Source organism: Kribbella sindirgiensis (assembly GCF_004331435.1).
GTDB classification, from domain to species: domain Bacteria; phylum Actinomycetota; class Actinomycetes; order Propionibacteriales; family Kribbellaceae; genus Kribbella; species Kribbella sindirgiensis.
Genome location: NZ_SJKA01000002.1, coordinates 112,636 through 169,827 on the forward strand (window position 1 = coordinate 112,636; position 57,192 = coordinate 169,827).

The 57,192-nt window shown below is 68.2% G+C and carries 52 protein-coding genes (2 of these 52 cut by a window edge); 27 read left to right on the plus strand and 25 right to left on the minus strand.

What is annotated here, in order from left to right; all coding sequences use genetic code 11:
• The 5 genes from E0H50_RS05035 to E0H50_RS05055 form a co-directional block, all read right to left on the minus strand.
• Positions 1 to 569 carry the 5' portion of an antibiotic biosynthesis monooxygenase family protein gene (locus E0H50_RS05035; protein WP_131285299.1) on the minus strand. Its footprint begins 52 nt before the window's first position, so only the first 569 of its 621 coding nucleotides appear in the window; it begins with the start codon at positions 567 to 569; its stop codon lies beyond the left edge, outside the window.
• 92 nt (positions 570 to 661) lie between these two features.
• Positions 662 to 1,012, minus strand: coding sequence for a VOC family protein (locus tag E0H50_RS05040; RefSeq protein ID WP_131285301.1), 351 nt, complete (start codon positions 1,010 to 1,012; stop codon positions 662 to 664).
• Positions 1,013 to 1,015: 3 nt separating this feature from the next.
• Positions 1,016 to 1,831, minus strand: coding sequence for a MerR family transcriptional regulator (locus E0H50_RS05045; protein ID WP_131285303.1), 816 nt, complete (start codon positions 1,829 to 1,831; stop codon positions 1,016 to 1,018).
• A gap of 132 nt (positions 1,832 to 1,963) precedes the next feature.
• Positions 1,964 to 3,334, minus strand: a complete 1,371-nt coding sequence (locus E0H50_RS43680) for a chitinase (RefSeq protein WP_131285305.1) — start codon at positions 3,332 to 3,334, stop codon at positions 1,964 to 1,966.
• Positions 3,331 to 5,211: a lectin gene (locus tag E0H50_RS05055; protein ID WP_131285307.1), complete on the minus strand. Its 1,881-nt coding sequence runs from the start codon at positions 5,209 to 5,211 to the stop codon at positions 3,331 to 3,333. The genes E0H50_RS43680 and E0H50_RS05055 overlap by 4 nt, the downstream gene beginning before the upstream one ends.
• Before the next feature lie 235 nt (positions 5,212 to 5,446).
• On the opposite strand from E0H50_RS05055, the gene E0H50_RS05060 reads away from it, so the two are divergent.
• Complete coding sequence (locus E0H50_RS05060) at positions 5,447 to 6,673, plus strand: glycoside hydrolase family 16 protein (protein WP_131285309.1); 1,227 nt, start codon at positions 5,447 to 5,449, stop codon at positions 6,671 to 6,673.
• Between the two features lie 170 nt (positions 6,674 to 6,843).
• On the opposite strand, the gene E0H50_RS05065 is transcribed toward E0H50_RS05060, so the two are convergent.
• Positions 6,844 to 8,028, minus strand: coding sequence for an ROK family transcriptional regulator (locus tag E0H50_RS05065; protein WP_131285311.1), 1,185 nt, complete (start codon positions 8,026 to 8,028; stop codon positions 6,844 to 6,846).
• 225 nt (positions 8,029 to 8,253) lie between these two features.
• Between E0H50_RS05065 and E0H50_RS05070 the strand changes: the two genes are divergently transcribed.
• The 9 genes from E0H50_RS05070 to E0H50_RS05110 all read left to right on the plus strand — a co-directional run bounded on the left by E0H50_RS05070 (position 8,254) and on the right by E0H50_RS05110 (position 18,554).
• Positions 8,254 to 9,300 carry a LacI family DNA-binding transcriptional regulator gene (locus E0H50_RS05070; protein WP_131285313.1) on the plus strand — a complete coding sequence of 349 codons (1,047 nt, stop codon included), beginning with the start codon at positions 8,254 to 8,256 and terminating at the stop codon, positions 9,298 to 9,300.
• A 259-nt stretch (positions 9,301 to 9,559) separates the two neighbouring features.
• Positions 9,560 to 11,251 (plus strand): ABC transporter substrate-binding protein, encoded by a 1,692-nt coding sequence (locus tag E0H50_RS05075; protein WP_131285315.1) that lies wholly within the window; start codon positions 9,560 to 9,562, stop codon positions 11,249 to 11,251.
• A gap of 58 nt (positions 11,252 to 11,309) precedes the next feature.
• Entirely contained in the window at positions 11,310 to 12,323 is a 1,014-nt protein-coding gene (locus E0H50_RS05080) for an ABC transporter ATP-binding protein (RefSeq protein WP_131285317.1), read from the plus strand.
• Positions 12,320 to 13,300, plus strand: a complete 981-nt coding sequence (locus E0H50_RS05085) for an ABC transporter permease (RefSeq protein ID WP_131285319.1) — start codon at positions 12,320 to 12,322, stop codon at positions 13,298 to 13,300. Before E0H50_RS05080 ends, E0H50_RS05085 begins: the two co-directional genes overlap by 4 nt.
• A gap of 2 nt (positions 13,301 to 13,302) precedes the next feature.
• Complete coding sequence (locus E0H50_RS05090; protein ID WP_131285321.1) at positions 13,303 to 14,334, plus strand: ABC transporter permease; 1,032 nt, start codon at positions 13,303 to 13,305, stop codon at positions 14,332 to 14,334.
• Entirely contained in the window at positions 14,331 to 15,329 is a 999-nt protein-coding gene (locus tag E0H50_RS05095) for an ABC transporter ATP-binding protein (protein WP_131285323.1), read from the plus strand. Before E0H50_RS05090 ends, E0H50_RS05095 begins: the two co-directional genes overlap by 4 nt.
• 10 nt (positions 15,330 to 15,339) lie before the next feature.
• The gene (locus E0H50_RS05100) at positions 15,340 to 16,722 is read left to right on the plus strand and encodes a GH1 family beta-glucosidase (RefSeq protein WP_131285325.1); all 1,383 of its coding nucleotides are present in this window, start codon (positions 15,340 to 15,342) and stop codon (positions 16,720 to 16,722) included.
• 112 nt (positions 16,723 to 16,834) lie between these two features.
• Positions 16,835 to 17,971: an NAD(P)/FAD-dependent oxidoreductase gene (locus tag E0H50_RS05105; RefSeq protein WP_165547000.1), complete on the plus strand. Its 1,137-nt coding sequence runs from the start codon at positions 16,835 to 16,837 to the stop codon at positions 17,969 to 17,971.
• A 13-nt stretch (positions 17,972 to 17,984) separates the two neighbouring features.
• A complete protein-coding gene (locus E0H50_RS05110) occupies positions 17,985 to 18,554 on the plus strand; it encodes an OsmC family protein (RefSeq protein ID WP_131285329.1) in 570 nt (189 codons plus the stop codon).
• 14 nt (positions 18,555 to 18,568) lie between these two features.
• Here E0H50_RS05110 and E0H50_RS05115 read toward each other — a convergent pair whose 3' ends face one another.
• Positions 18,569 to 20,101, minus strand: a complete 1,533-nt coding sequence (locus E0H50_RS05115) for an alpha/beta hydrolase (RefSeq protein ID WP_131285331.1) — start codon at positions 20,099 to 20,101, stop codon at positions 18,569 to 18,571.
• A gap of 22 nt (positions 20,102 to 20,123) precedes the next feature.
• Complete coding sequence (locus E0H50_RS05120) at positions 20,124 to 20,918, minus strand: DeoR/GlpR family DNA-binding transcription regulator (RefSeq protein ID WP_131285333.1); 795 nt, start codon at positions 20,916 to 20,918, stop codon at positions 20,124 to 20,126.
• 69 nt (positions 20,919 to 20,987) lie between these two features.
• Here E0H50_RS05120 and E0H50_RS05125 point away from each other — a divergent pair, with 69 nt between their 5' ends.
• The 3 genes from E0H50_RS05125 to E0H50_RS05135 all read left to right on the plus strand — a co-directional run bounded on the left by E0H50_RS05125 (position 20,988) and on the right by E0H50_RS05135 (position 23,561).
• A complete protein-coding gene (locus E0H50_RS05125) occupies positions 20,988 to 21,629 on the plus strand; it encodes a bifunctional 4-hydroxy-2-oxoglutarate aldolase/2-dehydro-3-deoxy-phosphogluconate aldolase (protein WP_131285335.1) in 642 nt (213 codons plus the stop codon).
• 86 nt (positions 21,630 to 21,715) lie between these two features.
• Complete coding sequence (locus tag E0H50_RS05130) at positions 21,716 to 23,002, plus strand: MFS transporter (RefSeq protein ID WP_131285337.1); 1,287 nt, start codon at positions 21,716 to 21,718, stop codon at positions 23,000 to 23,002.
• Positions 22,992 to 23,561 carry a P-loop nucleotide/nucleoside kinase family protein gene (locus E0H50_RS05135; RefSeq protein ID WP_131285339.1) on the plus strand — a complete coding sequence of 190 codons (570 nt, stop codon included), beginning with the start codon at positions 22,992 to 22,994 and terminating at the stop codon, positions 23,559 to 23,561. Before E0H50_RS05130 ends, E0H50_RS05135 begins: the two co-directional genes overlap by 11 nt.
• A 160-nt stretch (positions 23,562 to 23,721) precedes the next feature.
• Here the strand turns inward: E0H50_RS05135 and E0H50_RS05140 are convergent, their stop codons facing one another.
• Positions 23,722 to 24,396 carry a GAF and ANTAR domain-containing protein gene (locus E0H50_RS05140; RefSeq protein ID WP_165547001.1) on the minus strand — a complete coding sequence of 225 codons (675 nt, stop codon included), beginning with the start codon at positions 24,394 to 24,396 and terminating at the stop codon, positions 23,722 to 23,724.
• An 84-nt stretch (positions 24,397 to 24,480) separates the two neighbouring features.
• Between E0H50_RS05140 and E0H50_RS05145 the strand changes: the two genes are divergently transcribed.
• Entirely contained in the window at positions 24,481 to 26,067 is a 1,587-nt protein-coding gene (locus E0H50_RS05145; protein ID WP_165547002.1) for a beta-N-acetylhexosaminidase, read from the plus strand.
• A 73-nt stretch (positions 26,068 to 26,140) separates the two neighbouring features.
• Here the strand turns inward: E0H50_RS05145 and E0H50_RS05150 are convergent, their stop codons facing one another.
• The 5 genes from E0H50_RS05150 to E0H50_RS05170 form a co-directional block, all read right to left on the minus strand.
• On the minus strand, positions 26,141 to 28,204 hold the full coding sequence (locus E0H50_RS05150) for an NPCBM/NEW2 domain-containing protein (RefSeq protein WP_131285345.1): 2,064 nt from the start codon (positions 28,202 to 28,204) through the stop codon (positions 26,141 to 26,143).
• Positions 28,205 to 28,232: 28 nt separating this feature from the next.
• A complete protein-coding gene (locus E0H50_RS05155) occupies positions 28,233 to 30,230 on the minus strand; it encodes an alpha-galactosidase (protein WP_131285346.1) in 1,998 nt (665 codons plus the stop codon).
• A complete protein-coding gene (locus E0H50_RS05160) occupies positions 30,230 to 31,045 on the minus strand; it encodes a carbohydrate ABC transporter permease (protein ID WP_131285348.1) in 816 nt (271 codons plus the stop codon). The genes E0H50_RS05155 and E0H50_RS05160 overlap by 1 nt, the downstream gene beginning before the upstream one ends.
• On the minus strand, positions 31,042 to 31,743 hold the full coding sequence (locus tag E0H50_RS05165; RefSeq protein WP_238150781.1) for a carbohydrate ABC transporter permease: 702 nt from the start codon (positions 31,741 to 31,743) through the stop codon (positions 31,042 to 31,044). Before E0H50_RS05165 ends, E0H50_RS05160 begins: the two co-directional genes overlap by 4 nt.
• 218 nt (positions 31,744 to 31,961) lie before the next feature.
• Complete coding sequence (locus tag E0H50_RS05170) at positions 31,962 to 33,245, minus strand: ABC transporter substrate-binding protein (RefSeq protein WP_131285350.1); 1,284 nt, start codon at positions 33,243 to 33,245, stop codon at positions 31,962 to 31,964.
• Between the two features lie 225 nt (positions 33,246 to 33,470).
• Here E0H50_RS05170 and E0H50_RS05175 point away from each other — a divergent pair, with 225 nt between their 5' ends.
• Genes E0H50_RS05175 through E0H50_RS05190 form a run of 4 tightly spaced genes read left to right on the plus strand, consistent with a single transcriptional unit; the run spans position 33,471 to position 36,902 of the window.
• A complete protein-coding gene (locus E0H50_RS05175) occupies positions 33,471 to 34,193 on the plus strand; it encodes an SDR family NAD(P)-dependent oxidoreductase (protein WP_131285352.1) in 723 nt (240 codons plus the stop codon).
• Positions 34,194 to 34,204: 11 nt separating this feature from the next.
• Positions 34,205 to 34,963, plus strand: coding sequence for a FadR/GntR family transcriptional regulator (locus E0H50_RS05180; protein WP_131285354.1), 759 nt, complete (start codon positions 34,205 to 34,207; stop codon positions 34,961 to 34,963).
• A complete protein-coding gene (gene dgoD, locus E0H50_RS05185) occupies positions 34,960 to 36,105 on the plus strand; it encodes a galactonate dehydratase (RefSeq protein ID WP_131285356.1) in 1,146 nt (381 codons plus the stop codon). Before E0H50_RS05180 ends, dgoD begins: the two co-directional genes overlap by 4 nt.
• Positions 36,099 to 36,902 (plus strand): hypothetical protein, encoded by an 804-nt coding sequence (locus tag E0H50_RS05190; RefSeq protein ID WP_131285358.1) that lies wholly within the window; start codon positions 36,099 to 36,101, stop codon positions 36,900 to 36,902. Before dgoD ends, E0H50_RS05190 begins: the two co-directional genes overlap by 7 nt.
• Positions 36,903 to 36,904: 2 nt before the next feature.
• Here E0H50_RS05190 and E0H50_RS05195 read toward each other — a convergent pair whose 3' ends face one another.
• A complete protein-coding gene (locus E0H50_RS05195) occupies positions 36,905 to 38,698 on the minus strand; it encodes a sialidase family protein (protein WP_131285360.1) in 1,794 nt (597 codons plus the stop codon).
• A 127-nt stretch (positions 38,699 to 38,825) separates the two neighbouring features.
• On the opposite strand from E0H50_RS05195, the gene E0H50_RS05200 reads away from it, so the two are divergent.
• Both E0H50_RS05200 and E0H50_RS05205 read left to right on the plus strand, forming a co-directional pair.
• Positions 38,826 to 39,446 (plus strand): bifunctional 4-hydroxy-2-oxoglutarate aldolase/2-dehydro-3-deoxy-phosphogluconate aldolase, encoded by a 621-nt coding sequence (locus E0H50_RS05200; protein WP_131285362.1) that lies wholly within the window; start codon positions 38,826 to 38,828, stop codon positions 39,444 to 39,446.
• Between the two features lie 231 nt (positions 39,447 to 39,677).
• Entirely contained in the window at positions 39,678 to 40,625 is a 948-nt protein-coding gene (locus E0H50_RS05205; RefSeq protein ID WP_131285364.1) for a sugar kinase, read from the plus strand.
• A gap of 188 nt (positions 40,626 to 40,813) precedes the next feature.
• Here E0H50_RS05205 and E0H50_RS05210 read toward each other — a convergent pair whose 3' ends face one another.
• The 4 genes from E0H50_RS05210 to E0H50_RS05225 all read right to left on the minus strand — a co-directional run bounded on the left by E0H50_RS05210 (position 40,814) and on the right by E0H50_RS05225 (position 42,896).
• Complete coding sequence (locus E0H50_RS05210) at positions 40,814 to 41,434, minus strand: dihydrofolate reductase family protein (protein WP_131285366.1); 621 nt, start codon at positions 41,432 to 41,434, stop codon at positions 40,814 to 40,816.
• Positions 41,434 to 41,952, minus strand: a complete 519-nt coding sequence (locus E0H50_RS05215) for an SRPBCC family protein (RefSeq protein WP_202868022.1) — start codon at positions 41,950 to 41,952, stop codon at positions 41,434 to 41,436. The genes E0H50_RS05210 and E0H50_RS05215 overlap by 1 nt, the downstream gene beginning before the upstream one ends.
• Positions 41,953 to 41,955: 3 nt before the next feature.
• Entirely contained in the window at positions 41,956 to 42,297 is a 342-nt protein-coding gene (locus tag E0H50_RS05220) for an ArsR/SmtB family transcription factor (RefSeq protein WP_131285368.1), read from the minus strand.
• Positions 42,298 to 42,365: 68 nt separating this feature from the next.
• Positions 42,366 to 42,896, minus strand: coding sequence for a helix-turn-helix domain-containing protein (locus tag E0H50_RS05225; RefSeq protein WP_131285370.1), 531 nt, complete (start codon positions 42,894 to 42,896; stop codon positions 42,366 to 42,368).
• A 55-nt stretch (positions 42,897 to 42,951) separates the two neighbouring features.
• Here E0H50_RS05225 and E0H50_RS05230 point away from each other — a divergent pair, with 55 nt between their 5' ends.
• Complete coding sequence (locus E0H50_RS05230) at positions 42,952 to 43,854, plus strand: alpha/beta hydrolase family protein (protein WP_202868023.1); 903 nt, start codon at positions 42,952 to 42,954, stop codon at positions 43,852 to 43,854.
• On the opposite strand, the gene E0H50_RS44170 is transcribed toward E0H50_RS05230, so the two are convergent.
• The 4 genes from E0H50_RS44170 to E0H50_RS42765 form a co-directional block, all read right to left on the minus strand.
• Positions 43,851 to 45,311: an ATP-binding protein gene (locus E0H50_RS44170; protein ID WP_131285374.1), complete on the minus strand. Its 1,461-nt coding sequence runs from the start codon at positions 45,309 to 45,311 to the stop codon at positions 43,851 to 43,853. The genes E0H50_RS05230 and E0H50_RS44170 overlap by 4 nt on opposite strands.
• Positions 45,311 to 46,972, minus strand: a complete 1,662-nt coding sequence (locus E0H50_RS05240) for an FAD-dependent oxidoreductase (protein WP_131285376.1) — start codon at positions 46,970 to 46,972, stop codon at positions 45,311 to 45,313. Before E0H50_RS05240 ends, E0H50_RS44170 begins: the two co-directional genes overlap by 1 nt.
• A gap of 103 nt (positions 46,973 to 47,075) precedes the next feature.
• On the minus strand, positions 47,076 to 48,824 hold the full coding sequence (locus tag E0H50_RS05245) for a chitinase (RefSeq protein ID WP_165547003.1): 1,749 nt from the start codon (positions 48,822 to 48,824) through the stop codon (positions 47,076 to 47,078).
• A gap of 100 nt (positions 48,825 to 48,924) precedes the next feature.
• Entirely contained in the window at positions 48,925 to 49,272 is a 348-nt protein-coding gene (locus E0H50_RS42765; RefSeq protein ID WP_165547004.1) for a hypothetical protein, read from the minus strand.
• Positions 49,273 to 49,486: 214 nt separating this feature from the next.
• Here E0H50_RS42765 and E0H50_RS44175 point away from each other — a divergent pair, with 214 nt between their 5' ends.
• Genes E0H50_RS44175 through ligD form a run of 4 tightly spaced genes read left to right on the plus strand, consistent with a single transcriptional unit; the run spans position 49,487 to position 53,940 of the window.
• Positions 49,487 to 50,575, plus strand: a complete 1,089-nt coding sequence (locus tag E0H50_RS44175) for a helix-turn-helix domain-containing protein (protein WP_272948489.1) — start codon at positions 49,487 to 49,489, stop codon at positions 50,573 to 50,575.
• Positions 50,576 to 50,588: 13 nt separating this feature from the next.
• Positions 50,589 to 51,734 (plus strand): branched-chain amino acid aminotransferase, encoded by a 1,146-nt coding sequence (locus tag E0H50_RS05255; RefSeq protein ID WP_131285382.1) that lies wholly within the window; start codon positions 50,589 to 50,591, stop codon positions 51,732 to 51,734.
• A 2-nt stretch (positions 51,735 to 51,736) separates the two neighbouring features.
• Positions 51,737 to 52,942 carry a YwqG family protein gene (locus tag E0H50_RS05260; RefSeq protein WP_131285384.1) on the plus strand — a complete coding sequence of 402 codons (1,206 nt, stop codon included), beginning with the start codon at positions 51,737 to 51,739 and terminating at the stop codon, positions 52,940 to 52,942.
• Positions 52,943 to 52,977: 35 nt separating this feature from the next.
• Positions 52,978 to 53,940, plus strand: coding sequence for a non-homologous end-joining DNA ligase (ligD, locus tag E0H50_RS05265; protein ID WP_131285386.1), 963 nt, complete (start codon positions 52,978 to 52,980; stop codon positions 53,938 to 53,940).
• Positions 53,941 to 54,047: 107 nt separating this feature from the next.
• Here ligD and E0H50_RS05270 read toward each other — a convergent pair whose 3' ends face one another.
• Positions 54,048 to 54,650: a TetR/AcrR family transcriptional regulator gene (locus E0H50_RS05270; protein WP_202868025.1), complete on the minus strand. Its 603-nt coding sequence runs from the start codon at positions 54,648 to 54,650 to the stop codon at positions 54,048 to 54,050.
• Between the two features lie 84 nt (positions 54,651 to 54,734).
• Between E0H50_RS05270 and E0H50_RS05275 the strand changes: the two genes are divergently transcribed.
• Together E0H50_RS05275 and E0H50_RS05280 are read left to right on the plus strand one after the other, a co-directional pair.
• On the plus strand, positions 54,735 to 56,081 hold the full coding sequence (locus E0H50_RS05275; protein WP_131285388.1) for an FAD-dependent monooxygenase: 1,347 nt from the start codon (positions 54,735 to 54,737) through the stop codon (positions 56,079 to 56,081).
• A gap of 10 nt (positions 56,082 to 56,091) precedes the next feature.
• Entirely contained in the window at positions 56,092 to 56,718 is a 627-nt protein-coding gene (locus E0H50_RS05280; protein ID WP_131285390.1) for a nucleoside/nucleotide kinase family protein, read from the plus strand.
• On the opposite strand, the gene E0H50_RS05285 is transcribed toward E0H50_RS05280, so the two are convergent.
• Positions 56,699 to 57,192 carry the 3' portion of a TetR/AcrR family transcriptional regulator gene (locus tag E0H50_RS05285; protein WP_238150782.1) on the minus strand. The gene runs 244 nt beyond the window's last position, so 494 of the gene's 738 nt are visible here — the last part of the coding sequence; the start codon falls outside the window, past its right edge; the stop codon is at positions 56,699 to 56,701. The two genes, E0H50_RS05280 and E0H50_RS05285, sit on opposite strands and share 20 nt — an antisense overlap.

A 57,192-nucleotide genomic window follows, 5' to 3' on the forward strand; every position in this document is an offset into this window, starting at 1 on the left:
ACGTCCACCATTTCGGCGCCGGCGTCCTTGGCGGTCGAGGCACGCATCGAGGCGGCCGCCTCCCGGCTGCCGTCCAGCGTCTCCTGGCTGTCGTAGGTGACCGACGAGACCGCCCGGCCGGACTCCCGGTCGACCAGCAGGCTCGCGCTGCAGAAGCCGGCCAGATCCTCCAGCCTCGGCAGCGAGGCGAGCTTGTAGACGTCGATCGCCCGGTCCAGGTTCGCGGGGTCGACCTTCACCCAGGTCGCCCGGACACACGCACCGGCCGTCGACCGGTGATCACGGTGCAGTACGGCGATCTCCCACTCCTGCACCATCGGACTGCCGCCGAGCTCCGCCGCGATCCGCTCCCGGATCGGCTGCAGCGCTTCGTTCGTGGCCCGCATCGCCTCCTCGGACTGCCAGGCGCTGGTCGTGATACAACGGCCGGACTTCCGGTCGACCAGCATGGACAGGCCGATACAGCCGTCCATCCCGGTCAGCATGGGCATCACCTCGTCGCGCACCCGCGCGACGCCGGCGTCGATCGACGCCGGGGCGGCATTGATCGTGGTGGAACGCGCGTACACGATCCACCCCCTTACGCTCAGGGCAGCGCCCGGGCGGCGCCGCCGGACACTTCTCACCCTCCTCCCGCAAGAGAACCCTGACAAGGGCGCGCTCAGCTGTGCTCGGCTACGTCGAAGACGTTGCCTTCGGGGTCCGCCAGCGTGATCCAGTGCGCGCCGTACTCGTTGTGCTCGTCGAGCCGCTTGGCGCCCAGCCCGACCAGGCGGTCGACCTCGGCAGCCCAGTCGGTGGCCGCCAGGTCAACGTGCAGGCGGTTCTTGCCGGTGCGCGGCTCCGGGACCTGCAGGAACATCAGCGTCGGCCCGTCCGCGGCCCGGTTCACGGTCGCGAAGAACTCGTTGCCGTCAGCATCGACCTCGGTCGACAGCACGCCGGCCCAGAAGGTGGCGAGCGCCAGCGCGTCGGCGCTGTCGAAGGCGATGTTCTCGAGCGTTACAGACATGGTTCAGCCTTTCAGCACGGGGATCTGCTGGATCGGCCAGCAGACCTCGGTTCGGTAGTCGGCCGGATCGGGGACGTCCCCCGGGCCGATCGGGTACAGCTCACGGATCGGGCCCGGCGCCACCTCGCAGTACTCCGCGACGTGACTGCCGAGCGCGCCGTACGTACGGTCGAAGTCGGTCATCGGGCCGGCGTGCACGGCGATCGCGAAGAACCCGCCGGGCAGGTCGACGAGCTCGACCCCGTCGGCCGGCGGCTGGTCGGGCGCCACCGGGAGGAAGGTCACCACCTCACCCGCATCCTCGGTGAAGAACTCGTCGCTGTACGTCGCACCCGAGGTGGCGCGGATGTCACCGGCGACGGCATCGAGCTTCCCGAAGGCGTACTCGCACCAGGGGCCGATCTCGTCGCGGATGACGTGCCCGGTCACGCCGTACGCGCGGAACGGCGGGATGAACCGGTACTGCACGTCGAGCACCGGGCGGCCGGGGGTGAGCAGTTCACGCAGTGAGGTGACGACGTCACGCGTGTGGGCGAGTTCCTGCTCCATCCGCTCGAGATGGGCCCGGAGCGTCTCTTCGCGGGCCGTACCGTCGGATGCCTCGACCACTGCGCGGACGTCCGGGAGTGGCATTCGCAGCTCGCGGAGCCGCCGGATGAGCAAGGCGGTGTCGACCTGGTCGGTGCCGTAGCGCCGGTAGCCCGACGAGGCGTCGATCGCGACCGGGGCAAGCAGGCCGATGTCGTGGTAGTGGTGCAGGGTCTTCACACTCAGATGCGTCAGGCGGGAGAACTCCCCCACCGTCACCGTCGCCGTCATGCGACAAGCTTCCACCCTCCGGTAGCCGGAGGGTCAAACGCGGATCGCCAGGCCATCACAATCGTCGGCCCGCGACGGCTGCCCGTGCAGGCGAGCCGTCGCGGGCCGATTGTGATGGCCTGGCGATCCGCGCTACCCGCGGTAGCGGCCGATCACCTTGGAGAAGTCCCAGGGGTTCTGGGGGATGCCGGAGCAGGTGTCGGCGCCGCCTCCGCTGCAGGGGCGGTCGCGGTTGACCGACCAGAAGGTGAAGCGGGCCAGGTGGTGCTCGGACGCGTAGGACAGCATCGACTCGAAATCCGACAGGTTGACGCGCTCACCGGCCACGTCGGTGAGGCCGTTCATCGAGGAGATGCCGATCTTCCGGTACGCCGCGTCGTCGGTCAGCCCGTACGCCGCCTTGACCCGGTTCTTCAGCCCGTCGGCCGCCTGCCGGGTCAGCGTGCCCATGTTGGTCGACCCGCCGCCGAAGTCGAACGGCATGATCACCCAGCCGTCCAGGTTCAGCCCGGAGTTCGCACCGCGCTGGATCAGGTCCTGCCCGTTCCCGTCCGGACCGGACGTCGTCGTGCCGAACGTCAGGTACGTCGCGATCCCCGGGTTGTTCTGCTCGACGATCTTCAGCGCGTCGATCACCCGCTGCCGCACGGTCGCGTTGCTGAACTCGGTCGCCTCGATGTCCACGTCGAACGCCTTCAACGACAGCGCGTTGATCACCTTCTGGTACGCCGCCGCGAGCTCGCCTGCCGACCCGCAACTCTCGCCCAGCTTGTTACCGGACCAGCCGCCAACCGACACCACCACGTCACCGCCGTTGGACCGGATCGTGTTGATCGCCTGCTGATCGACCCCACCGGTCAGCGGCCGGTTCCCGTCCCACTGCGGGTTGCAGTACCCGTTGGACAGGATGAACGCCATCGTGAACCACTTCACCCCGGTCGCGTTCATCACCGTCGCCGGGTTCGGCGGGCTCCCCCAGCCCTGATAGAGGTACGGCGCTGCCGCCATCGGCGCACCGCCCGCGGGCGGAGGTCCGTCGTCCGCGGCCGGCACGTTCCACTTCTGGTTCGCCGCACCGGTACAGCTCCACAGCTGCAGCGGCGTACTGTTCGCGGAGTTGTTGCCGGTGACATCGAGACACTTGTTCGCCTGCGGGTTCACGAGGTCGCGGCCTGACGTGTACGTCCACTGCTGGGCCGCGGATCCGTTGCACGTCCACAGCTGCACCTTCGCGCCGTTGGCGACCGAACCGCCCGACACATCCAGGCATTTGCCGAGGGCCCGCAACGTCCCGTCACTCGACCGGGACCACTGCTGAGCACTTGTCCCGTTGCAGTCGTACAGCTGGACCGCCGTACCGTCGGCGGAGTTCGCGCCGGCCACGTCCGCGCACTTCCCCGCCAGGCCGGTGATCGTCCCGGTCGCCGCCTGCGCGGGGCTCGCCGTCAGCAACAGACCGCCAGCGAGCACCAGAGCGGCAGCGGCCGCCGTCACCCGCCTCATGAGATGGTCCACTTCTGGTTCGCGGCGCCGGTGCAGCTCCACAGCTGCAGTGGTGTGCCGTTGGCCGAGTTGTTGCCGGTGACATCAAGACACTTGTTCGCCTGTGGATTCACCAGGTCTCTCCCACTCGTGTAGGTCCATTGCTGGGCGGCGCTTCCGTTGCAGGTGTAGAGCTGGACGCGAGCACCGTCCGCGACGGAGCCGGCGTTGACATCGAGACACTTGCCGAGAGCACGGACCGTCCCGTCGCCAGGACGCGACCACTGCTGGGCCGTCGTACCGTTGCAGTCGTACAGCTGCACCGCCGTACCGTCGGCGGAGTTCGCGCCGGCGACGTCCATGCACTTGCCGGCCAGCCCCGTGATCTGTCCGCCGCCGCCACCGCCGTCGCCGCTCTGCGAGCCGGACCAGGTGAAGGTCGCCGACGTCTTGGTCGGCAGCGTGTAGACGAAGGACTGCGAGCCCCAGTTCACCCGCACCGACTGCGAGCTACCCGTGGTGTTGTAGGCGATCAGGGCCTTGGATCCGTCCGGGTTCTTCCAGGCCACGTTCTTCACCGCGCTGTTCGCGGTCGAGTCGATCCGCAGCGCGCCCGGCTTCACGAACTTCGTCAGGTGGCCCATCGTGTAGTACTCGACGGTCTTGGTGACCTGACCGCGCTGGCTGTCGTTGCGGTGCACGGTGACGAGACCGGTGCAGACGTTGCAGCCGGCGCCGACGTACGGCAGGTGGTTCTCGTCCAGCGCGATACCCCACTTGACCCACGACTTGTCCCAGTTGCGGGTGTAGTCGACCAGGTTGTTCATGTCCTCGGCCTGCTGGTTCGCGATCCAGGTGCCGCCGGAGTGCTCGGTCATGTACGCGTTCACCGACGGGTACTGGTTGTGCACAGTCGTCTGCAGGCTCACGTCACCGCCGTACCCGTGCCAGGCGATCCCGCCGAAGTTCGGGTGGTTGCGCAGTGCGGCGTCCGCGATCGGGACCGAGCCGAGGTCGTTGTAGTTGCCCCAGTTGTAGTCGAGGATCAGCACCTTGGTGGTGAGCCCGGCGGCCTGCAGCGCGGGCATCAGGTTGTTCTTGGTGAACTCGAGCAGGCCGGAGCCGTTCCAGTTCATCGACGCGTACCCGGTCGAGTCCGAGCCGCAGCAGGTCGGCTCGTTCTGCACCGAGATGTAGTCGATGTGGTTGCCCTGGGCCTCGTTCTGCTGCAGGTACTTCACGAAGTACTGCGCGTACGTCGGCGCGTACTCCCACTTCAGCCAGCCGCGGTGGACGAAGTCGTTGTTGTCCTTCATCCAGGCCGGCGCGCTCCACGGCGAACCCATCACCTTCAGCGCCGGGTTGAGGGCCCGCGCCTGCTTGGTGAGCGGTACGACGTCGGCGAGGTCGTGCTGGATGCTGAAGTCGTTCAGGTCGCAGCACGTGTCGTCGTAGGAGTAGTTGAACCGGGCCAGGTCGGACGCGCCCATCGGGTTGCGGACGAAGGCCAGACCGATCCCGTTGACCGGGTCGAACAGGTCCTTCATCACCTGGTCGCGGGTCGCGGCCGAGATCACGTTGCTGCTGTTCAGCAGCCAGGCGGAGCTGTCGGCGAACGAGGCACCACCGCCCTCGAAGGACTGGTACGTCGTGTTCTCGTTGACCGTGACGGTCTGGTTCGCCGACCCTCCGGCCGGGCCGAAGTTCACCGGTGTCTGCGGCTGCAGACCGCGGGTCACGTTCTGGCCGGCGGCGTCGTTGGTGGTGGTCAGCCAGATGTTCACCTGTTCACCGGCGGTCGTCGAGCCGACGGCGGGTGGGGCGGTTCCGAAGCCGAATCCGGCGGCAGCCACGCAGAGCGCAGCCACCGCGGCCGGCAAGAGCCGTTTCGCGGGCATGGGGCGGTCTCCCTGTGTTCAAAGGAGTTTCGGGGCGGTTCGAGTTGTCGGCGTCTGCCCGCGCCGCAACAGTTGGTCAGCACGAGGTAACCATCCGTGCAAAGCACTGTCAACGCCGGAACCGAGACTTTTTTCAGATCTTTTATTTAGTCCCGGCCTTGACGTGGGAGCGTTCTCACGGCACGCTGCCGCCCAATCACGCCCTCATTCAGACGCCCCCGGAAATGAGGTACTCATGAAGCGTTCCCGCTTGCTCGCGTTCGTCGGGATCGGTGCCGCACTGGTCGGCACCGCCCTCCTCCAGCCCGCGGCCACCGCGCATCAGCAGGCCGACGCGGCAGCGACCGCCACGGTCTGGGAGGACAACTTCGACGGCCCGGCCGGCCAGGCCCCCGATCCCGCCAAGTGGCGGTACGACATCGGCGGCAGCGGCTGGGGCAACAACGAGATGGAGTACTACACCAACAGCACCCGCAACTCCGCGCTGGACGGCAACGGCAACCTGGTCATCACCGCCCGGCAGGAGAACGGCGGCTACCAGTGCCACTACGGCCCGTGCCAGTACACATCGGCCCGGTTGCTCACCGCGCAGACCTTCACCCAGACGTACGGCCGGTTCGAGGCCCGCATCAAGATCCCCCGCGGGCAAGGGATCTGGCCCGCATTCTGGATGCTCGGCGGCGGCAACTGGCCGAACGACGGCGAGATCGACATCATGGAGAACATCGGCAAGGAGCCGGCGACCGTGCACGGCACGATCCACGGGCCCGGGTACTCCGGCGCCGGCGGGATCGGTGCCGCGTACAACCATCCGAACGGCTGGTCGTTCGCCGACGACTTCCACACGTTCGCGGTCGACTGGGCCCCGGACTCGATCACCTGGTACGTCGACGGCGTGCAGTACCAGCGCCGTACGCCGGCCGACCTGAACGGCAACGCCTGGGTCTTCAACCACCCGTTCTTCATGATCCTGAACCTCGCGGTCGGCGGCTACTGGCCGGGCTACCCGGACGGTACGACGCAGTTCCCGCAGACCATGACCGTCGACTACGTCCGCGTCTCCACGCTCGGCAGCTCCGGCGGCAGCGGTACGCAGATCACCGGCCTGGCCGGCAAGTGCCTCGACGTGGCCGGAGCGAACGCCGCCGACGGTACGACGGTGCAGCTGTACGACTGCAACGGCACGAACGCGCAGACGTGGACGCGCCCCGGCGACGGAACGATCCGGGCCCTGGGCAAATGCCTCGATGTCGCGAACGCCGGAGTTGCCGACGGCACCAGAGTGCAGATCGCGACGTGCAACGGAAACGCCGCGCAGCAATGGGTCTACACGAGTGGGCGCGACCTGGTGAATCCACCGGCGAACAAGTGTCTCGATGTCACCGGCAACAACTCCGCCAACACCACGCCGACCCAGATCTGGACCTGCTCCGGCGGCGCCAACCAGAAGTGGACGCTCTGACCCCACCCCCACGACACCACCGCTCCGCCTCCCCAAACCAGTTCGGGGACGCGGACAACCCCAACCGGGGAGCACAACTGCTCGGTTCGGGTGGGTAGGACTCCCCAAACACCCTGACCACCCTGGGCGGGCGTTGCTCGGTGACGAAGCGTGCGCTTCGGCGCGGGCGACTAGCGCGGCGGGGGTACGGCGCCGCCGTCGCGGAGGAGGCGTACTACAGGGAGGGTCGCGGCGCCGAGTGCTACGGCGTCGCGACCCAGTTCGCACAGGACGATGGACACCTGGGCGTAGGGCCGGCGGAGTGCGTGCTTACCCACCTCCGCGCGAAGCTCGTCCAGGTGCTTCTCCCCCAGCAACAGTCCGGACCAGCCGCCGAGAACGATGCGCTCGGGGTTGACCAGGTTGACCAGGTTCGCGAAGCCCGCGGCCAGGTAGCCGATGGTGTCGTTGACGATCGCTGTCGCCGGCTCGGTCGTCGACTCCAGCAGTTCGACGAAGGCCGTCTCCTCGTCGGCGTCGACAGTCCCGCCGGCCAGGCGGTACCGGTCCAGAACGCCTTCCGCGCCGACGTACGCCTCGAGGCAGCCCAACGCACCGCAGCGGCACTGGCGGCCGCCGTACATGATCGTCATGTGGCCCCACTCGCCCGCGCTGCTGCGGGCGCCGCGGTAGCTGGATCCGCCGGCCACCAAGGCCGAGCCGACACCGGAGCCGACCAGCGCGACGACCGCGTCGGTTGCGCCGCGGCCCGCGCCGAACCACATCTCCGCCTGCCCGAGCATGTTCGCGCCGTTGTCCACGTGCACCGGAATATCGGTGCCCTCGGCAAGCAGTTCGGCGAGCGGGACCGCTTCCCAGCCGAGGGTCTGCGCGTCGACGATCGCGTTGTCCTCGACCACGCCGGCGACCGCGACACCGAGCCCGAGCACCTGCTCCGACTGGATGCCGGAGGCAGCGATCACGGTCGAAAGCCCTTCCAGCACGTGCTTCACGACCGCTTCGGGCGACGGCGTGGCGATCGGATGATCGGCCCGCGCCAGCACGTTCATCGCCAGGTCGAACAGCTCCACCCGGACCCGGGTCTCCCCGACCTCGGCGCCGACGACGTACCGGAACGTTGGTGCCACCCGCAACAGAACCCGAGGCCGGCCGCCCTCGGACTCGACCGAGCCGGCCTCCTCGACCACACCCTCGGCAATCAGTTCGGCGACCAGGTTGCTGACGCTCGCGGCGCTCAGCGAGGTCCGGACGGTCAGCTCCTGGCGACTCAGCGGGCCCTCGCGATAGATGCCGGTGAGGATCACCGAGCGGTTGGACCGGCGCATGTCACGCACCGTGGTCCGGCGTACTTCCATCCCTCAACCTCACCCTGCAGGGCCCCAGGTGGGCCGCTCGCCCCCGAGTTCATCATGCCGTCCCGGCCGACGGAAGAGGTGGCTTCTTCCAAGTCGTGAACTAAGCAGCGATTCGTTACCACTCCGTGATTGACGGCCCGTTGCGGTGTCGGCTTTGATCTACGGAACCGCTTCCGAAACCGGTTCCGTAGCGTCCGGCCCCGACCGCCCGAGGGGAGATTCAGCGTGTCCATCACGATCGCCGATGTCGCGGCCCGTGCCGGTGTCAGCAAGACGACCGTGTCACGCGTCCTCAACGGCAAGGGCGAACTGGACCTGCGCACCGCCGAGCGGGTCCGGCAGGTGATCGCCGAGCTCGGGTACGTGCCGAGCGCCCGCGCGGTCGGCCTGGCCCGCGGCCGGACCCGGATCGTCGGGATGCTGGTCCCCTCACTCACCTGGCCCTGGATGGGCGAGGTGCTGCAGGGCGCGGTCGACGTGGTCGAGAGCGAGGGCTACGGACTGCTGCTGTTCACCTTCAACCGGGGTGAGGAATCCATGCAGCAGTTCGCCTCCCAGGTCTCGGCGCAGTCGTTCGACGGCCTGCTGGTGATCGAGCCCGAGGGCACGCTCACCTACATCGAGCAACTGCACGCGCGGGGCCTGCCGGTGGTCCTGATCGACGACCGCGACAAGCGCCCGCAGTTCCCGTCCGTCGCCACCACGAACTACGCCGGCGGCGAGTCCGCCGCCCGGCACCTGCTGGAGCTCGGCCGTCGCCGGCCACTGGTGATCACCGGCGTCGAACGCTTCGGCTGTACCCACGAACGCCTGGACGGTTTCCGCGACACCTACGCGGAAGCCGGGATCGAGCTCGACCCGAGGCTCGTGTTCGAAGGCGACTTCACCCACGAGAGCGGACGCCGCGGCGTCCAGCACGCGCTCGACGAGCGACTCGAGTTCGACGCGATCTTCGCCCACAACGACCTCTCCGCCGGCGGCGCCATCCAGGCCGTCCGGGAGACCGGGCGGAACGTGCCGAGCGACGTGTCGGTGGTCGGGTTCGACGACATTCCGTACGCCGAACACACCGAGCCCCCGCTGACCACGGTGCATCAGCCGATGCGCCAGATGGGTCAGGCCGCGGCCCGGATGCTGATGGGGTACTTCGGCGGCACACCGCTGCCGGAAACCCCGCAGGTGCTGCCGACGACCCTGATCGTCCGCGGTTCAACCGCCCCGAAGAGATCCAGAACCGCCCAGAAATCCCGCCGCCCCACTCCCGGCCTCTGATGGGTTGACGTCCGAGATGCTGGGTTTGCCAGCGGGATCTCGGACGCAAACCCAGCATCTGGGACGTCAACCCACCAAACGCACCGCTCACCACAGGCTCCGGCGGCGGGGCAGCTGCCCCTGTCCCGCCGCCGGCGTACCCCTCGATATCGATCCGTTAAGGCGTCCGCTCTTCCCATGAGAGCGTTCTCACGCCACGATGCAGTCGCCCTTCCGGCTCAGGGAGGGGCATCCGCCAACAGATACACAGGAGGAACCGATGCGGGCACGACGTACAGTCGCGCTGGCCCTCACGGGCTTGCTCGCGGCAGCCGCTCTGGCTGCTTGTAGCAGCGGGGACGGTAATTCAGGCAGCTCCGGGAACAACGGCTCCGGCACCGCCGCGACCGTTCTGAACATCGGCATGCCGAACGGTCCGCAGACCGAGAACCACAACCCGTTCCTCGGCTCCTCCTCGGGCGCCTCGCTGGGCTACCGCTGGATGATCTTCGAGCCGCTGGTGATGATCAACGGGATCAAGCCGACCGAGCCCGGCAAGCCGTGGCTGGCGACCGAGTGGAAGTGGGACGCCAACTACACCAAGCTGTCGCTGACCGTCCGTGAGGGCGTGAAGTTCTCCGACGGCAAGCCGATGACCGCCGAGGACGTGGCGTACTCGTTCCAGATCCGCAAGGACAACGAGGGCCTCAACCAGGACGCGATCCCGTACGGCACGATCACCGCGTCCGGCAACAAGGTCGACCTGACGTTCACCCGGTCGCAGTTCACCAACCAGAACAAGATCCTGACCGTGTTCGTGATCCCGAAGCACCAGTGGTCGACGATCAAGGACCCGAGCCAGGACACCCTGAAGAGCCCGATCGGCACCGGTCCGTACACGGTGAAGTCGTTCACCCCGCAGACCACCACGCTGACGTTGCGCGACTCGTACTGGCAGGACCTCCCGAAGGTCAAGGAGTTGCGGTACACGTCGTACAACGACAACAACGCGCAGACCACGGCGCTGGCCAACGGCGCGTCGGAGTGGAGCTTCGTCTTCGTCCCGAACGTGAAGGCCGTCTACCAGGACAAGGACCCGAAGAACCACAAGCTGTGGTTCCCGGCGAACCTGGGCATCCACGGGCTGTGGATCAACACCACCCGCAAGCCGTTCGACAACCCCGCGGTGCGGCGCGCCATGAACCTGGTGATCAACCGCGACGACATCTTCATGCAGGGCGAGGCCGGGTACTTCTACCCGAAGGTCGAGTCGATGACCGGGATCCCGACCCCGGCCGGTGAATCCTTCATCGCGCCGGAGTACAAGGACCTCAAGCACAAGGTGGACGTCGACGCGGCCAAGAAGGAGCTCACCGACGCCGGCTTCAAGCTCGAGGGCGACGTCCTCAAGGACCCGGCCGGCAAGCCGGTGACGATCACGCTGACCGACCCGGCCGGCTGGTCCGACTACATCACCGACCTGGAGATCATCAAGGACAACCTGTCCACGATCGGGATCAAGGCGACCGTCGACAAGGCCAACCAGGACGCCTGGTTCAAGAACATCGACGAGGGCAACTTCGACGCCGCGATGCACTGGACCAACGGCGGCGCGACGCCGTACGACATCTACCAGAACATCATGGACGGCAAGATCCTGAAGCCGGTCGGCAAGGGCGGCGTGAGCGGCAACTACGGGCGGTTCAACAGCCCGGAGGCGACCAAGGCGCTCGACCAGTACGCGAACGCCGCGGACGACGCGGCCCGCAGCACGGCGCTGAACACGCTGCAGAAGATCATGGTCGAGCAGATGCCGATCATCCCCACCTCGGCGTCCAACGTCGGCGGTCTCTACAGCACGAAGAACTGGGTCGGCTGGCCCGACGAGCAGAACCAGTACGGGCCGGCGCAGCCGACCCAGCAGAACGCTCTGCAGATCGTCCTGAACCTGAAGCCGGCCGGCAGCCAGTAACAGCGGTGGACGGCGCCAGGCCTGGTCGGCCTGGCGCCGTCGCCTTGAGGAGAGACTGATGACGGTCACCGAGACCGAGGTTGTTCTGGAGGCCGAGGGCCTCACCAAGCATTTCCCGGTACGGCGCGGACTCCGCGATCTGCTCACCCGCGACCACAAGGCCGTGCACGCCGTCGACGACGTCCGGTTGACGCTGCGCCGGGGCCGGGTGACCGCGCTGGTCGGCGAGTCCGGTTCGGGCAAGTCCACCGTCGCGCGGCTGCTGGCCCAGTTGTACGGGCGCACGTCCGGCGAGATCCGCCTGCACGGGGAACCGATCACCGTGCACGGCGGCCGGAAGTTCCGGGCGTACGCGCGCCGTGTGCAGATGATCTTCCAGGACCCGTTCGCCTCGCTGAACCCGACGCACACCGTGCGGTACCACCTGACCCGGTCGCTGCGTATCCACGGCCGGGCCGGCGACCTGGAGGAGAACCTCCGCGATCTGCTGAACCAGGTCCAGCTCACTCCCCCGGAACGCTATCTCGACAAGTTTCCGCACGAGCTTTCCGGCGGTCAGCGGCAGCGCGTGTCGATCGCCCGCGCCCTCGGCGCGGACCCCGAGGCGCTGCTCGCCGACGAGCCGGTCTCGATGCTGGACGTGTCGATCCGCCTCGGCGTCCTGAACCTGCTGCGGGACCTGAAGGAACGGCTCAACCTCGCGATCCTCTACATCACCCACGACATCGCCTCGGCCCGGTACTTCGCCGACGAGACGCTGGTGATGTACGCCGGCCGGATGGTCGAGGGCGGCGACTCCGAGACCGTCACGCAGCACCCCGCGCACCCGTACACCCGGCTGCTGATCGAGAGCGCGCCGGACCCCGATCGCCTCGGCGAGTTGAGCAAGCCCGAGGACCAGGCCGGCGGCGAACCGCCCAGCCTGATCGCGCCGCCGAGCGGCTGCCGGTTCAACCCGCGCTGCGTGCACGCGATGCCCAAGTGCTCGACCGATCTCCCGCCCCGCTTCGAGCTCCCTACTGCGGGCCATTGGGCCGCCTGCTGGCTTTACGAGGAGGGGGCGGCGAAGTGAAGTTTCTCCTGCAGCGGTTGGTGTTCTACGTCTTCACGGCGTGGGCGGCACTGACCATCAACTTCTTCATCCCGCGGATGATCCCGGGCGACCCGGTGACGTCGCTGATCAACAAGTTCCAGGGCCAGATGAGCACCGACGCGATCAACTCGCTGTACGTGCTGTTCGGCCTGGACAAGAACGCGTCGCTCTGGAGCCAGTACGTCGACTACTGGGGCCAGGTGTTCCGCGGTGACCTCGGGCTGTCGTTCACGTTCTTCCCGACGCCGGTCGCGGAGATCCTCCGGCAGAGCCTGCCGTGGACGATCGCGCTGGTCGGCATCACCACGTTCGCCAGCTTCATGATCGGTACGTCGCTGGGCGTCCTGGCGGGCTGGCGGCGCGGGTCGGTGATGGACGGACTGTTGCCGGTGACAACGTTCCTGTCGTCGATCCCGTACTTCTGGCTCGGTCTGCTGGCGATCACGCTGCTCGCCGGACCGGACAGCTTCTTCCCGTCGTCCGGCGGTTACGAACCGGGGCTGGTGCCGTCGTGGAACGCCGAGTTCATCGGCAGCGCCGTCCAGCACAGCCTGCTGCCGGCGATCACGATCCTGATCTCGTCGGTGAGCGGCTGGATCCTGACCATGCGGAACATGATGGTGACGGTGGCCTCCGAGGACTACATCACCGTCGCGCACGCCAAGGGGCTGCCCGAGCGCCGGGTGATGGTCAGCTACGCGGCCCGGAACGCGCTGCTGCCGAACGTTTCCGGGTTCGCGCTGTCGCTCGGCTTCATCGTCGGCGGCACGCTCCTGGTGGAGATCGTCTTCTCCTACCCGGGCATCGGCTACAACCTGTTCCAGGCCGTCGGCGCGAAGGACTACCCACTGATGCAGGGCGTCTTCCTGGTCATCACCTTGTCGGTGCTCGTCGCCAACCTGCTGGCCGACGTCGCCTATCTGCTGCTCGATCCGCGCACCCGGAAGGAGGGCTGACGATGTCCGCACCAACCTCCACCATCACCGCGGTCACACCCGAAGGACCTGAGGTCGCGGCCGCACCGGCGAAGCGCCGCCGGTTGCGGTTCGTCGCGAACCCGAAGGCCGCCACCGGCCTGGTCGTGCTCGCGTTCTTCTGCCTGATCGCGATCATCGGCCCGTGGATCGCGCCGTTCGACCCGTCCGCCCGCAGCAGCGACCTGATCCAGGCGCCGTCCGGCAAGCACTGGTTCGGTACGACGCACCTCGGCCAGGACATCTTCAGCCAGGTGCTCGTCGGGACCCGCGGCGTGATGTTCGTCGGCCTGCTGGCCGGTCTGGTCGCGACCGCGTTGTCGATCCTGATCGGCGTCAGCGCGGGCTTCCTCGGCGGCGCCGCGGACGACAGCCTGTCCGCGTTGTCCAACGTTTTCCTGGTGATTCCGGCGCTCCCGCTGATCATCATCGTCGCGTCGACGATCCCGTCCGCCGGTGATCTCATGGTCGCCTTGGTCATCGGGCTGACGTCGTGGGCCTGGGGCGCCCGGGTGCTGCGGGCGCAAACGCTTTCTTTGCGGCGGCGGGACTACGTCGAGGCCGCGCGGGCGACCGGTGAGAGCACCTGGCGGATCATCACGTTCGAGATCATGCCGAACCTGACCGCGATCATCGCGTCCGGTTTCGTCGGCACGGTGATCTTCGCGGTGATGTCCGAGATCACGCTGGCCTTCATCGGGATCTCGACGATCTCCGAGTGGAACTGGGGCACGATCCTGTTCTGGGCCCAATCGCAGCAGGCGCTGGCCCAGGGCGCGTGGTGGTGGTTCGTCCCGGCCGGGCTGGCGATCGCGATCCTCGGTACGGCGCTGTCGCTGATCAACTTCGGCATCGACGAGTTCGTCAGCCCGCGGTTGCGCAGCAGCGGTCACACGCGCATCAAGACCAAGGACGGGCACTCGGTGCGGATGCGGGTCGGCTTCACCCCCGTCCTGTCGTCGAAGCAGGCGCCGGTGACTCCCGTCGTACGCCGTGAGCAGGAGGAGGTCGCGTGAAGGCACCCGTGCTGGAGATCAAGAACTTCCACGTCGACTACGGTCTCGGGGACGAAGCGGTGCAGGCGGTGCGGGACGTCACGCTGACGTTGCATCGCGGCGAGGTGCTCGGGCTGGCCGGCGAGAGCGGTAGCGGGAAGTCGACGCTGGCGTACGGCGTGACGCGGCTGCTGCCGCCGCCCGGCGTGATCAGCGGCGGGTCCGTGGTCTACCACCCCGCGTCGGGTGATCCGTACGACGTGATGGCGCTGACCGACGCGGAACTCCGGGCGTTCCGGTGGGCCGAGACGTCGATCGTGTTCCAGGGCGCGATGAACTCGCTGAACCCGGTGCACAAGGTCTCCACCCAGATGCTCGACGTGATCAAGGCGCACGAGCCGCAACTGTCACCGCAGGCCCGGATCGCCCGCGCTCAGGAAATGCTGAAACTAGTCGGGATTTCCGCGGACCGGATGGACGCGTACCCGCACCAACTGTCCGGCGGCATGCGGCAGCGGGTGATGATCGGGATGGCGCTCGTCCTCGAGCCGCAGGTCGTGATCATGGACGAGCCGACTACCGCGCTGGACGTGGTCATGCAGCGGCAGATCCTCGCGCAGCTGGTCGAGCTGCGCGAGCGGCTCGGGTTCTCGGTGCTGTTCATCACCCACGACCTGTCGCTGCTGGTCGAGTTCTCGGACCGGATCGCGATCATGTACGGCGGCCGCATCGTCGAGGAGGCCCGCTCGAAGGACCTCTACACCGACAGCCTGCACCCCTACAGCGAGGGCCTGCTCAAGTCCTTCCCGGCCCTGCGGGGAGAACGGCGCGAGCTGTCCGGGATCCCTGGTTCGCCGCCCGATCTTCGCGGCATGCCGACGGGATGTTCGTTCCACCCGAGATGCCCGCAGGCGTTCGACCGCTGCTCGACCGAGATCCCGGTGCTGGGGATCCCGTCGGCCCGCAACGACCCCCACCGATCTGTCGCGTGCTGGCTCCCCGGCCGCACAGCCTAGAAAGGCGAACATGAGCACTCCTGAGGCCCTCATCGGGCGGCTCCCGGCCACCTTCCGCTGGGGCGTCGCGACGTCGGCGTACCAGATCGAGGGCGCGATCGCGGAGGACGGCCGGACGCCGTCGATCTGGGACACGTACTGCCGGGTGCCGGGAGCGATCGACAACGGCGACGTGGGCGACATCGCCTGCGACCACTACCACCGGATGCCGCAGGACGTCGCCCTGATCAAGGACCTCGGTCTGGACACGTACCGGTTCTCGGTGGCGTGGCCGCGGGTCCAGCCGCGCGGCAAGGGCCAGGTGAACCCGGCCGGGATCGGGTTCTACGACCGCCTCGTCGACGAGCTGCTTGCCCAGGGCATCGACCCGTGGGTGACGCTGTACCACTGGGACCTGCCGCAGGAGCTCGAGGACGCGGGCGGCTGGCCGGTGCGCGACACGGCGTACCGGTTCGCGGAGTACTCGATGCTGGTGTTCGACGCGTTGCAGGACCGGGTCGACACCTGGACGACGCTGAACGAACCGTGGTGCTCGGCGATGCTCGGCTACGCGTACGGCGCGCACGCCCCGGGGCGGCGCGAGTACCCGGCCGCGATCGCCGCCGTCCATCATCTGCTGCTCGGGCACGGGCTCGCGACGTCGCAGATGCGGGCGGCGGCACCGCGCAAGCTCGACATCGGCATCACGCTGAACGTCGCGACGTCGTACCCCGCGTCGGACGCCGCGCCCGACGTCGACGCAGCGCGGCGTGCGGACGGGATGGGCCGGCGGATCTACCTCGACCCACTCGTCCACGGGCACTACCCGGCCGACGTGGTCGCGGACCTCGCCCGCGAAGGCGTCGAGCTGCCGATCGAGGACGGCGACCTGGAGATCATCTCCGCTCCTATCGATGTGCTGGGCGTGAACTACTACTTCAGTCAGAAGTTCACCGGGTACGCCGAGGACGGCAGCACCGTCGACGCTCAGGGCCTTCCGGTCAGTCGCGACGTACCGCTGGGCAAGCCGCGCACCGCGATGGACTGGGAGATCGTCCCCGAAGGCTTTACCGATCTGTTGCTGAGCATCGCCCGTGACTACCCCGGCCTCCCGATGGTCATCACCGAGAACGGCTCCGCCTTCGACGACGTGGCCGACGAGAACGGCTACGTCGACGACACCGACCGAACGGCGTACTTCACGTCCCACCTGAACGCAGTCGCCGACGCCATCGCCCAGGGCGCCGACATCCGCGGCTACCTCGCCTGGTCCCTGATGGACAACTTCGAATGGGCCTACGGCTACGTCAAACGCTTCGGCATCATCCGCGTCGACTACGACACCCAGAAACGCACCCCGAAGGCGAGTGCGCAGTACCTGAAGGAGCTCGCCGAGCGGCACCGGAGCCAGTAGCCGGGCAAATGTGGAGAACTCGTGGAGATCGTGGTCTCCATGAGCCCTCCAAGTTTCGGGGTGCCGGGCGGCGGAGAGTCGGACCCATCACTTGAGGATGGGGGCGGGGACGATGTACGACGTGGTGGTGGTCGGGGCCCGGTGCGCCGGGGCTGCGACCGCGATGTTGCTGGCCGGGACCGGCCGCGACGTGGTGATGGTCGACAAGGCACGGCTGCCGAGCGACACGGTGTCGACTCACGGGCTGCTGCGCGGCGGCGTGGTGCAGCTGTCGCGCTGGGGCCTGCTCGACCGCGTGTTCGCGACCGGTGCGCCGGCGATCACGCAGGTGCTCTTCGACATCGAGGGGGACTCGAAGGTACGGCGGATCAAACAGCGGGCCGGCGTGGACAGCCTGGTCGCACCGCGCCGGTACGTGCTGGACGAACTCCTCGCGGACGCCGCCGTGGAGTCGGGCGCGGAACTCCGTACCGGGGTGACCGTGACCGGACTGCTGCGCTCGGACGACGGCCGGGTCGCCGGCGTGACCGGCCATGATGCGAACGGCGGCCAGGTCGAACTGCCCGCCCGCCTCGTGATCGGTGCGGACGGTCGCCGGTCACGGATGGCCGGCCTCTTCGGCGCCGAGAAGCTCGAGCAGTTCACCTCGCCGTGCGCCGTCTTCTACACGTACGTCTCGGGTCTCGCACCGGATACCTACGCGTTCCACATCGGGAAAGACACGTTCGCCGGCGTCTTCCCGACCAACGACGCCGCCTGCGTCTGGCTGATCCGGCCCACCCCGCTGCTCGAACCGATCCGGACGGCGGGCTCCCACCGGTCGAAGGCCTTCGTCGAACAACTCGACCTACTCGTTCCCGAACTCGGCGAACGAGTGCGCGCCGGCCGCATCACCGAACGACTCCGCGGTACGGCGAACCTGCCGAACTACCGCCGTCGATCCCACGGTCCGGGGTGGGCCCTGGTCGGTGACGCCGGCTACCACCGGGACCCGATCACCGGGCACGGCATCACCGACGCCTTCCGGGACGCCGAACTACTGGCGACCGCCGTCGACCAGGACGACCTGCCGTCGTACGAGGAGACCCGGGACGTGATGGCTCGCGAGGTCTTCGACCTGACCCGCGCCCTGACCGCCTTCCCGGCACCGGAGCGCTTCGTCGAGCTGCAACTGCAGCTCAGCGAGGCGCTCGAACGCGAGGCCGACGCGCTCGCCTCGTTTCCAGAACTCACCGCACTTGCCGCTTGAGAGGACCAGCACCATGACCGCAACCACGACCGACCAGGGCCGCAACGGTGTCGACGTCGCCACGTTGTTCGCGACGCTCGACGCCGTCAAGGCGCAGCCGGAGATCGCCCGCTTCCAGTTCCGCGCCACCAACCGGTGGATCAGCGGCACCCACAACCGCGGCACGATCAACGGGTACTACGGAGCCGGCCAGGAGAACACGCGTCCTGCCGACTTCACCTTCGACGCCGACCACCCGCCGGTACTGGTCGGCGGCGACAACGGCCCGACCCCGGCCGAGCACCTGCTGCACGCCCTCGCCGCGTGCCTGACGGCAGGCCTGGCCAACATCGCGTCGGCGCGCGGCATCGACCTCGAGGAGGTCACGTCGACGGTCGAGGGCGACATCAACCTGCTCGGCATCCTCGGGCTCGACCCCGAGGTCCGCAACGGATACGAGGCGATCCGCGTCGTGTTCCACGTCAAGGGCGACGCCGAGGCGGAGAAGCTCCGCGCCCTCGTCGACCAGTCCCGCAACCGCTCGGCGGTGTACGACGTGATCACCCACGGCGTACCGGTATCGATCGACGTCGCGACCGCCTGAGAGGGCGTCTGAGCTCACCGCGGCGCGCGGAACACGTTTTCGGCGACCGGCTCCGTCGCGATCCCCGAGCCGGCCAGCAGATCGCGCACCCCCGAGGTCAGCCACACCGACCCCGGGGGTGCGTCGTCGGCCAGGCCGATCGCGACCTGTACGCCGTACGCGTCGAGCTCGAGTTCGTCCTTGGGTACTTCGGCGATCGCGATACCGAGCCGATCGCCGTCCCGCAACTGCGCGAGCCCCGCGCGCACCGCAGTGGCCGGACCGTCGAACAGCACCACCGGCCGGCCGGCCGGACCGACGCGGCGACGGCCACCCGCCGCGGACAAGCCGGCCACCACATCGTCCGACCGGTGGCCGGCCGGTGCGACGACCGCGGCGAGCGCCAGGGGACGCGCCGCCGGACCGGGAAGGTCGCGCAGGAACACCTCGATCGCGTCGAGGATCTGATCCGGGTTGCCGGAGACGAAGTGGTCGTTGCCCTCCAGCTGCTCGAACCGCGCGCCGGGGACGCGATCGGCGATGTACCGCGAACCGCCGATGTCGACGAGCGCGTCGCCGGACCGGTGCAGGACCAGCGTCGGAACCCGGACTGCGGGCAGCGCGTCGCGGACGTCCACGAGCGAGTTCATGTCCATCAGCGCCCGCACGGTCGACGGTGTCGCGGACGCACGCATCCGCTGTGCCCACCAGCGCTGCATCGGCTCGTCCGCCGACGGGCAGCGCAGCAGCATGTCGGCTTCCCAGTCCCACTTGTTCACGAGGAGTTCGGTGTACGTCTCCCGCTCCTCCTGGGGTTGCGCCCACGGATAGTCCTCGGACCACACCCGCTTGGCATAGGTGCCGTACAGGACCAGTCCGGCCACCCGATCCGGGTGCGCGGCGGCGCACAGGACCGACATCGGGCCGCCCTCGGAGTACCCGACCAGCACCGCCCGGCGCGAACCGACCGCGTCCATCACCGCGAGGACGTCGTGCATCCGCGTCTCGACGTCGGGGATGCCGGACGGCCGGTCCGACATCCCGGTCCCGCGCTTGTCGAAACGGATCAGCCGCCCGAAGGACCCGAGCCGGTGCAGGAAGTGCGCGTGCCGGGGATCCGCCCAGTCGAGTTCGAGATGCGAGATGAAACCCGACACCAGCACGATGTCGAGATCGCCGCCGCCGGTCACCTGGTACGCGATGTGGAGCCCGTCGCTGACCGTGTACCTGATCGGCTCGCTCGGCCGCAGACCCGGCTGCGTCTCGACCGGAGCGACGAACCGGTAGCCGCGGCCGTGCAGCGTGCGGATCATCCGCTGGCTGTGACCGTCGTCCCCCAGCGCCCGCCGAATCTGCTTGATCCGGCTGGTGACGGCCGTCTCGCTGACGAAGCGACCACCCCAGACGCTGTCCATCAGTTCCTCTTTCGGAACCACCCGGTCACGGTGCGAGACGAGATACGCCAGCACGTCGAACGCCTGCGGCTCCAGCGGCACAGGCGACCCACCCCGCCGTACCTCGAACAACGCCGGGTCGAACTCGAGATCCCCACCAAACCCAAGCACCACTCTCCGAACTATGCCGGGTCAGCTACCCGAAGTCAGCCAGTCGCAGCTCGACTCCGAGGTCTTCGACGCGCTTGCGGGTGTCGTCGGAGAGCTCGGTGTCGGTGATGATCACGTCCAGCTCCTCCAGATCCGCCACCTGGAACTTAGAAGTGGTGCCGTACTTTGTGCTGTCCGCTAAGAGAACCGTGCTGGTCGCGGACGCCAGCGCGGCGCGTTTCAGCTCCACCTTGTCGAGGGTCGGCGCGCTCACCCCGCGGGAGATGCTCCACGCTCCCGTGCTGAGGAAGAACAGGTCCAGGTTGATCGCGGACAGCGTCGCCGCGGCGAGCCTGCCGCTGCTCGACGCACTCTCCTTGTCGACGGCCCCGCCGGTGTGGATCACCGCGACGTCCGGTACGTCGAACAGCGCGGTGACGGCATAGAAGTCGTTGGTGACGACGGTGAGATCGCGCCGCCCGACGAGGTGCGGGACCACCGACTCACACGTCGTACCGGCGTCGAGGTAGATCACCATGCCGTCGGTGACCAGCTCAGCGGCCGCGGCGGCGATCGAGCGTTTCCGCGGCAGCTCGAGAACCGCACGCTGCCGGCGTTCCTGGGGCGGCACCTGGCCGGCCGTCCCGGCGAGCCGGACGCCGCCCTGCACGGACACGACCTGGCCGGACGCCTCCAGCGCCGCGATATCCCGCCGGACCGTCATGTGCGAGACCCCGAGGTGATCGGTCAGCGCCCGCGTGCTCAGTACGCCGTCGCGGCGCAGCAACTGGAGCACCCGCTGGTGCCGCTGCTCCGGAATCAAAGGCCCCGTGCTCTCCATGATCAGAACTTAACAGATCTTCACATCACCTGTTGACGGATGTGAATCACCGAAATAATCTGTGAAACCATGTTCACAAAGTTGCAACGACTTCAGGCCATCGCCGACACAGGCGTGGTCCTGATCGTCCGGCTCGACGACGCCGAGGAGGCCTACCAGGTCGCCACGGCGGCGATCGCGGGCGGCATCCGGGCGCTGGAGATCACCTACTCCGTCCCGAACGCCCTGCGGATCATCGAGCGGCTCGCCTCCGAGCACCCCGACGTCGTCGTCGGCGCGGGCACCGTGCTGGACGCGCAGGCGGCGTACGCCGCGATCCAGGCCGGCGCGCAACTCCTGGTCAGCCCGAACCTCAGCCCCGAGATGCTCGCGGTCGCCAACCGCTACCAGGCGGTCTCGATCAGCGGCGCGTTCACCCCGACCGAGATCGTCAACTCGGCCGAGGCCGGCGCGGACCTGGTCAAGCTGTTCCCGGCCGAGGTCCTTGGACCCCAGTACGTGAAATCGGTGCTGGCCCCGCTCGGCCACATCCCGGTCGCGCCGACCGGCGGGGTCACGCCGGAGAACGTCGGCGAATGGTTCGCCGCCGGTGTCTCCGCGGTCGGCGTCGGCAGCTTCGTGACCAAGGCCGAGCACGCGCCGGGCGACTACGAACCGGTGGCGATCGCCGCCAAAACCTTCCTCGCCGCCGTCGACCAGGCGCGCACGTAAACCCACTTCGTTGCGTCCGAAGAAGTGGCGAGACATCCCTCCAGTTCTTCGGACGCTAGCGGACACCCCTCCCTAGGAGCACCGCCATGCTGGACTCAACTCAAGGCGCAGTCGCACCGACGGCTGCTCGGACCGGACCGACCCGCGTGCGGTGGTTCTTCATCGGCCTGCTGGTCATCGGCGGCGTCGTCAACTACCTCGACCGGGGCACGCTCGGCGTCGCGAACACGACGATCGCCGCGGATCTCGGCCTGAACACGATCGAGATGGGCGTGCTGCTGTCGGCGTTCGCCTGGCCGTACGCGATCGCCAACCTGCCGGCCGGATACCTGGTGGACCGGTTCGGCGCGAAGGCGATGTACGCGTGGGCCGCGGGCCTGTGGTCGGTGATCACGATCATCACCGGCTTCGCGCGCAGCTTCTCCTTCCTGTACGCCGCCCGCGTGGCCCTCGGGATCGCGGAGTCGCCGTTCTTCACCTCCGGCCTCAAGGTCTCCCAGCGCTGGTTCCACAAGGACGAGCGGTCGCTGCCGCTGTCGCTGATCAACACCGGATCGCAGATCGCCAACGCGATCGCACCGCCGCTGCTGACGTTCCTGATGCTGACGATGAGCTGGCAGGGCATGTTCGTGGTGGTCGGCGCCTTCGGCCTGATCGTGGTGGCGGTCTGGATGAAGCTGTACCGCAACCCGACGGCCGCCGAGGAGGCCGCGATCAAGGGCCTCGGCGAGGAGGCCGCCGCCGAACGGCAGGCCGCGAAGGGCTCCTGGGGTTCGCTGCTCAAGCAACGCAACACCTGGTTCATGGTGATCGGTGCCTTCGGCATCTTCTACACCGTCTGGGTCTACCTGACCTGGCTGCCCGGCTACCTGCACACCAGCCGCGGGTTCAGCCTGACCAAGACGGGCTGGATCGGCGCACTCCCGTTTCTGTGCGGCATCGTCGGCGTCCTGACCGGCGGGCTGATCTCCGCGTGGGCGATCAAGCGCGGCGCCCGGACGCTCACGGCGCGGAAGATCCCGATCGTCGGCGGCGCGGTGCTCGCCGCGGCCGCGGTCCTGCCGGTCGCGTTCGTGCAGAGCGACGTACTGAGCATCACGCTGCTGTGCGTCGGGTACTTCGCGGCGCAGATCCCGATCGGCGTGATCTGGACCCTGGCGTCGGACCTGGCGAAGCCCGCGCAGGTCGCGTCGCTGGGCGCCATCCAGAACTTCGGCGGCTTCCTCGGCGCGGCGCTCGCCCCGACCGTCACCGGCTTCATTCTCGATGCCACCGGCAACAACTACAGCCTGGTCTTCATCGTCGGCGGCGCACTGCTGCTGGTGGGCGCGACGTCGTACGGTGTGTTCGTGAAGGAACGTCGTGACTCCTAGGGTCTTCTTCGTGATCGGGCCGGCCGGCTCCGGGAAATCCACCGTGAGCCGGCAGCTGGCCCGGCGGTACGCCGCGACGTATCTGGACAAGGACACCGTGGCGACGTCCTTCACCGAGCTGCTGCTCGAGCAGAACGGTTCGGACAAGAACGACCGGGACCACAACGCGTTCTACCAGGCGGCGATCCTGCCGCTGGAGTACGCGACACTGCTCCGGCTCTGCGCCGACAACCTCGACGTCGGGTGTTCCGTCGTACTGGATGCTCCGTTCGGCCGGTTCTTCGGCGATCGTGAGTACCTGCTGAAGGCGACCACCGGGTGGCCGGAGGCGCAGCTCATTGTCGTTCACGTCACCGCAGAAGGCCCGGTCGTCCAAGACCGGGTCGCGCGCCGTGGCTATGCCCGGGACACCTGGAAACTCGCGCACTGGGACGAGTTCTGGACCGGTGCGCAGACATCGTGCGACTGGGAGGGCGCCCTTCACATCCTCCTCGACAACTCCGCCGGCACGCTGGACCTGTCTGGTTTCGACGCGGCGCTCGCTGACCTGATGACCTAGTGTCCTGAGTCGGAAGTTCGGCGAGAGATTTCGGTGGTCAGGTGCGTGCATCGGGGTGCTTGGTCAGTGGCCTCGATGCGGAGCATCGTGGGCGCTGGGCAAGTGCCGCGAGGTGCGTGCCTGGGCGCCGAAAGCGCCGTCGAACTTCCGACTCAGGACACTAGTGGGTGGTGCCGCCGGCGACGATCTGCTCGGCGATCACCCGGAGCTTCACGTTTCCGTCCTGGGACAGCCTGGTGAGGAAGGCGAAGGCGCGGTCGTCGGTGAGCTGGTAGCGCTCCATGACGATTCCGACCGCGTTGCCGATCAGGCCCCGGGTGCGCACGGCCTCCTGCAGGTTGTGGATCTCCCGGGCGTAATCGATCGCCGTCGCGGCCTGGTGCTGGAAGAGCCGGCCGATCGCACCGAGATCGCTGAACGCACCGGGCTCGCGGGCATACAGGTTCAGTGCCCCCCGCGACTTCGAAGCCTCGAAGAGCCGGATGCCGGCCTGGGCCTCGATACCGGCGGCAACTGCTGTCACGGCGTAGCGCGGGAAGCGCGGATCGTCGTTCAGGTACGGCGACACGACGTGGACGGCATCGGCCGCGGCGTCGTAGCACGGTCCTTCCCGTAGCTCGTACTGCGCGGCATCGACGCCCCAGAGCAGCTCGTCGGTCGGCGCCACCGTTTCCAGGCGACCGTCGAAGTGCAGCACTGTCATGCTCGCGTAATCCACCTCCGGCAGCACCTCGACCGCCGCCGCAGTGATGCGCGCGAGCGTATGGTCGAGGTCACCGGGTGTGAGCGCCTTCGACAGGCGCTCTGCCTGCTCCAGCAACCGTTGCGTGTCCATCTGCGCCCGGTACCCATTGCGCACACGTCCGATGCCGCCGCGAATGACCTGGTGGTCCGCCCGGGTGTGCCGCAGAATCGTCGGATGACGCTTCCCGTGATCCCCTCACCAGCGACCGCGACCGCCCTCGACGGCACGTTCACGCTGACATCCGCGTCGGGTGTTGTCCACTCGGCGGAGCTTGCGGGTCCCGTCGCCCGCTTCGTCGAGGATGTAAGGCTCGACTCCGGCCTCACGCTGACAGGTGACTCCGGCATCACGGTGGAGCTCAGGCCGGTGGCCGACGTACCGCCGGCCGGTGGTCTGCGCGCCGACGGATCCGAGGTCGACGAACGCCACGGCCTGGAGGTTTCGCCGACCGGGGTGCGGGTCTGGGGCGCGACGCCGGAGGCAGTCCACCGAGGGCTGACCTCTCTTCGGCAGCTCGTCTCGGCACATCTGCAGGACGGTGCGGCTGTGCTGCCTGCTGCTCGGATCGTCGACGGGCCTCGGTTTGCGTGGCGTGGGCTGTCGCTCGATGTCGTGCGAACGTTCCACACGCCGGACGAGGTACGGCGTGTGATCGACATGCTCGCGTTGTACAAGCTCAACGTGCTGCACCTGCATCTCACGGACGACCAGGGGTGGCGGGTCGAGGTGCCGTCGCGGCCCGCGTTGACCGACGTCGCTGCGAAGGGTGCCCTCGGCGATCGTCCGGGCGGGTACTACAGCCGGGACGAGCTGGCCGAGCTCGTCGCGTATGCGGCTGAGCGGTACGTGACCGTCGTACCCGAGATCGACATCCCGGGGCACACGTCGGCGGTATTCACGGCGTACCCCGAACTGGCCCCGGCCGAGCTCCGCACGATCGAGCTGGGCAACGGTACGTCGATCCCGCTGAGCGCTCTCGAGCCGGGTCGCCCCGAGACGTGGACGTTCGTCGACGACGTGCTGGACGCGGTCATCCCGCAGTTCCCGCAGAGCGCGTACGTACACATCGGCGGCGACGAGACCTGGGGGATGTCGGACGAGGACCACGTGACGTTCGTCGAGAAGGCGGCCGGGCTCGTCCGGGATCGCGGGAAGAAGGTGGTCGGCTGGCAGGAGATCGCGCGCGCGACACTCGGTTCCGAGGACGTCGTGCAGTTCTGGCTGGACCTCGACATCGACAAGATGGGCGAGAACCCGGATGCGCCGACGCCGCCGGAGGAACTGCTGCCGGTGCTGGCCGACGCGCTGCGCAAGGCGAAGTACGACGCTCCGAAAGCCCTCGAGCAGGGCGCGAAGCTGATCGTCTCGCCGGTGACCTGGCTGTACTTCGACCGCCCGCACGCCGACACGTCCACCGACGCCGAGCAGGAACAGGCCCGAGTGCGTCTCGGCCTGGAGTTCTACGGTGCCGCGTCGATCGAGCACGGCGTCTCGTGGGACCCGGTGGACAGCCTGCCCGGCATCGAGAGCGCCGACCAGATCGCCGGCGTCGAGGCCGCGATCTGGTGCGAGACCATCACCGGCCCCGAGGACCTCGAACTTCTGCTCCTCCCCCGCCTCCCCGGCGCCGCCGAGAAAGCGTGGTCCCACCAGACCGACACCCACTGGCCCGAGTACGCCAGCCGCCTCGCCCAACAATCCCCCACGTGGCGCAACCGCACCTGGACCTGGCTCCACTCAGCCGAGGTGCCCTGGACGTGACCGCACTTTGAGCACCCACCAACCGTTTTTCGCCTCGCTGGATGGTTGACGGGTGCTCAAAGTGGGTTGCGGCTCAGCAGGTTGCGGTGGGTGCGGCCCAGTCGGCGCGGTCGTTGTAGCCGCCGTCGCCGGCGTCGCCGACGAGGAGGTCGAGGACGCGTACGCCGGTCAGGTCGACATCGAACTGCTTCGGGGTGAAGCGGTCGACGGTGCCGCTGTCGAACAGGACCTTGCCGTCGCCGACGACCTGGAACGTCGATGTACCGCCGTCCGGACCGACGTTCCCGACCACGTCGTCGATGCCGACGGTGCCGGTCAGCCGCGCGCACGACTTGCCGAGGTAGTACCGGATCAGCGACGGGGACGCGACCCCGATCCCGGTGGAGTACGTCGTACCGGTGAGCTTGATCGGGTTGCCGCCGCCGACGCTCTCGTCGATCGTCGGCGACATCCAGCCGCTGGTCGCCGTGATCCACTGATGATGCGACAACGGCACCGTCCCGCTCGGTGGTTCGGGCGCGACGACCACCGGGGACAGCACGGTCGTCTGCTTCTGTACGCCGTACCCGATCGCCTGGTACGTCGTCGTCGCGGTCAGGCTCGCAGTGCCGGGCGGGGCACCGGCAGGGAGCTTCACGGTGAACGCGAACGTGGCTTGCCGGCCGCCTTCGATGAGAGTAGGTGCCTTCGACAACGACTTCGCTGTCCAACCGGTGCCACCGGCAACCGTCACTGCCGGGGTGAACACCGGCAGCAACCCATCGTTGCGGACGGCAACCTGCACGGTGAGCTCGTCACCACCGGCCACCACCGGCGCCGCACCCTCGGGCTGGGCATCCGTCCCGACCTTCGTCACCTGCGGGATCCCCGCTGTCACATGCGGTACGCCGGGAATTCCACGGGCCGGCGCGACGCGGAACAACGCCGTACCGTGGGCCGGAACCGCCGCGCTGATCACCCCACCGCTCTCGGTCACCTTGTTGCTCCAGGCGTTCTTGAGCGTGAATCGATCGCCACTCAGTCCGACCGCCGACGCGGTGGTGGTGAGCGTCTTCGCGCTGTCGCCCCGGTTGAGCAGTACGACCGCGCGGCTGCCGTCGGCGAGCCGCTTGACCCACGTCTCCGTCGTACCGGCCGAGCCGACGCGGACCGCCTGGACCGCGGCCTTGTCCTGGTTGATCGCAAGCACGTCCGGATCGGTCAGCATCCCGATCGTGGTCGCGCTGAGCTTACGGATATCGCTGCCGACGACCAGCGGTGCGGCGGCGACCGCCCACAGCGTGAGCTGCGTACGGAACTCCTCGTCGCTCATCCCGAGCTCGGGCGCCAGGTAGTCCGGGTCGCTGAACGCGCCCGGCTTCACGACCTCCGGGTGCCGTGCGTTCGCGTCGTAGTTCCGCAGTACGTCCTTGAACTTGATGTCGCCCTGGAACCCGACGTCGGTGTACGTACGCCACGACTGCGCAATTTCCGGCGCGTACGACCACGAGTTGATCGACTGCTGGGACTCCGGGTAGTTGCCCCAGTCCGGCGACGTCACCGGGTTGCACAGGTTGAAGATCATCGGCCGGTGGCTGGCGTTGTTGCGCAGCGCCTGGGCGAACTCGGTGAAGACCGTCTTCGGGTCCAGGTTCGCCGCGATGCCGCACAGGTAGTCGACCTTGACCGCGTCGAACCCCCAGGCGGCGAACTGGTCCGCGTCGCGCTGGTAGTACCCGCCGCTCCCGAGACCGCACTTACCCGGGATGTACGGGCCGGCGTCGGTGTAGATGCCCGCCTTCAGGCCCTTGCTGTGGATGTAGTCGACCAGCGGCTTCAGGCCGTTTGGGAACTTGGCCGGGTTCGGCACCAGGTCGCCGGCGTCGCTGCGGGATTGGTCTGCCTGCCAGCCGCCGTCCAGCCAGACGATGTCGTAGCCGGCCTTCGCGAGGCCGCGGCTCACCAGGGAGTCCGCGACCGACTTGATCGTGTCCTCGGTGAAGTCACCACCGAGTCCGTAGTAGGTGTTCCAGCCCAGATAGGGCGTCGGGCTGAGGACCGGAGCTGTGGCCTGAGCCGCCACAGCTCCGGTCGTGGTAGTGACCAAGCCGACAGCTACAAGAGCCGCCGCGATCACCCCACCGAGGATTCGCCTCATGTCATCTTCTTCCGTTGAGCGGAACGGGTCAGTCGAGTGCCTCGACGATCAGGCACCGCGAGTCGGCGGAGTCGTCGAACGCGACCCCGACCTGCAGCAGATAGCTGCCCGGGTGGGTCTCGTTGCCCACCCGGTAGTTCTTCGCCGGATCCAGCCCGGCCAGCGGCACCCGCCGCGGCCGGGTCGGCAGCGTGCCGCGCACGTTGCCGTCGCCGGTCTCCCACAGGAACACCACGGACTTTCGCGGACCGACGTACTGCACGCCGCCCGCCAGCCCGTAGACCTTGCTCTCGGCAATCAACTCCCGAAAGCCCTTGTACTGCTCGATATGACGTGCAGCCGTCTTCAGCTGGTCGTCGGTCCAGCGCGAGAGATCCGCGCCGATCCCGAGCACACCGGCCATCGCGACATGGAACCGGAAATCGAGCGAGCGCCGCCGACCGTCGTGCGTACCCTCGGCATCGGTCACCCACGAACTCATCAGGTGCGGTGCGAACCCGCTCCGGAACCCTTCCTGAATCCGCAGCCGATCCAGCGGCGCCGTGTTGTCACTCGGCCACAGAGTGTCGACGCGCGAGGCCATCCCCAGATCAACCCGAGCCCCACCGCCGGCACATCCTTCGACGTACACGTCCGGGTGCTGATCCCGCAGCCGATCCAGAATGCTGTAGAGATTCGCCACCACCAGCCCGTCCAGGTCCCGGCGCTGATCTCCGGAATCCAGCCGCGGCCGGTTGGCGTCCCACTTCAGGTACTTGATGTCGTACGTCGACAGCAACCGATCGAGCGTGCTCCAGATGAAGTCCGCGACATCGTCCCGGCTCAGATCGAGCAGCAACTGGTTCCGGATCAGAATGGGCCCCCGCTCCCGATCCGGCGTCCTCAGGATCCACTCCGGATGCTCAGCCGCCAACTGTGACGACGGGCTGACCGACTCGGGCTCGATCCACAACCCGAAGTCGAGCCCGAGGTCCTTCAACTGCCCGATGAACCTGTCCAGCCCGTCGGGGAACTTGGCCGGATCGACCTCCCAGTCCCCGAGCCCGCCGGTGTCGTCCGACCGCCCGACGAACCACCCGTCGTCCACCACGAAAGTCTCAACGCCGATGCTCGCGGCCCGCCGTGCCAGCTCGAGCTGATGCTCCGCCCGAATGTCGAACTCGGTCGCGAACCACGAGTTGTACAACACCTTCGGCGTACGTCGTCTCGACTGCGTCCGCTCGTACTCGTGGAACACGCGCGCCAGCCCGTCCGCACCCTCGGCGCTACACGCCCCGACCGCCTTCGGCGACACCCACGTCTCCCCCGGACGCACCGTGATCCCGAGACTCGAAGAGGTACGGCCGGCCTGGATCCGCAGCAGCCCGGTCGTGTCGACGTCGGCGGTCATCTCCCACGACCCGCTCCACGCCAGCTGGACGCCGTACGCCACCTCACCGTCAACCGCCATGAACGGCGCGTACGAGTGCCCGGTGATCCCCTGGGCACTCCCGATCGTGAACCGCCCGCGAGGCAAGGTCACCTCAGCCTGTTGGAACTCGCTGTTCCACTCACCCCACAAGTACTTGACGGTCGTCCCGGTCGGGATCACGAACCCGGCCGAGTCGTGCCGATGCAAGGTGAGCTCGCCCGTGCCGTCCTTGCGCACCGACACCCACCGCTCAACCACATCGCCGACGATGCGGTAATGCAGGTCCAGGAGCACTCCCCGCTCGTTGTCGACGAAGGTCAGCTCCAGCTGATCTTCGGAAGCGTCGGCGGCCCAGAAACCGAAGTCGAGTTCGTCGACGCCGTCCGGGCCGCTCGCGACCAGGTCGACGGGAGCTGTGTAGCGAGACCCGCGGACGGCGTACTCGACCGGCTCCACGTCCGCCCGCGGCAGGAAGTGCTCGGTGCCGGCGGGAGCAATCGTCGAGGGGCCCTCGGCAACAGCATGCGGGCCCCAGGCAACCAGTTGCGCAAGCACCCCGTGGCCCGGTACGCCGACGACGTACGACGTCGTCGTACCGCGCAAGGTCCACGTCATCACTTGACGGCTCCAATCGCCAGCCCGCCGACGAAGTGCTTCTGGAAGCGGAGGAACACCGCCACTGTAGGCACTGCGGCGATCACAGTTCCAGCCGCGATCACGTTCCACGACGACACGAACAGGCCTTGCAGACCGAGCAGCGCCGGCGTGACCGGCATCTTCTCGCCGGAGCGGATCACCGTGATCGACCACAGCAGGTCGTTGAAGATCCACGTGAACGACAGCGCCCCTAGCGCTGCCAGCGCCGGACGGGTCAGCGGCAGGATCACCGCCGAGTAGATCTTCCCCGGCCCGGCCCCGTCGATCGTCGCGGCCTCCTGGATCTCCCGCGGCAGGTCCCGCATGAACCCGTGCAGCACGAACGTGTAGAACCCGAGCCCGAACCCGACATGGACGGCGATGAGCGCGATCAGCGTGTCGTAGTACCCGATCAGCTCCACGAACCGCGAGATCGGGATCAGCAGGATCTGCGGCGGCAGCAGGTTCCCCATCAACATCAGCAACAGGATCGTCCGCCGGAACGGGATGCTGTAGCGCGCCAGCCCGTACGCCGCGACCGACGCCAGCCCGAGGCTCAGCAGGACGGCCGGGATCGTCACCAGCAGGCTGTTGATCAGCGCCCGGAACTCGTCCGCGTCCTCCCACGCCGACTTGTACGTCGAGAACGTGAACGAGTGCGGCAGCGATCCGAGCCCGTTCGCCGCAACGTCGTCGAACGAACGGAACGAGATCACGATCACCCACAGGATCGGCGCCACCCACAGAAACGAGATCAGCCCCATCGCGACGTGGTAACCGGTACGCCGTATCACGTTTCCTCCCGGAAGGCGCGGATCAGGTAGCCGAGGATGACGGCCAGGGCGAGGACGAAGATCACCACGGCCAGCGCGGACGCGTACCCGAGCTGGGTGGACTGGAACGCGGTCGAGTACATGTACGTGCTGAGCAGCTCGGACGAGTGGTACGGGCCGCCCTTCGTCATCGACCAGACGATGTCGAAGGACCGCAGCGAGTCGATCACGATCACCGACAGGACGACCGAGTTCACGCCCTTGAGCTGCGGGATCGTGACGTACCGGGTGCGCTGCCAGGCGGACGCGCCATCGACCTTCGCGGCCTCGTAGAGCGCGGGGTCGACCGCCTTCAGGCCGGCCAGGTACAGCACCATCACGTACCCGATCTGGCGCCACAGGGCCGGCACGATCACGGCGTACAGCGCGGTGTCCGGGTCGGCCAGCCACGGGCGGATGAAGTTGCCCAGGCCAACGGTCCGGAACACCGTGTCGACAAGTCCGTCCGGCTGGTAGAACACCCGCCAGATCAGCGCGGTCACCACCAGGCTGAAGACCACCGGCGTGAACAGCGCGGCCCGGTAGATCCCGACACCGCGCCGCTCCTTCTGCAGCAGCAACGCCATCCCGAACCCGCCGACCACACTCAGCCCACCGAACAGCACCAGCCAGATCGCGGTGTTCTTCAAAGCGGTCCGGAAGATCGGATCCGACACCATGTCGGAAAAGTTGCCCAACCCCACGAACCGAGGCGCCGACAACCCGTCCCAACTGGTCAACGCCAACCAGAACCCCTGCACTGCAGGCCAAAACACCCACACAGCCTCAACAACAAACGGCACTAGCACGAACGCCAGAATGAGAGGAGAGACCCGCCGCGTACGACGTTTTCCGAACGCCGAACCGCTTCGGCTCCGGGTCTCCACAGCTGTGGCTGTCACGCCTTGAAGACCTTCTGGGCTGCTGCCTGCCAGTCGGCGAGGATCTTGTCGATCTGGTCGGGCTTGTCGAGGAACTTGGTGAGGGCGGCGTCGGCGGTCGGCTGGAGGGCGTCGCTGGAGTCGCGGTTGAAGAACTGGGTGATCTCGGCGGCGCCTTCGATCATCGCCTTGCCCTTCCGCACCAGCGGGGTGTCCGCCGACTTCCCGTCCGGGTTCGCCGGAATCGCCGTACCGGAAGAGTTCTGCACGTAGATCTCCTGCGCCTCGGCCGTCGCCAGCCAGGTCAGGAACTTCTTCGTACCGTCGACGTCCTGCACCTTCTTCGAGGCGAAGTACCCGTCCGTCGGCGCCTCCTCGGCCACCGGTACGGCCGGATCGATGATCGGGAACTGGAAGAAGTCGATGTCGTCCAGCGCGTCCTTCGGCGCCGAGTCCGCGAAGAACGTCCCGATCAGGAACATCCCGGTCTTCCCCGCGAGCAGCGCCGACGTCGCCTCCTGGAACGGGAACGACTTCCCCTTCGGGTCGAAGTACGGCAGCACCTCGCGCCACTTCGTGAAGACCGCCTTCACCTTCGGGTCGGTGAAGTTCCCCTGGCCGGCCAGCAGTTGCCGGTGGAACGGCGCGCCGTTGATCCGGATGTTCAGGTAGTCGAACCACGCCGACGCCACCCACGGGGTGTCGCCGAGCCCGATCCCGATCGGCGGAATCCCCTTGCTCTGGATCGTCTTGCACACGGCGACGAACTCGGCCCAGGTCTTCGGCGGCGTCACGCCCCACTTGGCGAAGTTCGACTTCCGGTAGAACATGCCCCACCAGTAGTAGCTGGTCGGGACGAAGATCTTCTGCCCGGCGCTGCTCGTGGACAGCGTCTGCATCGCCTTCGAGTAGTTGCCCATCGAGTCCCAGACGCTCGAGACGTCGAGCAGCAGGTCCTTCTTCGCGTACGAGTCCGCGACCGAGCCGGCGTACCAGGTGTAGACGTCCGGCGGGTTCGCCGAGGTCAGGTACGTCGGCAGCTGGGTCCGGAAGATCTCCGACGCGACCGTGTTCAGCTTGACCTGGGATCCGCCGGTCTTGTTGTACGCGGCAACGAGTTTCTCCATCGCGGCCTTCGCCTGCTCGCTGGACAGGTTCGACTGCAGCGCCAGCTCACCAGAGGCCGCGCTGCCGCTGCCCGGACTCTTCGACGATGTCGCGCACCCGGGAACCAGGGTGGCTGCGCCGAGCAGCCCGAGTCCCTTGAGGAAAGTCCGCCGATCCGCTGCCAATGCAGTCATGCCCGAACTCCTGAGCTCTGCCCGGCCGGCGATGCCAGACGGGTAAGTGGTGTGTTGCGGACGATCTTGCGGCGACGCATCGCAGCTGTCAATATTAATTCGTAAATTACGAGCAAATCGCTTGACCGGGTACTACCTGTCACGGTCAACTGGTGGCTCGTTCATCGTTGGAACCTGCCTGCCTCCGTGCTTGGGTAGGACCTCGGCTTCTGGAGGAGGCGGCACGTGCGGCTGGCTGGGCGGGTGATCGTGGTGACCGGGGCCGCGTCGGGAATCGGCGCGGCCTGCGCCGAACGCGCGCAGACCGAGGGCGCACAGGTGGTGCAGGTCGACGTCCATCCCTGCAAGGACGTGCCGGGCAAGGCGATCAGCGTCGTCGGCGACGTCTCGTCGCAGGACACCTGGGCGGAGGTCCGGTCCCGCGGCCGGGACGAGTTCGGCCCGATCGACGGTCTGGTCAGCAACGCGGTCGTCGTCGACGTGAAACCGGCCCACGAACTGTCACCGCTGTCCTGGCAGCGTCAGCTCGACGTCAACCTGACCTCGGCGTTCCTCGGCTTCCAGGCGCTGTACGACGACCTCGTCGCGAACGCCGGCTCCGTCGTCCTCGTCTCGTCGGTGCACGCCATCGCGGGCCTGCCCGGACATCCGGCGTACGCCGCGACGAAGGGCGCACTGATCTCGCTCGGACGCCAGCTCGCGGTCGAGTACGGCCGCTCGATCCGGGTGAACACCGTGCTTCCGGGGCCGATCGTAACCGCGATGTGGGACCGGGTCGATGCCGAAGGACGTGAACGCAGCGCGCAGGCGACCGCGCTCGGGCGGCTCGGGCAGCCGGACGAGGTCGCGCAGGCCGTCGCGTTCCTGTTGTCCCACGAGGCGTCGTACGTGACCGCCACCAGCCTGGTGGTCGATGGCGGATGGTCCGCAACGAAGGACTCGGCGTGAGGGAGAGCGGTATGACGGGGATTCAGCGCGGGGTTTCGCGAGGGCTGCACGGGCAGATCGTCGAGGTGATGGCGCAGCGCATCCTGTCCGGGCAGATCCCGGAGGGCGCGACCATCAACGTGACCGAACTGCAGGCCGACCTCGGCGTCAGCCTGACCGCCGTCCGGGAGGCGCTGAAGGTGCTGACGGCGAAGGGCCTGGTCGACGCGCGGCAGAAGCGCGGCACGTTCGTCCGCCCGCGCTCGGACTGGAACCTGCTCGACGCGGACATGATCCGCTGGCACTTCAAGGACGCCGACGTACGGCCCGAGCTGCTCGAGGAACTGCACGAGGTCCGCGGGATCGTCGAGCCGGCCGCGGCCCGGCTGGCCGCGCTGCGCTCGGACGACGCGGACCTTGCGGCACTCGACGCGGCGCTCGCGGGGATGGAGTCCGCCGGTGACAACCTCGCCGCGGCGGCCGCGGACCTCGCGTTCCATCGCGCGCTGCTGGCGGCGACAGGCAACGAACTGCTGACCAAGATGGAAGTGATCATGGAGACCGGGCTCGCGGATCGCGACCGGCTGGTGCACAGGGTCAAGCCGTCGGACGACCCGGTGCCGAGCCACCGGCGCGTCGTGGACGCGGTCCGCGCGCACGACCCCGAGGGCGCCGAGCTCGCGATGCGGGAGCTGCTCGCGAAGGCCGCCGAGGACCTCACCGAGGTCCGCGGCTCGTCCGGGCGCCGTACGTCGGGATCGCGTACGACGGCCCGTGGGCGGCGCCGGTGAAGATCGAGAGGATCGAGACGTTCCTGGTCCCGCCGCGCTGGCTGTTCTGCCGGATCGAGACGAGCGACGGTGTGGTCGGGTGGGGCGAGCCGGTCGTCGAAGGACGCGCCGAGGTCGTCCGGGCCGCGATCGACGTACTGTCGGAGTACCTGATCGGCCAGGATCCGCTGCAGATCGAGCGGCACTGGCAGGTGCTGACGAAGGGCGGGTTCTACCGCGGCGGGCCGGTGCTGAGCAGCGCGGTCGCCGGGCTCGACCACGCGTTGTGGGACATCGCCGGCAAGGTGTACGGCGCTCCGGTCGCCGCACTCCTCGGCGGGCGGGTCCGGGATCGGGTCCGGGTCTACGCCTGGGTCGGCGGGGACGAACCGTCCGCGATCGGCGAGTCCGTCGCGGAGCAGGTCGCGGCCGGGATGACGGCCGTGAAGATGAACGCCAGCGGGCAGATCCAGACCTCGCCGTCCGTTGCCGAGGTCAACGACATCGTCGACCGGCTGGCGGCCGCGCGGGCGGTCCTGGGCGATTCCCGGGACGTCGCGATCGACCTGCACGGACGGGTCGGCGTGGCCGCGGCGCGGCGGATCCTGCACGCGGTCGAGGACCTGCAGCCGATGTTCGTCGAGGAGCCGGTGCTGCCGGAGCAGATGGCGCACCTGTCGTCGGTGGTGGAGGCCTCGACGGTCCCAGTCGCACTCGGCGAGCGGCTGTACCACCGGGCCGACTTCCTGGCGCCGTTGAACGCCGGCGTCGCGGTCGTGCAGCCCGACGTCTCACACGCCGGCGGGATCTCCGAGCTCCGCCGGATCGCCGTCCTCGCGGATGCTCATGGCGCGATGCTCGCACCGCACTGCCCACTCGGGCCGATCTCGCTGGCGGCCTCGTTGCAGGTGTCGTTCGCGACGCCGAACTTCCTGATCCAGGAGCAGAGCCGGGGCATCCACTACAACGTGACCAGCGACCTCACCTCGTACGTCGTGGATCCCGCGCCGTTCGACTGGGTCAACGGTCATGCCGAGTGGAATCCCCTGCCCGGCCTGGGAATCACGGTCGACGAGGACGCCGTCCGCGCCGCGGACCGCACCGGCCACACCTGGCGCAACCCGGTGTGGACCCACGAAGACGGATCCTTCGCCGAATGGTGACCCACCAGCCGAACCGGACGGTGACGGTCGATCCCACCGACGGCGGCCGCTGGACCTCGCTCCAGCTCGGTGGCCGCGAATGGCTCTGGGCCGGACCCGGCCTGGTGACCGGGCCGCGTACCGGACTCGCCACCTTCATCGACGCGGGCGGTGTCGACGAATGCTTCCCCACCGTCCGCGGATTCCCCGACCACGGCGGCTTGTGGAACCAGCCCTGGGACACCTCGGTCACCTACAACGACGCGATCCTCACCAGAGCATTCACACCCGGCACCGACACCCTCGCCGTCGACTACCACCTCGAGGCGGTGCCGGGCTATCGGTTCGTGTGGGCCGCACATGCACTCCTCGACTGCGACCCCGGCGCCATCATCTCCGCAGCGCCCGGGACCGAATGCCGCCTGTATCCCGAGGCGGAGCCGTGGTTGCCGTGGTCCTGGCCGGACGACGACCCGTGGGTGACTGCCGTCTGGCCGACTCCTCTTGATCTTGGCGTGTTCGGCCCCACCGACGGGACGGCCGCGGGCGCGGTCCTGGTCGACTGCCCGACGGTCTCGGTCCGCGATCGCGGCGCGGAGCTCACCATGACATTGAGTTGCCCTGGGCAACCAGTCTCCACCGCGCTGTGGCGTAACCAGGGCGGCTTCCCGGCCGATGCGCCGTACCGGAGTCTCGGGGTCGAGCCGATGCTGGGTCGTGTGTTCGACCTGGCGACAGCCGGCCCGGACGACGCCGCGGTGGTGCCGGCGAGCGGAGAACTGACCTGGCGGTTGACGCTGTCCGCCAGGTCAGTGTGATGTCACCCGAGGGGCAGATCGAGTACGGCGTTGGGCACCGAGGTGCTGTTCGCGGTACGGATGCTGTTGAGCTCGGTCGCGGTCAGGGCCCGCTTGTAGAGCCGGACCTCGTCCAGCGAGCCATCGAAGTGGTGCGCGCCGTCCAGGCGTTGCCCGACGTACATCTTGAAGGGCCGGCCGGGGCTGACCGATCCGGTCGGGGCCGTGACGCTCGCGGCCTGGGTACCGTCGACCCAGATCGAGAGCGTACCGGCCTTGCGTTGCAGGGCGACGTGATGCCAGGCGTTGTCGTTGTAGGCCTTCGTGGTCTGGACCGCGGCCGTGTTGCCGCCGGTGGTGATCAGGCCGCGGATGCGACTGTCCGCGGGCTCGGCGCGCAGCCAGAACTGCGAGAACTCGTTGATGTTGTAGCCCCAGAAGATCGCCTGCGGTGTCGTGCTGGCGCCGTACTTGATCCACGCCATCGCGGTGAAGTCACCTGCGCCGACCGCGAGCGACTCGGCGAACGGGAGCTGAATCGCGTCGTCGACGCCGTCGAGATCTCTCGCCTGCCCGAACTTGCCGGTCACGGCCGTGGTGCCACCGCGCAGGTAACTGTCGTTGTGCAGGCCGGACACATCCGGTGTCGTCGGACCGCCGAGCGGCGCGTCCGGGTGGCCGATGTCGGTCTCGGTGAAGCGGGCGAAGCGGATCTGGTCACGGGCGTCGACCGTGCCGCCCTCGTACAGCAGACCGATCTCGCCGGTGTCGAGGATCGCCAGGTCGGAGTACCCGGACCAGTCGCTGGTGATTCGGGTGCCCTCGGCAACGGTTTGCCAGGTCTTACCCTCGTCGAAGCTGGACCTGATCGTCATGTATCTGCGCCGATCGGGATCCGCGGGCGCCGCGAACAGGAGGCGGTTGTACTTGTCGCCCTGGTCGACTGCACGCAAACGTTGGAGCGACCCTTGGACGACCGGCGTCGTCAGGCCGGCGATCGTGGCGAACGGCGCGGCAAACGTTTGACCGCCGTCGTTGCTGACCGCGGCCATCCGGCTCGCGCCCGACGTACCGGCGTTGTTGCGCGCACCGGCGTACACACCGCCGTCGACCTTCTCGACGACGCTGATCTCCTGCGGTGTGGCGTCCGAGCGAAGGTCGGTCGCGCCCTTGTGCCAGGTCTCGCCGTGGTCGTCGCTGTACACGAGCTGACCGGCGTTCTGGCCGGCGCCGTTGTCGTAGTTGGTGCCCGCGACGAGGCGGCCGGCATGGGCGCCGCGGGTGAGCTGGATACCGTGCACCGGCCCGGTCGCGTACCAGCCCCAGGCCGGGTCGTCGATCTGGCCGCCGATGTTCTTCGCCGTGCTCCAGGTCTTCCCGTCGTCGTCACTGACCTGGACGTACGGCGTACGCGGGCGGCTCGTCGTACCGGGGTCCATCGTGCTCAGCAGCACGATCCGGCCCGTCTCGTAGTCGACGATCGGCGCCGGGTTGCCGCGGGTGGCGACCGCGTTCGGGTCGGTGTCGGTGCCGGAGAGGACCGTCTGGGTCGCCGACCAGGTGCGGCCGTCGTCCTCCGAACGGCGCAGTACGAGGTCGATCTCCTGGGAGTCCGCGCACCACGCGCGGCGGGCCTCGGCGAACGCGAGCAGCGTGCCGGCCTTGGTCTTCACGATCGCGGGGATGCGATAGCAGCCGAATCCGGCGTCCCCTTTGTTGAACAGAACTGTAGTGGTGATGGCAGCTTCGGCGGTTGGTGCCGGGATGGTCAGCGCGGCCAGCGCGAGGGCCATGAGCAGGGCTTTGAGCTTAGGCATGAGCGGATGCCTCCTGAAAGTAAACAACGGGGCGGTTGTCTACTTCGGAATTTAGCCACACATTCGGCGTCCACGCCAGAGCTCATGGGACGTCCTATGTCTGGATCGATCACATAGGTTGGGGATTATGGATCTGCTTGCCGAACTCCGGAGCCGGAAACTGCTCGCGATCATCCGCGCCGACGGGGCGGACACCGCCTTCGCCTGCCTCCAGACCCTCGTCGAGGCCGGCATCACGGCACTCGAGGTCTCGCTCACCACGCCCGGCGGCATCGAGGCGATCGCGAAGGCGCGGGCGCAGTACGACGCTTCTGTCTTGATCGGTGCCGGCACGGTCGTCACCGCGGCGCAGGCCGACGAGGTCGCCGCTGCGGGGGCCGACTTCACCGTGACGCCCGCGATCACGCGCGGCGCCCACCGCTCGGTCGAACTCGGCCTGCCGCTGCTGTGCGGCGCGCTCACGCCGACCGAGGTGGTGGCCGCTCTGGACCTCGGCGCCACCGCCGTCAAGATCTTCCCCGCCAAGGTCCACGGCCCCGGCTACCTGTCCGAACTCCGCGCACCTCTCCCCGACGCACCGCTCCTCGCGGTCGGCGGCATCGACGCGGTCTCCGCCCCGAAGTACCTCGCCGCCGGCGCCCTCGCAGTCGGCGTCGGCTCCCCCCTCCTCGGCGACGCCACCACCGGCGGTTCCCTCTCCGAACTGGCCATCCGAGCCAGCACCTTCCGCACCGCCCTCAACGTCTGACCCCCAAGGAGCCCCCACCCGTCGAATTTCCCTGGCCCACCAGCCAATTTGCCTGGTTGCCCAGCCAATTTGGCTGGTCCACCCACCAAGTCGGGGGTTCCGGACCCTCCACCACGGTCCGGAACCCCACATTTGGTGGGTGGACCAGGCAAATGGGGCTCGGCTGGGGGACGATGCCGGCCAACGCGGCGATCGGACGGTCGCCCTCGTTGTACTGAACGGAGTAACGAAATGACCGAATTGCTGACGTTCGGCGAGACGATGGTGTCGGTGCGGACCGCTCGGCCGATGCGGCTCGGTGGGGACGCGCAGCTCTCGATCGCGGGTTCGGAGAGCAACGTGGCGATCGGTGTCGCGCGGCTCGGGCACGACGTCACCTGGCTGAGTGCCGTGGGCAACGACGAGCCGGGGCGGCTGATCGAGCGGACGCTGCGTGCCGAGAACGTCGGTACCCGGATCCGGTTCGCCGACGACGCGTTCACCGGGTTCATCGCGTTCGACCAGCCGTCACACGACATCACCCGCGTGAGCTACCACCGCCGCGGATCGGCCGCGTCCACTCTCACGCCGGACGAGACTACGGCGGCTATTAGCGCGTTGGCTCCGACCTTGCTCCACGTCACCGGGATCACGCCCGCACTCTCCGACACAGCACGTGCCGCGACGTTGGCCGCCGTATGCACGGCCTTCGCAGCGGGCATCCAGGTCTCACTCGACGTGAACTACCGCGCCCGCCTCTGGACCCGCCCCGAAGCAGCCACCGCACTACGCGAACTCCTCCCCCACCTCCACACCGTCTTTGCCTCCGACGACGAACTCAACCTCCTCACCGACGCCGAAGACCCAGTCGCCGACCTACTCAACACCGTCAACACCGTCGTCGTAACCGCCGGCGGCAAGGGCGCCTGGTCCCACACCAAAACCACGCCATCGTCTGAGACGCACACGATTCACAGCCCGGCGCTTCCCGTGACTGTTGTCGACAGCATCGGAGCGGGTGACGCGTTCGTCTCCGGCTACCTCTCCGCCACCCTCGACAACCTCGCCCCCGACGCCCGCCTCACCCGCGCCACCACCTCAGGCGCCTTCTGCGTCACGGCGTACGGCGACTGGGAATCCCTCCCCACCCGCCAAGACCTGACCCTCCTGACCCACACCCAAGGCACCGCCCTCCGCTAACAACCCGCGCCATACCCGCGCCCGGCCCGCGCCCGCTCGCCGACGTGCAGTGCACAGGAAATGGTGGGGGTGGAGGAGAAATAGCCTGTTCAACGGCCCCGCCACGTCGGCGCACTCCCAACAACTGCCAGCCCTCCGGCGAAGGTTGTCAGCGGCAGTGATTGGGCGATCCGGTCGGCGCAGTTCGCCTAGCGTTCCCTGACCGAGTACGTCAGGTGCGTGACCCTTGGCGAGTGTTCGGCGCGCACCTGCTCCAGGGCGATCCGCCCCGCGTCCACACCCTCGAACAAGCGGATCCCGGAGCCGAACAGCACCGGCGACAACGCAATCGAGAACTCGTCGATCAACCCGGCGTTCAGGTATTCGAGGATCGTCTCCCCACCACCCGCGATCCGCACGTCACGTTCACCGGCCACCTCACGCGCCTGCTCAAGGGCCGCCTCGATCCCGTCGTTGACAAAGTGGAACGTCGTACCACCCGGCCGCTCCCACGGGACACGCTTCTCGTGCGTCACCACGAACACCGGCGTATGGAACGGCGCCTCCTCCGGCCACATCCGCTCGCCGGCGTCGAACATCCGCTTGCCCATCACGGTCGCACCAGTGCGCTCGAACGTCTCCCGCGCGATGTCGTTGTCGCGCCCCTCCTCACCGCCCTTGCCGAGCTTCAGGTTCTCCCGGAAGAACCGCAACGGAAACACCCACCGCTGCAACTCCATCCACTGCTTCCCCATCAACTCCTCAGGCGAGTCCGGCGCAATAAACCCGTCCACCGACATGGATACCCCGAAGAACACCTTCCCCGCCATCAGCCCTCCCCTCGCGAGCTGACGTACGCAGCCAGCTTGCCCAGCGTCTGCCGACCACCCTCGACCGCGCCATACTTCTCGACCGCCTCATCTCGCAGTTCCTTGGTGCGGAACACCGTACGCATCTCGAGCCGCGTCGCCCCACCGTCGGACGCGAACGTCAAAACCGATTCAAAGGGATTCGGATCATCGCGGGATTCACCGTGCAGCAACGTGATCCGCTCCGGCGCGGCGATCTCGGTCCAAGTGATCCACTCGGCGTAAGCCGTCCCGTCCGGCCCGTGCATGACGAAGTCCCACACCCCGTCGACGCGGAACTCGAAGGACCGCGTGGTCGTGGTGAACCCATCCGGCCCCCACCACTGCGACAGGTGCCGGACCTCGGTGAACGCCTCGAACACCAACTCCCGTGGAGCGTCGATGACCCGCGAGATCACGATCTCCCGCTCCGCCGTGGCGGTCTGGGCCGGCATCCCTCGCCCTGTCGCGGTCGGCGCTCCCCGTCCCGTTGTGCTCATCAGCTATTCCTCCAGCCGTGTCTGCTTCAGGTCCTGCACGTACGCGTCCAGCCGATCGAAGCTCTCGTTCCAGAACCGCTCGAACCCGCCGACCCACTCGTGGACCGGTCGCAGCCCGCGGGCGTCCAGGCCGTACAGCCGCTGCTTGCCTGCTTTGCGATCCCGCACCAGTCCGACCTCCCGGAGCACCCGCAGGTGCTTGGACGCCCCCGGCTGAGTCATCCCCAGCTCCTGGGCCAGCTCGGTCACCGGCCGCTCACCCGCCCGCAGCAGCACCAGGATCTCCCGGCGCTGCGGCTCGGCGATCGCGTTGAACACGTCCGAGGTCGTCGCTGCCCGTGCCATCCCGCCATCATATGCCCATAACGGCATACGTCAACTAAGCCGGTGCACAAAGTGAGTCGGATGGACGGTCAGTCGCCTTCGGTGGGGAAGAGGATCGGGCTGAGGAGGTAGCGGGAGCGCTCCGGGGTCGCCTCGTTCGACAGGGCTGGGAGGATCGCGGCGCGCAGGCCCTCGATCAGTTGGTGCAGTTCGGCTTCGGTCAGCCAGATGCCGTGCTGGCGGTAGCCGACGAGGTCCGCGATCGGGTCGGCTCCGTCGCGCTCGACGTACGCGTTGAACTCCGCGACCAGCGCCGCCATCGCCGCGGCGAACCCGCGCCGATGATCCTCGACGGTCAGCTGTTCGAGCTGCTCCGGCGTGATCGACGCGGACGCGACCCGCAACCGGAAGCGTCGCTCGACGGCGCCCCGCACCCGCCGCTCCTCTGCGACTTCGAGGATGCCACCCTCGGCGAGCAACTCGACATGCCGGTACAGCGTCGCCTTCGACACGTCCGCGATCCGCTCCCCCAGCTCGGCGGTCGTCAGCCCCCGGCCACCGCGCAGTGCGTGCACGATCCGCAACCGCACCGGATGCCCCAGCAGCTCCAACGGACCCATGGCGCAACAATCTCATGCCATGCTACCTTTCTCAAATCATGAGAAAGGTAAGCCGATGACCTGGACTCCCCCGCCGTACGCCGATCCGGCCGCGTTCACCGAGCACGACATCACCCTCGACGCGGCCGGCCGAACCGTCCCCGGCACGTTGACGCTACCCGCGCGACCGACCGGGCGCGGCGCCGTACTGCTGACCGGCGGTGGTCCGTTCGATCGCGACGAGACCAGTGGACCGAACAAGCCGCTCAAGGACCTCGCCTGGGGCCTGGCAACGAAGGGCGTCGCGATCCTGCGCTTCGACAAGATCACCGCGAACCGGCCCGAAGCGATGGCCGAGCCGGGGTACACGATGACCGCGGAGTACGTCCCGCACGGGAGCGCCGCCGTACGGCTGCTCGCCGAGCACGTCGACCAGGTCGTCCTCGTCGGTCACAGCATGGGCGGCAAGATCGCACCGAAGCTCGCCGCCGAGGAACCGCTGGTCGCCGGCGTCGTGATCATGGCCGGTGACACCCAGCCCATGCAGCATGCGGCCGTCCGCGTCGTGCGCTACCTGATGCAGACGAATCCCGAGGCCGTACCACCCGAGACCGTCGCGCTCTTCGAACGGCAAGCGGTCGCGGCCGACAACGTGTCACCGGACACCCCGGCCGCGGACCTGCCGTTCGGCGCACCGGCGTCGTTCTGGCTGGACCAGCGCGCATACGACCCGGTCGAGACGGCCGCGAAGCTCGACGTACCGATCCTCGTCCTGCAAGGCGGTCGCGACTACCAGGTCACCGTCACCGACGACCTCCCAGCCTGGCGCGCCGGCCTCCCGAATGCCACGATCACCATCCTCGACGCCGACAACCACGTCTTCTTCGCCGGCGAGGGTCCGTCGACAATGACCGACTACCAACTCCCCGGCCACCTGGACCCGGCAGTCGTCACGGCCATCGCGGACTGGTTGCCCTAAGCAAGAAGTGCCGGGTCGGACTCCAGTTCGCGTTCGGGGTCGAGGGGCAGGACGATCTTGAAGACGGTGCGGCCCGGTTCGGACTCGACGCGGAGGTCGCCGTGGTGTTTCTTCACGACGATGCGCCAGGAGATGTCGAGGCCCAGGCCGGTGCCTTCGCCGATCGGTTTGGTGGTGAAGAACGGCTCGAAGATGCGGCGCCGGATCTCGTCGGGGATGCCCGGTCCGGTGTCGCCGATCTCGACGACCGCGTAGGCGCCGTCCCGGCGGGTGCGGATCGTCAGCGTCCCGGATCCGCCCATCGCGCTGACCGCGTTGTCGATGATGTTCGTCCACACCTGGTTGAGCTCCGCGGCGTACGCCGGGATCGCGGGCAGCTCGGGATCGAAGTCCTTGACGATCTCGTACCCCTGCAGCTTGCCGGACATCATCACCAGCGTCGACTTCAGCAGCTCCCGCAGATCGACGGTCTGGTACGGCGCCCGGTCGATCTGCGAGTACTGCTTGGCGGCGCCGACGAGGGTCGAGATCCGGGTCACGGAGTCGTCGATCTCGTTCATCAGGGACTCGGTGTCGATGGTGTACATCAGCCATCGCACGGCGCCCTCGAGGTACCTCGGGCCGACCGCGGCCAGCACGTTCTCCATCCACGGCACGTCGAGGCCCGCGGCGGCGAGCACCGGCGCCACGTCCCAGCTGGCCTGGACGTCGTGGTCGTCGAGCCAGTCCGTCAGCGTGTCCTCGCGGTCGGACAACTCCATCGGCGGGATGTCCTTGTCCTTGTTCTTCTCCAGCCGCTCGACCGCGTCGTCCTGCAACGCGACGATCTGGTGCAGCTTGGTCGCGTCGAGGGTGCCGTCGGCGAGCATCGCCAGCTTCGACCGCATCCCGGACACCCGCTGCCGCAGGGTCGCCGCGGCCCGGACCGCGGCGGCGGCCGGGTTGTTCAGCTCGTGGGTCAGACCCGCGGACAAGGAGCCGAGGGCAAGCAACCGCTCGCGCTCCCCGATCGTCTCGTTGGTCCGGCGCGCACCCATCACGAAGCCCTCGATCAGGTGCACCGCCATCGGGAACCAGGTGTTCATCATCGTCGCCATCGTCTCGGCGCTGATCACGAAGAACGCCGACGGCTGGGTCACCTGCATCGTCGCCGTGTACGACTTGTGGTCGTTGGCGCCGAAGAACGCGTTGAACGCACCGGAGTACACCCCGCGCTGGCCGGTCCGGTTGATCTCCACGAGCTCGCCGTGCGACAGCTTGCAGAGCCGGATCTCGCCGGAGAGCAGGACGTAGCAGCAGGTCGCCTCGTCACCCTCGTTGAACACGATCCCGTCGTGCACGTCCTCGACGTACCCGGCGTTGGACAGCCACTCGAGCTGCTCCTCGGTGAGGCTCTCGAAGAGGAACAGCGTCCGCAGCTCGTCGGGCGTCAGCCGCTTGACAGCTTGATCGGTCATCAGAGCATCTCCAGGTATCGGTGCACCAGTGTCACGGCCATCGCTCCGTCGCCGACCGCGGAGGCAACCCGCTTCACCGACTCGGCCCGTACGTCGCCCGCGGCGAACACGCCCGGCATACTCGTCTCCAGGTGGTACGGCTCCCGGTCGAGCGGCCAGCCCGGCGGTCTGCCGTGCAGGTCGGGTCCGGTGAGCACGAAGCCTCGGTCGTCGCGGAGCAGGTCACCGGGCAGCCAGTCCGTCCGCGGGGCCGCGCCGATGAACACGAACATCCATTCCGTGTTCACCTCACGCTTCTCCCCGGTCTCGCTGTTCAGCAGGGTGAGGTGTTCCAGGTGCTCCGAGCCCATACAGGAAACGACCTGCGTGCAGGTGTGCACCTCGATGTTGTCGATCCCGTCGATCTGGTCGATGAGGTACGACGACATCGTCGCGGTGAGCGATGGTCCTCTCACCAGCATATGCACGCGTTTCGCATGCCTCGAGAAATAGACCGCTGCCTGACCGGCCGAGTTCGCCCCGCCGATGATGTAGACCTCGGCGCCGGCGCACGCCGGACCCTCGGTGGTGGCCGAGCCGTAGTAGATACCGCGACCGCACAAATCGTCGACACCCGGCGCCTGGAGCGTCCGGTACGAGACGCCGGTCGCCAGGATCACCGAGTGCGCCGAGATCTCGCTGCCGTCGGCGAACCGCAGCCGGCGGGCGTTCCCGAGCGTCTCGAGCCCGACGACCTGCCGCGTCGTCAGCAGCTCGGCCCCGAACCGGACGGCCTGCCGCCGGGCCCGGTCCGTCAGCTGCGCGCCGGACACCCCGTCCGGAAAGCCCAGGTAGTTCTCGATCCGGCTCGACTGGCCGGCCTGTCCGCCGGTCGCCACCTGCTCGACCAGCACGGTCCGCAGACCCTCGCTGGCGCCGTACACCGCCGCACCGAGGCCCGCCGGGCCACCGCCGACCACGACCAGGTCGTAGAAGTCCTTCGCCGGCGCCGTCGACAGACCGACCTTCTGGGCCAGTTCAGCCTCGGACGGCGCGACCATCACCGTGGCGTCGGGCGTGATCACGACCGGCAGCGTCGTACCGTCCACGTCCGCGGCGTCGAGCAGGCGTCTCGCCTCGTCGTCGTCGACGTTCAGCCAGCGGTACGGGACCGCGTTGCGGGCGAGGAAGTCGCGGGCCGCGAACGACGGCGCCGACCAGCGGTGCCCGATCACCCGGGTCTCGTCGCCGGACGGCTCCGGGGTCGACCGCCACAGGTCGAGCATCGCGTCGACCACCGGATACAGCTTCTCCTCCGGCGGGTTCCACGGCTTCAGCAGGTAGTGGTCCAGGTCGACCACGTTGATCGCCTGGATCGCGGCGTCGGTGTCGGCGTACGCCGTCAGCAGCACCCGGCGGGCCAGCGGGAACAGGTCCATCGCGGCCTCGAGGAACTCGATCCCGGACATCTGGGGCATCCGGTAGTCGGCCAGCAGCAGCGCGACGGGTTCACCACGGAGCTTCAGCTCCTTCAGCGCGTCGAGCGCCTGCACCGGGTTCTCCGCCCGGACGATGCGGTTCTCCTCGCCGTACCGACGGCGGAGGTCACGGGCGATCGACCGGGAAACGCCGGGATCGTCGTCGACGGTGAGGATCACCGAGCGGGTCGTTGACGCTGTCATGCGTCCTTCATACCAGCGGAACCCTACAAACCGGGATCGGTAATCCACAGGCCCGTGCCCGGTTCGCGAAGGGCTGATTCGCGAACCGGGCGCGAGGGGCGGCCTATGGGAGGGCGTCGAGGTACGGCGCGTGGCTGTTCTGGAACTCCCAGTTGTAGTACTTGTCCCAGTTGATCGACCACGTCATCAGCCCGCGGAAGCCCGGCGAGGTCCCGCCGCGAAGGCTGTAGCCGCCGCAGTTCTGGCCCTTCACCAAGCAGTCGAGCGCGTCGTGCACGGCTGCCGGGGCGGTGTAGCCGTTGCCTGCGCTGACCGCCGCCGGGAGCCCGAAACCGATCTGGTCGTCGCGCAGTCCCGGAAACGTCTGACCGGTGTTCGCCACCGGGAAGCCTGCCTTGACCATGTCCGTCATCGCGATGTGGAAGTCGGCGCCGCCCATGGTGTGGTACTGGTTGTCGAGCCCCATCACCGGGCCGGAGTTGTAGTCCTGGACGTGCAGCACGGTCAGCGCGTCGCGCAGCGCGTGGATCACCGGCAGGTACGAGCCGGTCCGATTGTCGCCGCCGCTGGAGCCGCCGTAGAACTGGTAGCCGACCTGCACGAAGAACGTCTCCGGCGCCATCGACAGCACGAAGTTCGCGCCGTACCTCGCCTTCAGGGTCTTCAGCGCCGAGATCAGGTTGACGATCACGGGTGTCGTCGGGTTGCGGAAGTCGGTGTCGCCCACGTTCAGATAGAGCGAGTGTCCTTCGAAGTCGATGTCGAGCCCGTCCAGGCCGTAGCGGTCGATGATCGCGCTCACCGAACTGACGAACGCATCCCGGGCCGCGGCGGTGGTCAGCTGCACCTGCCCGTTCGCACCGCCGATCGAGATCAGCACCTTCTTACCCGCGGCTTGCTTGACCTTGATGGCTGCTGCGAACTCAGCGTCGCTCTCCACGTTCGGGCACTCGCTGACCGGACACCTGTTGAACCTGATGTCCCCCGAGGTGACGCTCGTGGGCTCGCCGAAGGCCAGGTTGACGATGTCCCACTGGTCCGGCACGTCAGCCATCCGCACATACCCGGACCCGTTCGCGAAGCTCGCGTGCAGGTAGCCGATCAACGCATGCTTCGCCAGCCCGGCGCTTGTGCAGCCTGCTGTCCTGGCCGCCACAGCTGCCGACTTGGCCGACTCACCGGCGCTGTTGTACGCCGCCACCGAGTAGGAGTGACTGCTGCACGTTGCGAGCCCGCTGACCGTCGCCGTCGTACCAGTGACCGTTTGTACGACGCTCGCACCCTCATAGACGCGGTAGCCGGTGACGGTGCCCGTGGAGGCCGGCCAACTCAGCTCAATGGACGAGGTGGTGCTGCTGGTGACTGTTGGCGTACCAGGCGCGCTCGGAGCACCCGGCACACCGCCCGGACCGTCCAGAGTGAAGTCATCGGCCTGGTACGCCGACTGGCCGTACCAACCGTGCACGTAGATCTGTGCGGACGTCTGACTCGCACCTGTCGTGAAGGACAGGCTCAGCTGGGTGTAGCTCGGCGCGGCCGGCGTCCAGGTGGAGACGCCGCCCGCGACACCGAGATAGACATACGACCCGCGCACCCAGGCCGACAGCGTGTACGCCGTGTTCGGCTGCACCGACACGGTTTGACTGCACTGGGCGTAGTCGGAGCTCGTCACCGCCCCGTTCAGCGCATGCCCGCCGGTGCGTACCGGCGTACTGACGACAGAGCCGCCAGAGCACGACCAGCCGCTCAGCGTGCCGGTCTCGAAACCGGGGTTGTCCAGAATGTTCGCGGCCTGCGCAGGCACAGCAATGCCGGCCACCAGAACCCCGAGAACCACCGCAAGCCATCGCATAGCCATTTAGTAGAGATGTTCCATAACTCCTGGTCAATGCGTGACGACGGCGGGTATCCGACGCTGTCGGGAACCGCCCAGGGGCGAACCTGTCCGACAGCTAAGGACCGCAGTCGAGGCAGGGCCACGGACGGCCGCAGCGTGAGCAGCGGCCATCAGGAGCCGGCGCCGGCAGCCAGACCGTCTGCTCCTGCGGCTCGGGAGGTGGTGCGGCCGGCCGGACCGGCGGCGGGTCGAGCCAGTGCAGCCGGGTGCCGTCGCCGGCGGCGTGAACCGCCAGCAGTGACTCGATGCCGTCCCAGGTCGAGGTGCTCGACCAGCGGCCGAGCCACCTGAGCGCAACGGCACCATCGGACCACTCCGCACCTTCCGCGAGCATCCGGGAACCAGGGGCGGCGATGGGCCGGACCAGACGGAAGAGGCGAGCCTGTCGCTTCAGCGTGTTCACCTGCTCAGGTTCGCCCAGAACGCAGTGCGCACAACAGGTGTGGGCTGTGGGCTGTGGGAACAGCCCACAGCCCACATGCCCTTGTTTTCCACGGTTTTTGTCGGCGAGGGCTTGTAGCTTGTCCGGCACGCACCACATGAGCTCGAAGCGCGAACGGGGTGGTCCTGTGACCGAGACACCGATTGGGACATCGTTTGGGACATCGTTCGGCCCGTTGCTGCGGCAGTGCCGGCAGGCGGTCGGTCTGAGCCTGCGCCAACTCGCAGCACGGGTCGGGTACGACCACAGCTATCTGTCGCAGGTGGAGCGCGGGCAGCGGCCCGGCTCGGCGGACCTGGCCCGGCTCTGCGACCGGGAGCTCGGCACTCAAGGCCGACTGACTGCCGCCTTCGAGCGAAGGCCCGCCCGCGCGGATCAGCTCCGACCGGAGGCCGACCCGTTGGAGACAGCGTGGCGAGGGCTGGTCGCGACACTCGGTTCCGGCGGACCGAGGCCCGACGACTTCCGCAGTGTTCCACCGGCCGCACTGCTCCCGGAGCTGGTGCGGCAGATGCAGGGCGCCGACGGTGCGGAGGCAGCCGAGCTGAGCATGCTGACCGCCGAGACCCTCGCCAGGCTGGGTGAGCGACACACTGCCAGGCGCTGGTGGTGGGCCGCACGCACGGCCGCGGACAGCATCGCCGAAGGCCCGCTGCCGGCGCTCGTGCGGGCCAGGGACGTCATCACCGGTCTGGCCGAGCGGCGTCCGTTGGCAGAGCTGCTGGAGCTCGCGGACGAATCGATCGCGCTCGACCGGCAAGCACCGGGCGCGGCAGGTTGCGTGCCGCGGACAGCGCAGGCGCTCGTCCTTGCCGAGCTCGGGCGGACTCACGAGGCGCACCGTGCCCTGCAGGAGCTGATCGGCGTCGGCGACGAGCTCACCCCGGAAGCGCGGCCGTACCAGTTGCACTGGGCTGAGGGACGAGTCTGCACCCTGCTGGGGTACGGCACTGCGGGCTGCGTCCTGCTGGAGCGAGCCAGGGAGCTCTGCCCGGACAGCTGGATCGGCGAACGCGCACGACTCGACCTGTCCCTGGCCGAGTGCCTGGTGGTCGCGGGCGAGACCGCGGCCGGCCTGGCCACAGCACTCCGGGTCCTGGTCGAGCTGCCGGACGAGTGGCACGACTCCTTCGTGTACGACGCCGGCGATCGCGTGCTGCACGTCGTACAAGCAGAGCCCGGTGCTGCTGAGTTACGGCAGCTGCTGGCGCGGTCGGCGTACCGGAGTGGTCGGAGTGTGGGCGGCGGGTCGAGCTGGAGATGAGAGCAGGGGTAGCGTGCGGCGAGTGACAGGTGAACAGCAGGCAACGGTAGTGACAGACGCGTGGGACTTCGCGGTCGAGCTGCGCAGCGATCCGGCCAGTGCGGAGGCCCGGGCGGCCGTGCTTGCGGATCCGGCGTTCGGACAGTCGTTCACCGACCACATGGTCGTCGCGAACTGGACAGTGGACGGCGGCTGGCAGGGCTCGAAGGTCACGGCGTACGCACCGCTGTCGCTCAGCCCTGCGGCTGCTGTCTTCCACTACTCGCAGGAGATCTTCGAAGGCCTGAAGGCGTACCGGCACGCGGACGGCTCGGTGTGGGCGTTCCGCCCGGATCGGAACGCCGCCCGGTTCTCGGCGAGCGCGGCGCGGCTCGCGCTACCGCAGGTGCCGGAGGACGAGTTCGTCGCGGCCCTGCGCGCGCTGGTGACCGTCGACGAGGCCTGGGTCCCGTCGGCCGAGGACGGCGAGACCAGCCTGTACCTGCGGCCGTACATGATCGCCACCGAAGCCGCCCTGAGCGTCCGGCCCGCTCACGAGGTGTTGTTCGGCGTGATCGCCTCCCCCGCCGGCCCGTACTTCAATACCGGCCCCAAGCCGGTGTCCATCTGGCTGACCACCTCGACGATCCGGGCAACGCCGGGCGGGACCGGCGCGGCCAAGTGCGGCGGCAACTACGCGTCCAGCCTCGCCGGCCTGGCCGAAGCGGTCGCGAACGGCTGCGAGCAGGTCGCGTTCGTCGATGCGGTCGAGCACAAGTGGCTCGAGGAGATCGGCAGCATGAACATGTTCTTCGTGTACGCCGACGGCCGGATCGCGACACCCGAACTGAACGGTTCGATCCTCGAAGGCGTCACCCGGGCGTCGGTGCTCGAGCTCGCCGCCGACCTCGGCCACCCGGTCGAGGAGCGCCGCATCTCGGCCGACGAGTGGAAGGACGGCGTCCGCTCCGGCGACATCGCCGAGGTCTTCGCCTCCGGCACCGCCGCGGTCATCACCCCGATCGGCCGCGTCGCCTGGCCCGACGGCGACCTCACCATCGGCGACCACTCCGTCGACCACGGCGTCGGCCCGGTCACCACCAAGATCCGCACCACCCTCCTCGACCTCCAGTACGGCCGCACCCCAGACACCCGCAACTGGCTCACCCGCCTGGCCTGACGATGAACGACCGGTACGACGACCTGATGGCCCGCCGTCAGGCACTTCTGGACGAGGCAAGGTCTCGGACCGAGGCCATGAAGAACGAGTTCTTTCGGTCGGCAGCACTCGCCTCACGAAGCTGGGGAGCAAGCGCACCGACCGTCGGGGACAACGGGCAGCTCCGAGTCACGGTCCACGAGCGCGACGAGTACCACCGCGACGTAGAGGTTTACACACTCGTGTCGGAGCCCGACGGGACGATCTGGCAGACCCCAGTCGAGACAGCGGACGACGATCCCAGCCCTGACCTTCGGGTGCATCAGGGCGAATCGGAGCCGACGTACCACGAACTCGCGGAGCTGGCCCGGCACCACCTCGGACCAAGGCTCGCGCAGGCTTGGCTGGAGCATCTGGCTCCGGCCGTTCGGCTCGCCCACGCTCAACCAGGCGATCTTGTCGTGGGGCAGCTCGGCGGGTTACCGATGCTGCCGATCAACTCCTGGCCTTTCTGGGCCGGACACGGGCCGTTGAGCCACATCATGAGTCTCGACTGCGCAAAGCTCGCGCCGATACTGCCGCATCTCGGGTTGCCCGCGTCCGGCCGGCTGTCGTTCTTCTACTTCGACGGACAGTTCGACAACTACCGGTCGACGGTCGGCACCTGGGATCCCGAGACGATGGAGGGCATTCGGACCCTCTGGTTCGATCGGGAGGCCGACGCGCCGCCAGAACTCACTCCGATCGTCACCCCGGCGCCCTCCGGGCTGAAGCCCTTTCGCTCGATCGCGCTGACTCCGATCCCGACGCTGACATGGCCGATCTGGGAACACGTGGAGCTCCGTCGATTGTGGGCCGACCACGGACTCGAGCAGCCCATGCCAGGCCTACCGCCGGAGCCCGTGGACGCGCTCTACGATGCGCTTCACCAGCGTGGGTACGTGGCGCCGAACCACCTGGTCGGCGGTCATGCTTTCCCCGAGCAGAGCGCCGTCGAGATGGACCTCGCCATCGGTTCGTTGCATCGCTCCGGCGTGCGCGATATCGACTACGAGAGCCCGGAGTTCGAAGAGCACGAGCGTGGCTGGCAACTGCTCCTCCAGGTCGACACCGACGACGATTCGGGCATGATGTGGGGCGACGTCGGAAAGCTCTACTTCCTGATCCGGCCGGCCGACCTCGAGGCCGGGAACTTCGGTGAGGTTGCCTTTACCTGGCAGTGTGGTTGACGCGAGTTGTCCCCGGCGCCCGTTAGTTTGGGTGCATGGCTGGGAAAGCGAAGTCTCCGGCGATTGAGCTCGAGGTTGGCGGGCGGACGGTTCGGGTTTCTAATCCGGACCGGGTGTACTTTCCCGCGCGTGGTGAGACCAAGCTGGATCTGGTGAAGTACTACCTGTCCGTCGGGGACGGGATCGTCAACGCGCTCCGGGAGCGGCCGTGCATGATGCACCGGTTCCCGGAAGGTGTCGCGGGCGAGAAGGTGCATCAGAAGCGGCTGCCGCACGGAGCGCCGCCGTGGATGGAGACGGTCCGGGTCAAGTTCCCGCGGTACAACCGGACCGCCGACGAGCTGTGCGTCACCGAGATCGCCCACGTCGCCTGGGCGGTGCAGATGTCGACCGTCGAGTTCCACCCGTGGAACTCCCGGCGCGCCGACACCGAGAAGCCTGACGAGTGGCGCATCGACCTCGACCCGATGCCTGACTGCCCGTTCGATCGGGTACGCCGGGTCGCGCACACCGTCCACGAAGTACTCGACGAGCTCGGCGCGGTCGGCTACCCGAAGACCTCCGGCGGCAGCGGCATCCACATCTACGTCCGGGTCGAGCCGGCGTACGGCTTCTCCGACGTACGGCGGGCCGCGCTCGCGTTCGCGCGGGAGGTGGAGCGGCGGGCTCCGGACGACGTGACGACCACGTGGTGGCGCAAGGATCGCGACCCACGGCTGGTCTTCGTGGACTTCAACCAGAACGCCCGCGACCACACGATCGCGGCCGCGTACTCCGTGCGCGGCAACCCCGAAGGCACCGTGTCGACCCCGATCCGCTGGGACGAGATCGACGACGTGAACCCGAAGGACTTCACGATCGCGACGGTCCCGCAGCGGTACGCCGAACTCGGCGACCTGCACGCCACGATCGACGACAACGTCTACTCACTCGACACACTGATCGAGTGGGCCGACCGCGACGAAAGCGAAGGCGCCGAAGCCCCACCCGAGGACTGACCGCGGACCTGCACCACTCACCAACCTCACCTGCCGAGCCCTGGTGAGGCGCGCCCAAGCGTGACCGCCGCGGGTCAGCCCGGCTTGCTGAGTGGTGGGCGTCCGCCCTACCCCGCCAGCCCGTGGTGCAGGAGGTTGGTGAGGGTGTCGATGGCTTCCTCGTCGGTGATCGTCTCACCGTTGGACGGGTTGACGACGAGCCAGGTGTAGGCGAAGCCCTCCATCAGCGCGTTCATCGCGGAGATCATCACCAGCGGTTCGGCCGGCGGGTTCGGCAGATGTGAGAAGTGCTCGATCATGTGTTGGTCGTCGTCCGCCATGATCTGCTGCAGCCGGCGCCCCAGCTCCGGGTCCACCATCGCGGCCTGCTTCACCGCGACCATCTCCGGCAGATGCGCCTGGTAGAACCGCCAGAACGCCGCCACATGCCACCGGATCGCCGACAGTTTGCTGAAGTCCGCGTCGTGCCCGGCGACATCGACGACCGCCTCGTCGGCGGCCGCGAGCATGTCGCGCAGCAGCGCCTCGAGCAGCTCTTCCTTGCTCGCGAAGTGGTTGTAGAACGACCCCGTCGCGCGACCCGCCGCCGCGGTGATGTCGGTGATCTTCGTGTTCAGGTACCCGCGCTCGGCGAAGACCTCGCGCGCGGCCTGCTTCAGCGCCACCTCGGTCCCGGCCGCCCGTTGCCGGCGGCTCACCGTGTCCGTCACGACGTACCTCCTTGACAGCGAACCCTAGCTCTGGGCAAACTGAATCTGAATTCAGTGAATCATAATTCAGTCAAGGAGACCACGATGAACGTCCTGATCGCGGGTGCCGGACCGACCGGCTTGACCCTCGGGATCGAGCTGGCCCGGCGTGGGATCGCGGTCCGGGTGATCGACAAGGCGACCGAGTTCTTCAACGGATCGCGCGGCGACGGCCTGCAGCCGCGGACCCTGGAGGTGTTCGAGGACCTCGGCGTCCTCGACGAGGTTCTGGCCCAGAGCCTGCCGATCCCGCTGATGAAGATCGTCATCAGCGGTCAGCCGTTCGGGGAGCGCCGGATGGCCGACCCGGTCGAACCCACACCGGACATCCCGTACCCGAACGCGCGGATGCTCGGCCAGTCCCGCACCGAGCAGATCCTCCGCGACAAACTCGCGGAGTACGGCGTCAGCGTCGAGCTGAACACCGCGATCACCGGCTTCACCCAGACCGCAAGAGAGGTCACCGCCGAGCTGTCCACCGGCGAGACACTCACCATTGACTACCTGGTCGGCGCCGACGGCGGGAAGAGCTTCGTCCGCAAGCATCTCGGGATCGCCTTCGAGGGCACCACCGACGAGTCGATCCGCACGCTGCTCGGCGATGTCGCGGCGGACGGACTCGACCACGAGTACGGCTACTGGTTCGCCTCGAAGGACAACCCGATGGCCGGCATCGCGATGACTCCGCTGAGCGGCGGCGACCAGTTCCAGTTCGGCGCGCCGCTCGACGGCGACGACGCGGACACCTCGCTCGAAGGCCTGCAGGCGCTGGTCGACAAGTACGCCGGCCCGGGTACGGCGAAGCTCCGCGACCTCACCTGGTCGACCGTGTGGCGTCCGAACGTGCGGCTCGCCGCGAAGTTCCGGGTCGGCCGCGTCTTCATCGCCGGCGACGCCGCCCACGTCCACCCGCCGACCGGCGGCCAGGGCCTGAACACCGGCGTCCAGGACGCGTACAACCTCGGCTGGAAACTCGCGGACGGTCGCGAAGAGGTCCTGGCGACGTACGAGACCGAGCGCCGGACCAACGCGGAGCGCGTGCTCGGGATCAGCGAGGACCTGATGCAGAAGCACGTCGACGGCGACGAGTCGGCGCTCGAGCGCGGCGAGAACACCCGCCAGCTGGACGTCTCGTACCGGGACCCGTCGGACACCCGCCCGCTCACCTCGGGCGACCGGGCGCCGGACGCACCACTGGTCGATGCCGAAGGCAACAAGGTACGCCTCTTCGAACTGTTCCGCGGCCCACACGAAACCCTGCTGCGCTTCTCCCCCACCACCGCACCGACCCACCCGCACTCGGTCGACATCACCTCACCCGAGGCGTTCGCGATCTACCACGCCCAGCCGGGCGACGAGATCCTCATCCGCCCGGACGGCTACCTGGCTTAGGATCCCCAGCATGGATTCAGCCGCTGCCTACGACCGTGCCGTCGAGTTGGCGACCCGCGGGCGGCGGCAGATCCTGGGGATCACCGGGGCGCCGGCGGCGGGCAAGTCGACGTACGCCGAACAGCTCGCCGCGAAGCTGACCGCCGACGGGCACAAGGTCGCGCTCGTGCCGATGGACGGATACCACCTGGCACAGTCGGTTCTGGAAACCGAAGGACTTGCGGACGTGAAGGGCGCGCCGCACACCTTCGACGGGTACGGCTTCGTCGCGCTCCTCAGGCGGTTGAAGGAATCACCGGACGAGCAGATCTGGGCGCCGCGCTTCGATCGCAGCATCGAGGACTCGATCGCCGCGAGCATCGGAATCGCGCCGGAGGTCACGCTGGTTCTGACCGAGGGCAACTACCTGCTGCTCGACGAGGCGCCTTGGTCGACCGTCCGCAGCCTGCTCGATCAGTGCTGGTACGTCGAAGTACCCGAGGAGCTCCGTCACGCCCGCCTCGAGGCGCGGCATCGGGCGTTCGGCAGATCACCCGAGGAAGCACACGAACGCACGTACGGGTCCGACGAACGCAACGCCCATCTGATCGCGGCGACGGCCTCGGCGGCCGACGCGATCATCCAACCCGGTCGATGAACGCGGCGACCCCGTCCAGGTAGAGCTGCAGGCCGAAGTCGAAGTCGGCCTCGTTGTCCTCCTCGAAGCTCCCCACCTCGTCGAACACCCCGGCCTCGACCGTGCGCACCACCGCCGGATAGACCCGCGGATCCGCGACCTTTCGCAGCGTCGCCCCGAACCGCCGAAAGGCATCCGGGTTGTCGGCGTAGCCCGCCGCCAGGTCGAACGCCATCCGGATCTGACCCTGCACGTAGGTGATGAGCCCCATCACCACGCCGACCTTCGCCTCCTCCGGCAGACCGGTGTCCGCCAGTACGCCGAGTGCGGAGTCGAACCAGGCGAGGTTGTTCGGACCGGCCGGCGGACCGGAGATCGGCACCTTCGCGTACCACGGGTGCCGCCGGATCGCGGTCAGTACGCCGTCCGCCCAGAACGTCAGCCCGGTCCGCCAGTCGACGCCCTCGGGCATCGGCTCCGGACGCTCGATCGCGG

Coding starts and splice junctions, on each gene's coding strand:
- E0H50_RS05040 (WP_131285301.1), bottom strand. CDS start 1,012: ATGTCTGTAACGCTCGAGAACATCGCCTTCGACAGCGCCGACGCGCTG.
- E0H50_RS05045 (WP_131285303.1), bottom strand. CDS start 1,831: ATGACGGCGACGGTGACGGTGGGGGAGTTCTCCCGCCTGACGCATCTG.
- E0H50_RS43680 (WP_131285305.1), bottom strand. CDS start 3,334: ATGAGGCGGGTGACGGCGGCCGCTGCCGCTCTGGTGCTCGCTGGCGGT.
- E0H50_RS05055 (WP_131285307.1), bottom strand. CDS start 5,211: ATGCCCGCGAAACGGCTCTTGCCGGCCGCGGTGGCTGCGCTCTGCGTG.
- E0H50_RS05060 (WP_131285309.1), top strand. CDS start 5,447: ATGAAGCGTTCCCGCTTGCTCGCGTTCGTCGGGATCGGTGCCGCACTG.
- E0H50_RS05065 (WP_131285311.1), bottom strand. CDS start 8,028: ATGGAAGTACGCCGGACCACGGTGCGTGACATGCGCCGGTCCAACCGC.
- E0H50_RS05075 (WP_131285315.1), top strand. CDS start 9,560: ATGCGGGCACGACGTACAGTCGCGCTGGCCCTCACGGGCTTGCTCGCG.
- E0H50_RS05080 (WP_131285317.1), top strand. CDS start 11,310: ATGACGGTCACCGAGACCGAGGTTGTTCTGGAGGCCGAGGGCCTCACC.
- E0H50_RS05090 (WP_131285321.1), top strand. CDS start 13,303: ATGTCCGCACCAACCTCCACCATCACCGCGGTCACACCCGAAGGACCT.
- E0H50_RS05100 (WP_131285325.1), top strand. CDS start 15,340: ATGAGCACTCCTGAGGCCCTCATCGGGCGGCTCCCGGCCACCTTCCGC.
- E0H50_RS05105 (WP_165547000.1), top strand. CDS start 16,835: ATGTACGACGTGGTGGTGGTCGGGGCCCGGTGCGCCGGGGCTGCGACC.
- E0H50_RS05110 (WP_131285329.1), top strand. CDS start 17,985: ATGACCGCAACCACGACCGACCAGGGCCGCAACGGTGTCGACGTCGCC.
- E0H50_RS05120 (WP_131285333.1), bottom strand. CDS start 20,918: ATGGAGAGCACGGGGCCTTTGATTCCGGAGCAGCGGCACCAGCGGGTG.
- E0H50_RS05125 (WP_131285335.1), top strand. CDS start 20,988: ATGTTCACAAAGTTGCAACGACTTCAGGCCATCGCCGACACAGGCGTG.
- E0H50_RS05130 (WP_131285337.1), top strand. CDS start 21,716: ATGCTGGACTCAACTCAAGGCGCAGTCGCACCGACGGCTGCTCGGACC.
- E0H50_RS05140 (WP_165547001.1), bottom strand. CDS start 24,396: ATGGACACGCAACGGTTGCTGGAGCAGGCAGAGCGCCTGTCGAAGGCG.
- E0H50_RS05145 (WP_165547002.1), top strand. CDS start 24,481: ATGACGCTTCCCGTGATCCCCTCACCAGCGACCGCGACCGCCCTCGAC.
- E0H50_RS05150 (WP_131285345.1), bottom strand. CDS start 28,204: ATGAGGCGAATCCTCGGTGGGGTGATCGCGGCGGCTCTTGTAGCTGTC.
- E0H50_RS05155 (WP_131285346.1), bottom strand. CDS start 30,230: ATGACGTGGACCTTGCGCGGTACGACGACGTCGTACGTCGTCGGCGTA.
- E0H50_RS05165 (WP_238150781.1), bottom strand. CDS start 31,743: ATGGTGTCGGATCCGATCTTCCGGACCGCTTTGAAGAACACCGCGATC.
- E0H50_RS05170 (WP_131285350.1), bottom strand. CDS start 33,245: ATGACTGCATTGGCAGCGGATCGGCGGACTTTCCTCAAGGGACTCGGG.
- E0H50_RS05180 (WP_131285354.1), top strand. CDS start 34,205: ATGACGGGGATTCAGCGCGGGGTTTCGCGAGGGCTGCACGGGCAGATC.
- E0H50_RS05190 (WP_131285358.1), top strand. CDS start 36,099: ATGGTGACCCACCAGCCGAACCGGACGGTGACGGTCGATCCCACCGAC.
- E0H50_RS05195 (WP_131285360.1), bottom strand. CDS start 38,698: ATGCCTAAGCTCAAAGCCCTGCTCATGGCCCTCGCGCTGGCCGCGCTG.
- E0H50_RS05200 (WP_131285362.1), top strand. CDS start 38,826: ATGGATCTGCTTGCCGAACTCCGGAGCCGGAAACTGCTCGCGATCATC.
- E0H50_RS05205 (WP_131285364.1), top strand. CDS start 39,678: ATGACCGAATTGCTGACGTTCGGCGAGACGATGGTGTCGGTGCGGACC.
- E0H50_RS05210 (WP_131285366.1), bottom strand. CDS start 41,434: ATGGCGGGGAAGGTGTTCTTCGGGGTATCCATGTCGGTGGACGGGTTT.
- E0H50_RS05215 (WP_202868022.1), bottom strand. CDS start 41,952: ATGAGCACAACGGGACGGGGAGCGCCGACCGCGACAGGGCGAGGGATG.
- E0H50_RS05220 (WP_131285368.1), bottom strand. CDS start 42,297: ATGGCACGGGCAGCGACGACCTCGGACGTGTTCAACGCGATCGCCGAG.
- E0H50_RS05225 (WP_131285370.1), bottom strand. CDS start 42,896: ATGGGTCCGTTGGAGCTGCTGGGGCATCCGGTGCGGTTGCGGATCGTG.
- E0H50_RS05230 (WP_202868023.1), top strand. CDS start 42,952: ATGACCTGGACTCCCCCGCCGTACGCCGATCCGGCCGCGTTCACCGAG.
- E0H50_RS44170 (WP_131285374.1), bottom strand. CDS start 45,311: ATGACCGATCAAGCTGTCAAGCGGCTGACGCCCGACGAGCTGCGGACG.
- E0H50_RS05240 (WP_131285376.1), bottom strand. CDS start 46,972: ATGACAGCGTCAACGACCCGCTCGGTGATCCTCACCGTCGACGACGAT.
- E0H50_RS05245 (WP_165547003.1), bottom strand. CDS start 48,824: ATGCGATGGCTTGCGGTGGTTCTCGGGGTTCTGGTGGCCGGCATTGCT.
- E0H50_RS05260 (WP_131285384.1), top strand. CDS start 51,737: ATGAACGACCGGTACGACGACCTGATGGCCCGCCGTCAGGCACTTCTG.
- ligD (WP_131285386.1), top strand. CDS start 52,978: ATGGCTGGGAAAGCGAAGTCTCCGGCGATTGAGCTCGAGGTTGGCGGG.
- E0H50_RS05275 (WP_131285388.1), top strand. CDS start 54,735: ATGAACGTCCTGATCGCGGGTGCCGGACCGACCGGCTTGACCCTCGGG.
- E0H50_RS05280 (WP_131285390.1), top strand. CDS start 56,092: ATGGATTCAGCCGCTGCCTACGACCGTGCCGTCGAGTTGGCGACCCGC.